The 50,092-nt window shown below is 60.0% G+C and carries 39 protein-coding genes and 5 pseudogenes; 17 read left to right on the forward strand and 27 right to left on the reverse strand.

Annotated elements, in window-relative coordinates:
- The coding region (locus HCZ97_RS16115; protein WP_167689963.1) for a mannose-1-phosphate guanylyltransferase/mannose-6-phosphate isomerase at positions 1–1,157 on the forward strand (1,157 nt) is incomplete at its 5' end.
- 27 nt (positions 1,158–1,184) lie between these two features.
- The gene (locus HCZ97_RS16120) at positions 1,185–2,351 is read left to right on the forward strand and encodes a nucleotide sugar dehydrogenase (RefSeq protein WP_167689965.1); all 1,167 of its coding nucleotides are present in this window, start codon (positions 1,185–1,187) and stop codon (positions 2,349–2,351) included.
- A 26-nt stretch (positions 2,352–2,377) separates the two neighbouring features.
- Here HCZ97_RS16120 and HCZ97_RS16125 read toward each other — a convergent pair whose 3' ends face one another.
- The 11 genes from HCZ97_RS16125 to HCZ97_RS16175 all read right to left on the reverse strand — a co-directional run bounded on the left by HCZ97_RS16125 (position 2,378) and on the right by HCZ97_RS16175 (position 14,486).
- Positions 2,378–3,820 (reverse strand): O-antigen polymerase, encoded by a 1,443-nt coding sequence (locus HCZ97_RS16125; RefSeq protein ID WP_167689967.1) that lies wholly within the window; start codon positions 3,818–3,820, stop codon positions 2,378–2,380.
- A 146-nt stretch (positions 3,821–3,966) separates the two neighbouring features.
- A complete protein-coding gene (locus tag HCZ97_RS16130) occupies positions 3,967–4,806 on the reverse strand; it encodes a sulfotransferase (RefSeq protein ID WP_167689969.1) in 840 nt (279 codons plus the stop codon).
- A 43-nt stretch (positions 4,807–4,849) separates the two neighbouring features.
- Positions 4,850–6,145: a polysaccharide biosynthesis C-terminal domain-containing protein gene (locus HCZ97_RS16135; protein ID WP_167689971.1), complete on the reverse strand. Its 1,296-nt coding sequence runs from the start codon at positions 6,143–6,145 to the stop codon at positions 4,850–4,852.
- Entirely contained in the window at positions 6,142–7,191 is a 1,050-nt protein-coding gene (locus HCZ97_RS20880; protein WP_368484385.1) for a glycosyltransferase family 4 protein, read from the reverse strand. The genes HCZ97_RS16135 and HCZ97_RS20880 overlap by 4 nt, the downstream gene beginning before the upstream one ends.
- 67 nt (positions 7,192–7,258) lie before the next feature.
- Positions 7,259–8,341: a polysaccharide pyruvyl transferase family protein gene (locus HCZ97_RS16145; protein WP_167689974.1), complete on the reverse strand. Its 1,083-nt coding sequence runs from the start codon at positions 8,339–8,341 to the stop codon at positions 7,259–7,261.
- Positions 8,338–9,087, reverse strand: a complete 750-nt coding sequence (locus tag HCZ97_RS16150) for a hypothetical protein (RefSeq protein WP_167689976.1) — start codon at positions 9,085–9,087, stop codon at positions 8,338–8,340. The genes HCZ97_RS16145 and HCZ97_RS16150 overlap by 4 nt, the downstream gene beginning before the upstream one ends.
- Before the next feature lie 23 nt (positions 9,088–9,110).
- On the reverse strand, positions 9,111–10,208 hold the full coding sequence (locus HCZ97_RS16155; RefSeq protein WP_167689978.1) for a polysaccharide pyruvyl transferase family protein: 1,098 nt from the start codon (positions 10,206–10,208) through the stop codon (positions 9,111–9,113).
- Positions 10,201–11,157 (reverse strand): GDP-L-fucose synthase, encoded by a 957-nt coding sequence (locus HCZ97_RS16160; RefSeq protein ID WP_167689979.1) that lies wholly within the window; start codon positions 11,155–11,157, stop codon positions 10,201–10,203. Before HCZ97_RS16160 ends, HCZ97_RS16155 begins: the two co-directional genes overlap by 8 nt.
- Positions 11,158–11,161: 4 nt before the next feature.
- Complete coding sequence (gene gmd, locus HCZ97_RS16165) at positions 11,162–12,280, reverse strand: GDP-mannose 4,6-dehydratase (RefSeq protein ID WP_167689981.1); 1,119 nt, start codon at positions 12,278–12,280, stop codon at positions 11,162–11,164.
- Entirely contained in the window at positions 12,277–13,551 is a 1,275-nt protein-coding gene (locus tag HCZ97_RS16170; RefSeq protein ID WP_167689983.1) for a WcaI family glycosyltransferase, read from the reverse strand. The genes gmd and HCZ97_RS16170 overlap by 4 nt, the downstream gene beginning before the upstream one ends.
- Before the next feature lie 332 nt (positions 13,552–13,883).
- Positions 13,884–14,486, reverse strand: a complete 603-nt coding sequence (locus tag HCZ97_RS16175; protein ID WP_167690020.1) for a sugar transferase — start codon at positions 14,484–14,486, stop codon at positions 13,884–13,886.
- 770 nt (positions 14,487–15,256) lie between these two features.
- On the opposite strand from HCZ97_RS16175, the gene HCZ97_RS16180 reads away from it, so the two are divergent.
- From HCZ97_RS16180 to HCZ97_RS16190, 3 genes are all read left to right on the forward strand, one after another.
- On the forward strand, positions 15,257–17,416 hold the full coding sequence (locus tag HCZ97_RS16180) for a polysaccharide biosynthesis tyrosine autokinase (RefSeq protein ID WP_167689985.1): 2,160 nt from the start codon (positions 15,257–15,259) through the stop codon (positions 17,414–17,416).
- Positions 17,417–17,689: 273 nt separating this feature from the next.
- Positions 17,690–18,484 (forward strand): 3'(2'),5'-bisphosphate nucleotidase CysQ, encoded by a 795-nt coding sequence (cysQ, locus tag HCZ97_RS16185; protein ID WP_167689987.1) that lies wholly within the window; start codon positions 17,690–17,692, stop codon positions 18,482–18,484.
- A 96-nt stretch (positions 18,485–18,580) separates the two neighbouring features.
- Positions 18,581–20,362, forward strand: a complete 1,782-nt coding sequence (locus tag HCZ97_RS16190) for an SLC13 family permease (RefSeq protein ID WP_167689989.1) — start codon at positions 18,581–18,583, stop codon at positions 20,360–20,362.
- Between the two features lie 69 nt (positions 20,363–20,431).
- Here the strand turns inward: HCZ97_RS16190 and HCZ97_RS16195 are convergent, their stop codons facing one another.
- The gene (locus HCZ97_RS16195) at positions 20,432–21,181 is read right to left on the reverse strand and encodes a metallophosphoesterase family protein (RefSeq protein ID WP_175581751.1); all 750 of its coding nucleotides are present in this window, start codon (positions 21,179–21,181) and stop codon (positions 20,432–20,434) included.
- Between the two features lie 267 nt (positions 21,182–21,448).
- On the opposite strand from HCZ97_RS16195, the gene HCZ97_RS16200 reads away from it, so the two are divergent.
- The 4 genes and pseudogenes from HCZ97_RS16200 to HCZ97_RS16215 all read left to right on the forward strand — a co-directional run.
- A complete protein-coding gene (locus HCZ97_RS16200) occupies positions 21,449–23,545 on the forward strand; it encodes a YjbH domain-containing protein (RefSeq protein WP_167689991.1) in 2,097 nt (698 codons plus the stop codon).
- On the forward strand, positions 23,542–24,189 hold the full coding sequence (locus HCZ97_RS16205; protein WP_167689993.1) for a YjbF family lipoprotein: 648 nt from the start codon (positions 23,542–23,544) through the stop codon (positions 24,187–24,189). The genes HCZ97_RS16200 and HCZ97_RS16205 overlap by 4 nt, the downstream gene beginning before the upstream one ends.
- 94 nt (positions 24,190–24,283) lie before the next feature.
- Positions 24,284–25,648 (forward strand): polysaccharide biosynthesis/export family protein, encoded by a 1,365-nt coding sequence (locus HCZ97_RS16210; protein WP_175581750.1) that lies wholly within the window; start codon positions 24,284–24,286, stop codon positions 25,646–25,648.
- Between the two features lie 337 nt (positions 25,649–25,985).
- Positions 25,986–26,389 (forward strand): annotated as a pseudogene (locus HCZ97_RS16215) (hypothetical protein); the annotation flags it as partial.
- Positions 26,390–26,631: 242 nt separating this feature from the next.
- Here HCZ97_RS16215 and HCZ97_RS20885 read toward each other — a convergent pair.
- The gene (locus HCZ97_RS20885; protein WP_368484387.1) at positions 26,632–26,904 is read right to left on the reverse strand and encodes an ATP-binding protein; all 273 of its coding nucleotides are present in this window, start codon (positions 26,902–26,904) and stop codon (positions 26,632–26,634) included.
- Positions 26,817–27,461: an ATP-binding protein gene (locus HCZ97_RS20765; RefSeq protein WP_303048726.1), complete on the reverse strand. Its 645-nt coding sequence runs from the start codon at positions 27,459–27,461 to the stop codon at positions 26,817–26,819. The genes HCZ97_RS20885 and HCZ97_RS20765 overlap by 88 nt, the downstream gene beginning before the upstream one ends.
- 383 nt (positions 27,462–27,844) lie before the next feature.
- On the opposite strand from HCZ97_RS20765, the gene HCZ97_RS16225 reads away from it, so the two are divergent.
- Together HCZ97_RS16225 and HCZ97_RS16230 are read left to right on the forward strand one after the other, a co-directional pair.
- Entirely contained in the window at positions 27,845–30,502 is a 2,658-nt protein-coding gene (locus HCZ97_RS16225; protein ID WP_167689995.1) for a calcium-binding protein, read from the forward strand.
- Positions 30,503–30,726: 224 nt separating this feature from the next.
- Positions 30,727–31,437 (forward strand): IS6 family transposase, encoded by a 711-nt coding sequence (locus tag HCZ97_RS16230; protein ID WP_167689996.1) that lies wholly within the window; start codon positions 30,727–30,729, stop codon positions 31,435–31,437.
- Between the two features lie 88 nt (positions 31,438–31,525).
- On the opposite strand, the gene HCZ97_RS16235 is transcribed toward HCZ97_RS16230, so the two are convergent.
- The gene (locus HCZ97_RS16235) at positions 31,526–32,095 is read right to left on the reverse strand and encodes a hypothetical protein (protein ID WP_167689998.1); all 570 of its coding nucleotides are present in this window, start codon (positions 32,093–32,095) and stop codon (positions 31,526–31,528) included.
- A 317-nt stretch (positions 32,096–32,412) separates the two neighbouring features.
- On the reverse strand, positions 32,413–32,670 hold the full coding sequence (locus HCZ97_RS16240) for a helix-turn-helix transcriptional regulator (RefSeq protein WP_167690000.1): 258 nt from the start codon (positions 32,668–32,670) through the stop codon (positions 32,413–32,415).
- 103 nt (positions 32,671–32,773) lie between these two features.
- Here HCZ97_RS16240 and HCZ97_RS16245 point away from each other — a divergent pair, with 103 nt between their 5' ends.
- Complete coding sequence (locus HCZ97_RS16245; protein ID WP_167690001.1) at positions 32,774–33,328, forward strand: hypothetical protein; 555 nt, start codon at positions 32,774–32,776, stop codon at positions 33,326–33,328.
- A gap of 111 nt (positions 33,329–33,439) precedes the next feature.
- Here the strand turns inward: HCZ97_RS16245 and HCZ97_RS20890 are convergent, their stop codons facing one another.
- The 6 genes and pseudogenes from HCZ97_RS20890 to HCZ97_RS16275 all read right to left on the reverse strand — a co-directional run bounded on the left by HCZ97_RS20890 (position 33,440) and on the right by HCZ97_RS16275 (position 40,799).
- Positions 33,440–33,778 carry a VOC family protein gene (locus HCZ97_RS20890; protein WP_368484386.1) on the reverse strand — a complete coding sequence of 113 codons (339 nt, stop codon included), beginning with the start codon at positions 33,776–33,778 and terminating at the stop codon, positions 33,440–33,442.
- 863 nt (positions 33,779–34,641) lie between these two features.
- A pseudogene (locus HCZ97_RS16250) lies at positions 34,642–34,932 on the reverse strand (IS5/IS1182 family transposase); the annotation flags it as partial.
- A 723-nt stretch (positions 34,933–35,655) separates the two neighbouring features.
- Positions 35,656–36,372, reverse strand: a complete 717-nt coding sequence (locus HCZ97_RS20655; RefSeq protein ID WP_254871572.1) for a hypothetical protein — start codon at positions 36,370–36,372, stop codon at positions 35,656–35,658.
- A 601-nt stretch (positions 36,373–36,973) separates the two neighbouring features.
- Positions 36,974–37,909: an esterase-like activity of phytase family protein gene (locus HCZ97_RS16265; protein WP_167690003.1), complete on the reverse strand. Its 936-nt coding sequence runs from the start codon at positions 37,907–37,909 to the stop codon at positions 36,974–36,976.
- A 105-nt stretch (positions 37,910–38,014) separates the two neighbouring features.
- Positions 38,015–39,067: a ParB N-terminal domain-containing protein gene (locus HCZ97_RS16270; RefSeq protein WP_167690005.1), complete on the reverse strand. Its 1,053-nt coding sequence runs from the start codon at positions 39,065–39,067 to the stop codon at positions 38,015–38,017.
- A gap of 346 nt (positions 39,068–39,413) precedes the next feature.
- A complete protein-coding gene (locus tag HCZ97_RS16275; protein ID WP_167690007.1) occupies positions 39,414–40,799 on the reverse strand; it encodes an AAA family ATPase in 1,386 nt (461 codons plus the stop codon).
- A 505-nt stretch (positions 40,800–41,304) separates the two neighbouring features.
- On the opposite strand from HCZ97_RS16275, the gene HCZ97_RS16280 reads away from it, so the two are divergent.
- On the forward strand, positions 41,305–42,336 hold the full coding sequence (locus HCZ97_RS16280) for a replication initiator protein A (protein WP_167690009.1): 1,032 nt from the start codon (positions 41,305–41,307) through the stop codon (positions 42,334–42,336).
- A gap of 73 nt (positions 42,337–42,409) precedes the next feature.
- On the opposite strand, the gene HCZ97_RS16285 is transcribed toward HCZ97_RS16280, so the two are convergent.
- From HCZ97_RS16285 to HCZ97_RS16295, 3 genes and pseudogenes are all read right to left on the reverse strand, one after another.
- The gene (locus HCZ97_RS16285; protein WP_167690011.1) at positions 42,410–43,801 is read right to left on the reverse strand and encodes a phosphomannomutase; all 1,392 of its coding nucleotides are present in this window, start codon (positions 43,799–43,801) and stop codon (positions 42,410–42,412) included.
- 63 nt (positions 43,802–43,864) lie between these two features.
- The gene (gene galE / locus HCZ97_RS16290) at positions 43,865–44,848 is read right to left on the reverse strand and encodes a UDP-glucose 4-epimerase GalE (RefSeq protein WP_167690013.1); all 984 of its coding nucleotides are present in this window, start codon (positions 44,846–44,848) and stop codon (positions 43,865–43,867) included.
- A 271-nt stretch (positions 44,849–45,119) separates the two neighbouring features.
- Positions 45,120–45,423, reverse strand: a pseudogene (locus HCZ97_RS16295) (transposase); the annotation flags it as partial.
- Between HCZ97_RS16295 and HCZ97_RS16300 the strand changes: the two are divergent.
- A pseudogene (locus tag HCZ97_RS16300) lies at positions 45,419–45,610 on the forward strand (IS3 family transposase); the annotation flags it as partial. The pseudogenes HCZ97_RS16295 and HCZ97_RS16300 sit on opposite strands and share 5 nt — an antisense overlap.
- On the opposite strand, the gene HCZ97_RS16305 reads toward HCZ97_RS16300, so the two are convergent.
- Positions 45,607–46,704 (reverse strand): tyrosine-type recombinase/integrase, encoded by a 1,098-nt coding sequence (locus tag HCZ97_RS16305; RefSeq protein WP_167690014.1) that lies wholly within the window; start codon positions 46,702–46,704, stop codon positions 45,607–45,609. The pseudogene HCZ97_RS16300 and the gene HCZ97_RS16305 sit on opposite strands and share 4 nt — an antisense overlap.
- A gap of 419 nt (positions 46,705–47,123) precedes the next feature.
- Here HCZ97_RS16305 and HCZ97_RS20895 point away from each other — a divergent pair, with 419 nt between their 5' ends.
- A complete protein-coding gene (locus HCZ97_RS20895) occupies positions 47,124–47,627 on the forward strand; it encodes a fumarate hydratase C-terminal domain-containing protein (RefSeq protein ID WP_167690016.1) in 504 nt (167 codons plus the stop codon).
- 276 nt (positions 47,628–47,903) lie between these two features.
- On the opposite strand, the gene HCZ97_RS16315 is transcribed toward HCZ97_RS20895, so the two are convergent.
- Positions 47,904–48,221: a hypothetical protein gene (locus HCZ97_RS16315; RefSeq protein WP_167690018.1), complete on the reverse strand. Its 318-nt coding sequence runs from the start codon at positions 48,219–48,221 to the stop codon at positions 47,904–47,906.
- Positions 48,222–48,395: 174 nt separating this feature from the next.
- Between HCZ97_RS16315 and HCZ97_RS16320 the strand changes: the two are divergent.
- Positions 48,396–49,337, forward strand: a pseudogene (locus tag HCZ97_RS16320) (IS5 family transposase).
- Positions 49,338–49,732: 395 nt separating this feature from the next.
- The coding region (locus tag HCZ97_RS16325) for a sugar phosphate nucleotidyltransferase (RefSeq protein WP_254871573.1) at positions 49,733–50,092 on the forward strand (360 nt) is incomplete at its 3' end.

Below are 50,092 nucleotides of genomic sequence, written 5' to 3' on the forward strand. Positions count from 1 at the left end.
CCGCCCCCGCCGTGCTGGCGGCCGCCCTGCGGGTCGCGCAAGGCGATCCCGAAGGCGTCATGCTGGTCGCGCCCTCGGACCACGTGGTCCCTGATGCCGCGGCCTTCCACGCGGCCGTCGAGGCAGGCCTCGCGGCCGTTGAGGCAGGGAACCTGGTGACCTTCGGCATCACGCCGACCCATCCCGAAACCGCCTATGGCTACCTCGAGCTGGCCTCGGCCCCCTCGGGCACCGATGCGGTGGGGCTGTCGCGCTTCGTCGAGAAGCCCGACGCCGCCATGGCCGCCGAGATGCTCGCCGCCGGCAACTTCATGTGGAACGCCGGGATCTTCCTGTTCAAGGCCCGGACCATCGTCGAGGCCTTCGAGTCCCATGCGCCGCAGCTGATGACCCCGGTCAAGGCCGCGCTGGCAGAGTCCAAGGTCGACCTCGGCTTCCTGCGCCTGGCGCCCGGGCCCTGGGGCCAGGCCGAGGATATCTCGATCGACTACGCGGTCATGGAAAAGGCCGCCAACCTGTCGGTCGTGCCCTTCGCGGGCGGCTGGTCGGACCTCGGCGGCTGGGATGCTGTCTGGCGCGAGGGCGGTCCGGATGCGAACGGCGTGACCCTGTCGGGTGACGCAACCGCCATCGACTGCACCAACACCTTGCTGCGGTCGGAAAGCGAGCGGCTGGAAGTCGTGGGCATTGGCCTCGACAACATCATGGCCATCGCGATGAACGACGCGGTGCTGGTGGCGGACATGTCCAAGGCCCAAGACGTCAAAAAAGCGGTTACGGCGCTGAAAGCCAAGGGAGCGCCCCAGGCCACGCATTTCCCCAAGGATCACCGGCCCTGGGGCTGGTTCGAAAGCCTGGTCGTGGGCTCGCGCTTCCAGGTGAAGCGGATCCTGGTGCATCCCGGCGCCTCGCTGAGCCTGCAAAGCCACTTCCACCGCTCCGAGCACTGGATCGTCGTCGAGGGCACCGCCAAGGTGACCGTGGACGACAACGTCCAGCTGGTGACGGAAAACCAGTCCGTCTACATCCCGCTTGGCGCCGTCCATCGGATGGAGAACCCGGGCAAGGTGCCGATGGTGCTGATCGAGGTGCAGACCGGCGCTTATGTTGGCGAAGATGACATTGTCCGATATGAAGACGTCTACGCCCGCAGCTGAGCCGGGCCTGGAGGTCGGAGCGGGCAGATGAAGATCGCGGTTGCCGGGATTGGCTACGTCGGACTGTCGAACGCCATCCTGCTGGCGCAGCGTCACCAAGTCGTGGCGCTGGATCTTTCCGAGGAGCGCGTGCGCATGGTGAACGAGCGGGTCAGTCCGCTCGTCGATCCCGAGATCGAGGAATACTTGGCCGAGAAGACGCTCGACCTGACGGCCACCACCAATCCCGAAGAGGCCTATGCGGGCGCGAAATACGTCATCGTCTCGACGCCGACGAATTACGATGCCGAAACCAACTACTTCGATACTAGCTCGGTCGACCGGGTGGTGCAGGACGTGATCCGCGTCAACCCGGCCGCGACCATCGTCATCAAGTCGACTATCCCGGTGAACTACACCAACCAGCTGCGCGCCCGCACCGGGTTCGAGACCATCATCTTCAGCCCGGAGTTCCTGCGCGAGGGCCGGGCGCTTTACGACAACCTGCATCCCAGCCGGATCGTGGTGGGCGGCCGGTCGCAGGCGGCGGTGCGGTTTTCCAAGCTGCTGCAGGAGGGGGCGCTGGACCGGAACGTGCCGGTCCTGCTCTGCAACACCTCCGAGGCCGAGGCGATCAAGCTTTTCGCCAATACCTACCTTGCCATGCGGGTGGCCTATTTCAACGAGCTCGACAGCTATGCCCTGTCACGCGGGCTCGACACGCGCCAGATCATCGAGGGGATCTGCCTTGATCCGCGGATCGGCAACCATTACAACAACCCCTCCTTCGGCTATGGCGGCTATTGCCTGCCCAAGGACACCAAGCAGCTGCTGGCCAATTACACCGAGGTGCCGCAGAACCTGATCCGCGCCGTCGTGGATGCCAACCGCACCCGCAAGGACTATATCGCCGACATGATCATCGCACGGGCCCCGAAGGTCGTGGGGATCTACCGGCTGACCATGAAGGCGGGGTCGGACAATTTCCGGCAAAGCTCAATCCAGGGGATCATGAAGCGGATCAAGGCCAAGGGGATTGAGATCATCGTCTACGAGCCGAACCTAGAAGAAGAGCATTTTTTCAGTTCGCGTGTAATCCGAGACTTGGACGCATTCAAGGCAGAGGCTGACATAATCATCACTAACCGTTGGAGCCCAGATCTAGAAGATGTGGTCGCCCGCACTTTCACGCGGGATATCTTTGGTCTGGACTGACAGCGTGCGCTCATTATTTGATAAAACTATTCTCCGGGAATGCAGTTGGGTTCTGTCCTACTCAACAAATTTCTGCGGCTGCTGAAGAATACAGCCGCATAATACATCATATATACTGGGATGATATCCGACAGGATTCTCACTATGACCTGAGATGCAGCCCCGTTTGCTGACGAGGCCAAGTGAAGAACTAATGGGAAATAGATCGCTACTACAAAAACTGATTTTTGCATAACGGGCTGGAAACTAGTAGCCACCAAGCGCAATATATATCCAAAAAGGAAAGCGGAGCCAAATAACCCGACCCATCCGAAATTTATGTAACCTTCTGTGAGAAGGCTCGGAGGACGACCACTCTTCAATACCGTCTCCTGGAACACCTTCTCTTTAATCTCTTTACCCATACTTACGTCTGGTTTGCCGGGCCAGAAGCTGCGAGGAATTGGGGCAGTGATCCACGTGAGGTAGCTATAGCCCAACTTGTACTCCATCCTCGTCGGCACGCCGTCCAAAATGTGGGCAGTTCCATTCAAAGACATTCCATTTCCAGATTCCGCAAGCGCCGCGATCGGATTGACAAATACTTGAGTCTCGCCTCTTTGAGCTATCGCACGGAGACCCGTCATCGCAGAGAAAAAAACCAGCCCCGATATAATTATCGTGGCCGCGAAAACAATCGATACCTTACGATAGACTGTATAGACTAAAATAAATCCAAGCAGTGTGTAGAGGATAGTAGCCCTTGAACTGGATAGAAAGGGCAAGGCAATACTAAGCAAAAATAGCAATATAACAGCTGAGCGGGCCGACCAACTGAGCTTGTAGGGGCGCTGCATGTAATTTGCGAGCATCACATAAAGCATCGTCATTGCTAGGCCTGCGGCTAGGCGAAGATACCCAGCATTTCCATAGACCACTTCCCCGCCGGATTGGATCTCAATTGCGCGCTTACGCGACAGCGCCTGGAAGGAGAAACCGCCGGTGCTTTGGATAAAAGCCAAGGTTGCAAGCATAGAGATCACAAAGACCAATAGAGCAACTATATGAAGACCTCGGTTGGTAAAACGAGAATCATCAGGAAGCAACTTTTCGACCGCCACTCGTTTTTTGCAAGAGACGTATCCTGCCCCCACCAACAACAACGCCAACGACAGCCAGAGCCCACCAGACAGGAAGAAGCCAACCGGGTCCCCATGCATGATCACATCCCGTCGATGTCCTTCCCCGAAACTAATGATATAGCTGGTTCCCAGCGTGCCAATGACCACGTAGAGGACAAAGAACGTGTAGGGCTCGAACCCGACGATCTTGCGGTTAGTCGCTATTGGAAAGAACAGGATGCAGACTACCGCTAGATGTCCGACAGCGACCAGAAGATAGCGCTCGTCTACCCCTAGGATACCTGTCACCCCCAAAACAAAGAAGAAGACTATGTTCACTGAAAGCAGGAGCCGCAAGGTTTTCTTCACGAAAAATCTCCAAACACATTTCCGTGTCAGCATATCCAAGATGCCCACGGGAGCATACGCCCTTGTCCCTACGTATCAGTCGGAGGCAATCATTCAGCTTCCTGACATGGGGGGCAGGTGTCACGCATCACGACATGAGCGAGCTTCTACTGTCTGGTGGTGGGGGGAGCCAAGTACACCATGGCCAAGGCATCGTTTTCTAACGCCTTCGTGATAAGCAATTCGGTCTTCACATCAAGCTTTTCCTCGAGTTTGCGTGTCTTGGGCAAAATTATGCCTTTGACCCGGTCTCGAATCTTTGAGGAAAGCAACGGCTTGACCCCGTAGAGGTAAAGCCGCGAGCGCGATATGCGCTCCATCATCCCGCCGCGTGGAATGTAACGCTTGCCTTCCGACTTATTGCGATGTGATCCGTCAGGCCCCTGAGCCGGAGCGGCCACGCCCAGGAAGGCGCAGATTTTCGAAAGAACCGCGGGCCTGTCCGCTAGGTAATCCTCGAATCGGACGACAAGGATCTGAGAGTTAGGAAAGGTCTCGCGCCAAGGAGAAAGCTGCCAGTCGTAGCGGCTGTAAGAAAGGTATTCGGGGCTTTCTACAAGGGCTTCACGCATCGGACGGTTCTCGAATCCCATGCCCCATTGGTGATGGTACTGGCTAACCAGCCTCTTCACCGGATGGCGGGTCATATAGATGATCTTAAGGTTCTCTCCCAATACCCTCTTTGCTCTAGGGGCTACACCTTCGTAGGTTGGGCGCTTGGAATAGGCCGTCGATGCCTCACCGCAGAGGGCCCCAGCGGTGGCGCCCTCGAACTTTGCTAGGTACCGGGCAAGCCCATCGGGAGTCTCTACGGCCGGGTCAATTAGATCCTCAGGCTCCTTGTCAGGAGGCATGTAAATCCCGGGCAAATGCACCAAGTCCTCGTAAAGGGTCGTAGTGCCAGCCTTCATTGCACCGATGATCAGGAAGCTGGGTTTCTGGATCATGGTTCTGTGCTCTCTGTGATGCTAGTGGGAAGCCAGGAGATAATCATGCCGCCGCTCCTGTCGAGTGGTGACGGTTCCTACGGATGATTCTGATGCAAGCGCAAATCTGCATGATCGCCAGCAGGGTAGCCGAGGTGAGCGTGGCCCAAGACGCCCCGGCGGAGCCCAGATGGGGGATCAGCAGGTAGTTCCCGCCGATGTTCAGGACTAGCGCAATGATAGTCATTACGCCGAAAGATTTCTGGTAGCCATTCATCAGCATGAAGGAAGTGGACGGAATCCCCATACAGGCGGAAATCTGCGCTATGGCTAAGATTCGAAGAGTGGGCGCTGCGGTAACGTAGTCATTGCCGAAGATCCAAAACATGATCTGTTCACTGAAACCTATCAGGCCGATGGTAATCCCCCCAGGGAGCAAGAAAGCAAAGAGGAGGCTCCCGTAGAAGAGCTGTTCAGCCTTCTTCATGCGTCCCGAGGAGATATAGCTACTAATCTGCGGGCTGAGCACGGTACTTAGTACCACCAAGGGGAAAGTTTGGACAAAAGTAACACGCAGCGCCACGCCGTAGAGGCTCACCTCTTCCAGGGTGGAAAGTGGAGCGATCATGATTACGTCAGTACGGTTCATAATCAGCTTGGCCGACATACCCACAAGAGCAGGTAGGGCGATACCCATCCAGAGGCGCATGCGATAGTGGGGCGCAGCCTGCGCCAGTTCAGCGGGATGGGAACCTTTCATGCAGAACAGGCCATAGCCGACTGCGATGAGACTGGAGATTGCATAAGCGTAGACTGCCGTGCTCGCACTCTGGATGTTAAGCACGACCACCAGCAGGCAGATCAGCAAAGGGGGCAGCAATTCGTCCACCGCGATGCCTACACTGGGTCGCCTGTAGCCGGCTAACATGTTACGCACGAGGCTGCGTAGAGACATCATCGGGATCAGGATCGCACCCAAAACGAGACCAGTGAACAACTTGTGTTCTGGCCCCAGCCCGTAGGCGAGTGCGACCAGAAGCACGCTACAGATTAATGCGGCAGTGATCGCGACGGGATAAGCGGCGCGAAGCAACCCCTTCAGCCCGTTCCAGTCCTGTCCGGCTACATAGGAGGGAATGAACCGTGTCACCAGGGTGGGCCAGCCAAGCCCGCCGAGTCGCCCAGCCAAGAGTCCGAGCCCAAGCGCATAGGTGAAGAGGCCGTATCCTTCCGGACCGAAGCGCCGGGCCAGAAGGACAGCCATACCAAGCTGGGCAAAACGGGCCGGTATAGCAACAGCCATGGACCCCGCGAAAGCCCGGAGGAATTGTCCGCGCAGTTTCGCCCTGAGTACGCTCATTCAGTTTCTCCGAAACAGAAGTCAACCAGCTGTCCGAAGGCACCATTTGCATTCGCCACGAGACCATGGAACCGTTCGCCAGCCTGCGCACGCAAGGGAGTCAGGCCGGCCTCTGAGGCTTTCACCCGCGAGATGAAGGCTAAGGCCTCGGCCGGATAATCGGCATCGGGTGGCAGGCACCAGTCTGTCAGTCCAGCTAGGTCGTCAGCAATACAATGACCACCATAGGCTAGGACAGGGGTCCCCACGGCCAAAGCCTCGAGGTTAACGATGCCTTGGGTCTCGTTCCGGTACAATGAAGGAAACAGGAAGATGTCAAGCTCGCGAAACCACGCCGTCTTCTCTTCCCCAAAGATGGGGCCGACCAGTTCAAGAGCTGGACCGAGCCGCTCCGCCGCCGACTCGGCGAAATCCCGGTCTGCTTGGCTGGAAAATGACCCTGCTAAGGACAGACGCGCAGGAATGCCCGCTTCTAGCAAGGTCTCAAGCGTTTCTACCGCACGACCGAGTCCTTTCGCCATGTTCATACGAGACATATGCCCTAGGCGCCAGACCTCGGGGTGGGAGGCGCGTAGGGCGCTTCGTGTCTCCGGCCTATCGGTGTCGAGACTGATAACATTTGACATCGACGTAGTATGATTAATCGCCGGGTAGCGCTGTGCCAAGTTTGCCGCCATTGAAGGGCAGATGCACAGGTGAACTGCCCGTGGACCCGCTGTTTTGGCTAGCATGCGCATGAGAGGGAGCGCCCTGTCCACATGAGCTCTGGTGTGATGATGCAAGACTATACGCCTCGCACCACCTAAGCGGGCAGCAGCGGCATAAGCTACGGTGTTGACCATCCCACGGTTTGCATCAACCGAAATATAGCAATTCCTGCCACGCCCACCAAAGACTAAGCCCGAAATTGTCCCAAGGGCTCTACCGGCCTTGATCAGCATATCCTTTGGTTTGCTGCCAGTATCGCCCCGTACGATATCATAGGCAATCACACTAACGCCCTCTGGCGCTTCACGAATCAACCTGTCATGGATGTGAAGTGTCATAACGGTTTGACCGGTGATTGGGCCGGGGAATGGCCCTACATAGTTTAGGGAGCGCACTGAAAATGCCTCATTCTTTTCTTGGCAAATTGATAAAGTTGTATTGAGATCTAGCCAGAAGTTCTTCTGGAATGCCGGCCATAAGCACTCCTCCCTCTGCTATAGGCCGGAGCCCGACAAGAAGTTGTTCAGTCGTACTCTCAATACCTAGGAGCGAACCCGCACCGTAGAGCGAGGCTAAATCCCGCACTTTAGCGCTCCCCGCTAGCGGCAGGACCGGGGCTCCAGCTGCGAGGCCCAGGATCAAAGGGTGCATGCGCGAGCTGACCACAATACCCGCAGCACTATATAGGGACATCGCCTCCGAGACGGTTTTTGGAATTATAACTTGCGCGGCCAAATCCGACTGCGCCTCTATCTCGTTCTGCACAGCATTGGCAAATTCTAAGTCGTAGCCAGGTCGGACATCATGGCATACTAAATCCAGCTTAGCACTTCCAGCCGCCTGTGCCAGACGTATGGCCAAGCGGGCGTAATCACCGGCGGTGTAATGGGTTACTAAAGGGCTTTGATGAACTGCCAAGCACATGTGCCTATGATCGCGCGATGAGCAAGCATCCGCGGCTACAACACCTGAGAACACTACATCGGCCGTCACTTCGATACGGTCACTTGACACGCCGCAGGCAATGAGCGCCTCGCGGGACTGGATGTCGCGTACACGGATCACATTGGCTAACTTCGCTAGCCGCCGCATGAAGAACCTTGAGGCCGGGAATTTCTCAACAGCCCTAGTGCCAACACCCAGAAGCATTACTTTCTGACCGAAGAGGCGAGCCAAGAGTGCAATTGAGAATAGATATCCTGGACCTTTGCCGTTCTTCGAGCCGTTCAACATCTGGCCACCGCCAATGACGAGCGGACCTTGACGCAGCCAAGAAATAATGGTGCGCCAATCCTCGCGGCTGGCTATATCGGTCTCAGACATTGTATAGCCGGTCTGGTCCAGTACCGCACGCGAGACGAAACAGTCGAGCCCGATGCGGGCGCCTGGGAAGGCCCGGCTAACTTGTGCCCGCATGGTTTCAGCAATAGCCTCATCACCAATGTTTACACCCCCGAAGGCACCACAGATCGTCACGCGATTTGTCATTGAACGGCGGTGTCCTGCTTAAGGCACTTATGATTGAGTATGCTTTCGTAGTAATCCTGCGCGGCACTCAGAAGTCTGCGGACTTTTACGGTCTCGAACTCGTCACGATAGCGAGATTTAAGCGCTTCTTTCTCAGCTGAGGGTACGGTCTGCCGGGCGATACTAGCCTCCATGTCGCCGCGCTTAGCCAGCCGGCTAAGTCGTTTTTTCTCAACGGCTGCCCGCGTCAGTGCGTCTTCTTCAGGTGAATTCTCATAGGGTATAAAGTTGGTGCCAAACTGAGCATTCATGCGGCGGATCGCCGGGGCGAAATCCGCAATGACTTCTTCGAAAAGAGCCGGGGTCCAAGCCTGAGGAATGCGCAAAATTGGACGGTGAAAAGCGATGTAAAGTTCGACGGCCCGTGCCGCTGACATCCGACCGCCGTGGTAGACACAGAGCGACAACGCGGCGGCTTTGGGCGCCCGGATGACCACCAATGCGGGAATAGCGTATCGGTTAGCCAACAAAATTTGGGCAGGGGCGTGGAAATGATTGCCAATGTTCAACGGCCCTAGCTGTGCTCGCCGGAATGCCATGGTGCCAAAAGTGTTTCCCGACCGGGGATATCCCTCGATCACGACAGAGTCGCCGGGCCTAACGACCCGGCGCTCAAAATCAGGGGATTCACCTTGGCGACCAATCAACGGAAAGACGACGGGGGAGGCCCGGAGAGAATCGCGGAACATGCGGGGCAGACTGGACATATCGCTTCTCCTTTTTGTTCAGGTTAGACGTGGTCCTTTAGCCATTCTATTTCTTTCTCTTGCTCTTCGTGGAGCATACCAAGATCAAGCGTGACAAGCTTATTTCTAATTTCGCCTGCCCCCACGCGCCCGAACAAAGCCGAACGAGGCGACGGGGTGAACAGCATGGCCGGACTCCCAAAGGCCAGGGTCGCCACGCAGGCATGAACCCGGTCCGACAGGGTGAAATCAGCGTTGGCGTAGATGTTGATGTAGGTCCAAGGCTCGTCCGATGCCGTCGCGTTCGACTGGCGATAGATCTTGTGGGTGATGTGCGGGAAGAAGCGGTGCTCAGGCCGCACGATCAGCCGGCCATCGAAGGTCTCCGGCAGCTTCCGCTTGTCGAAGTAATCAGCCAGGTAGCCCTTAATCTTGCCCTTGTGGGCATACTTGTCGAGGAACTTCGGCACCGAGACGAAGTAGGTCTTGCCCTCGATCTCGACTTGGCGGGAGTTGTACTTGTCCCCCGGATCCGAGGAAAAAAGCTCCGGCTCGGGGTAGCGGTCGAAGTTGGAGGTGATGTACCTGAAGCCTTCCCGGACCTTGAACGGGTTCACGCAGCGGTTCAGGAAGTAGCCGCTGTCGATGCCGTCGTACTTCGGCACGCCGGGCAGCCAGTCCTTGATGATCCCGTAGGTGCGGTCATCGCGGGTCGAGATCAGATAGGGGGGGTATTCCTCGAGGAAGCTCTTTACCGCGGCGATCTCCTTGTCGGTGAACTTGAAGAAGGCCGACGAGAGGAAGATCACCTTCACGCCGTTGTCGCGCAGGGCGCGGAACGCCTTTTCCCAGCTTTCCCGGATCCAGCCACCCAGAACCGGACCCTGGACGACCAGGTAGTCGATATCCAGGTACTGGGCGAAGTCGACATAGGTCTCCGGGTTGCCCTTGAACTTGTTGTGCAGGGTCCGGTAGTTCGGCTGGTCTTGGAAGAAACCGACGGCATCTTCGCCGAAGACCCGCTTGAGAACGTATTCGCCACCGAGGTTGAAGAAGGCATTGCCTACGTTCTGTGCCCATTGCCCGCCGACAAGGGCGACACGCGGTGCCGGCTTCTGAGCCAGGGGGAAGATCTCAGACATCCATGGATTCCTTTTTTTTAAGCTCTTGCTGCCAGTCGGCATAGGTCTGGGTGATCCCGTCTTTCAGCGAACGGGCGTCGTTCCAGCCCAGCCCGTGCAGGGTCGAGCTGTCCATCAGCTTGCGCGGCGTGCCGTCAGGCTTGGTGCTGTCGAAGACCAGCTCGGCCTCGTAGCCCACCACCTCGGCGATGGTCTCGGCCAGTTCACGGATCGTGACCTCGGACCCGGAGCCGCAGTTGACGTGCTCGTAGCCGGAATATTCCTTCAGCAGGAAGACTAGCGCATCGGCCAGGTCGTCGCAGTGCAGGAATTCGCGCAGCGGCGTGCCCGATCCCCAGAGCTCGACCGAGGCGGCACCGCTTTCCTTGGCCTCATGGAACTTGCGCAGCAGGGCCGGCAGCACGTGGCTGGAGGTCAGGTCGTAATTGTCCCCCGGTCCATACAGATTGGTCGGCATGGCCGCGATCCAGTCGCGCCCGTATTGCTTGCGATAGGCTTGGCACAGCTTGATGCCGGCGATCTTGGCGATCGCGTACCATTCGTTGGTCGGCTCCAGCGGGCCGGTCAGCAGGCTGTCTTCCGGGATCGGCTGCGGCGCCATTTTGGGATAGATGCAGGACGAGCCGAGGAACAGGAAGCGGTCCACGTCATTGGCGTGCGCGGCCTCGACGATATTGGTCTCGATCTGCAGGTTGGCCAGCAGGAAATCCACCGGGTGGGTGCTGTTGGCCATAATGCCGCCGACCTTGGCGGCGGCCATGACGATGGCATCGGGTTTCACCTCGGCCATCCAGTCGCGGACCTGAGCCTGCTGCGTCAGGTCGACCACCTCGCGCCCGGCGGTGATGACCTCGCACTCCTCGGAGGCGAGACGCCGCACCACGGCGCCCCCCACCATGCCGCGATGCCCGGCAACCCAGATGCGTTTCCCGGTAATGTCCCAGCTCATGCGCTCATCCCTCCACGCTGACCGGCAGCTCCAGGCCGTGCTCTTTCAGCAGGGCGTGGCGCTTGGCGGTCTTGAGATCCGAGGCAACCATCTCGGCGCACATTTCCTGCGCGGTGATCTCGGGGACCCAGCCCAGGACTTCCTTGGCCTTGGTGGGATCGCCCAGCAGGGTGTCCACTTCGGCGGGGCGGAAGTAGCGCGGGTCGATCCGCATCACCACGTCCCCGACCTTCAGCGCCGGAGAGATGTTGTTGTCCACGGACTTGACGGTCGCCGTTTCCTCGACGCCCTCGCCGGTGAACTCCAGCTCGATGCCCAGCTCGCGGGCCGACCAGGTGATGAACTCACGCACCGAGTACTGCACGCCGGTCGCGATGACGAAGTCCTCGGGTTCGTCCTGCTGCAGCATCATCCACTGCATGCGGACATAGTCCTTGGCATGGCCCCAGTCGCGCAGGGAATCGATGTTGCCCATGTAGAGGCAGGGCTCGAGACCCATGGCGATATTGGCCAGCCCCCGGGTGATCTTGCGGGTCACGAAGGTCTCGCCGCGGCGCGGGGACTCGTGGTTGAACAGGATGCCGTTGCAGGCATACATGCCATAGCTCTCGCGGTAGTTCACCGCGATCCAGTAGGCGTACATCTTGGCCACGGCGTAAGGGCTGCGCGGGTAGAAGGGCGTCGTCTCGCGCTGTGGGATTTCCTGCACCAGGCCGAACAGTTCCGAGGTCGAGGCCTGGTAGAACCGGGTCTTCTTCTCGAGGCCGAGGAAGCGGATCGCCTCCAGCAGGCGCAGGGTGCCGATACCGTCGACGTCGGCGGTGTATTCGGGCGCCTCGAAGGACACGGCTACGTGGCTCTGCGCGCCGAGGTTGTAGACCTCGTCCGGCTGGATCTCAGAGATCAGGCGGTTCAGGTTCGAGGTATCCGACAGGTCCCCGTAATGCAGCTTCAGCCGGGCATGATCGACATGCGGATCCTGGTAGATGTGGTCCACCCGCTGGGTGTTGAACAGCGAGGCACGGCGCTTGATCCCGTGAACTTCGTAGCCTTTTTCCAGCAGGAATTCAGCAAGGTAGGATCCATCCTGGCCGGTGATCCCCGTAATCAGGGCTTTTTTCATTGGATATCCCTCGAACTTTCAAACTTGTTTTCACCTTCGGACGATACGCCCGACAAGGTTTCGAATTCTGATTTCGTGCGGCTGAGAATGGCATCCATGTCCCAGCGTTCAATCGCCCTAAGCCTGGCCAGGCGGCCAAGCTCCCGACGTTCTTGCGGATCCTCCAGAAGCTCTTCCAGGGCGGCGGCCATCGCGGCGGCATCCCCCGGCGGGGTGATACGCCCGACGCCGTCGACCTCGTGGCCTAGGGCGGTATCGGGCGGGGTCGTCGCCACCACCGGCCGGCCGGACGCCAGCATATTGGTCAGCTTGGAGGGCAGCACCAGGTCGGCCGCCCCGGCGATCTGGGGCAGCAGGTGGACATCGGCCATCCCAAGAAGGTCGCTCAGCTTGTCCAGCGGCTGCAGCGGGAAGAAACGGATCGAGGGGATTCCCTCGCTCATCGCCTCCAGCCCCTTGCGCATCGGGCCATCGCCGCACACCGCGATGGTCAGGTCATCGCGGTGGCTCAGCAGGCGCGCCATCTCGGGCAACACCTCCAGCCCCTGCTTGTTGGCAAGGTTGCCCGAATACAGCGCCACGTAGGGCGTGGTGATGCCCAGCTCCGCCTTCATCGGCGAGACGCCCTCGACTAGGCGGACCTTCTCGAGGTTGGCCCAGTTGCGCAGCTCGTAGATCCGGTCTTCGGGGACCTTCTTCTCGCGCAGCTTGTCCAGCATCGGCCCCGAGATCGAGCTGACCCGGTCAAAGCCGCCCAAGACCCATTTCTCGAAGCGCTTGGCCATCCGGCCGATGCGGCTGTCCTCCTTCAGCAGGCCGGTGGCGAAGGCCGCCTCGACCTCGTAATCCTGGATGTGAAGCCAGGCGGTGCCGCCGACGCTGCGTGCGGCCATCCAAGCCACCGGGGCGGCGGCCATCGAGGGCACGATCATCATCACCACGTCGGGACGCCGGCGCAGAGCCTTCCACATGGCAATCGGAAAGGCCGACAGGGCAAAGGTCGCGTAATGCAGGATGCGCTTTGCGCCGGTCGGGTTGGAGGGGACGTAGATCGGGCAATGGGCGATCCTGACGCCGTTCTCGCTGACCCGGCTCTTCCACCAGGGACGCCGCCAGCCATCAAAGACCCGCCAGGCGGGGTAATAGGGCAGGGCCGTGACCACATCGGTTTCGACGCCTTCCTTTGCCATCCATTCCGCAAGGCCGGTGGTATAGACCCCGGTCGAGATCAGCTCTGGCGCATAGTTGATGCAGATCACCAGCAGACGCATCGGACCCTCCGGTCAACGGCGCAGGCCGGGCGGGACCCTGCAGGTGACAGCCGCGTTTCGGAAGCGGTAAAAATCCTTTCCGCTTCCTGGAGGCAGCAATCCGACATTTTGATAAACAAGAAAAAAACCAATCTTTTAAGAAATGCGGACGATCGTCGAAAACAGCTTCCGGCGCCCTGACGCAGTTGTTCTCGCGAGAAAAATACCAGTTCTGCTGCGGGCCACAGCCTTTGCCATATTCTTTCCGGTGCGAATGTGCATTCCCTGCCCCGCTTCGCTCAGAAAAAGGGCGGCGGGACGGGCCGGGCGGCGCGCCCCAGACGGGGCTACGGTCACCGCCCCGTCTGGCCGAAAACGGCCTGTGCCGTCTTCAGGAGCAGGGTGCAATCCGTCACCAGGGAGGCCATGGACAGGTAGCGCACATCCATCTGCACGCGCTCTGCATAGCTGACGTCGTTGCGCCCCGAGACCTGCCACAGGCCGGTCAGGCCCGGACGCACGGAAAGATAGGCGGTGCGGTCGACCCCGTAGCGGACGATCTCGTCCCGCACGACGGGGCGCGGACCGACAAAGCTCATCTCGCCCTTCAGCACGTTCCAGATCTGCGGCAGTTCATCGAGGCTGGTCGCGCGCAGGACATGGCCGAGGCGCGTGATTCTGGGGTCGTTGGCCAGCTTCTGATCCCGGCGCCACTCCGCCAGCGCCTCCGGGTTCTCGGCCAGGTATTCCTTCAGCTTCGCCTCGGCGTCCACGACCATGGTGCGGATCTTCCAGCAGCGGAAGGCCTTGCCGTTGCGGCCGACGCGACGGTGCCCGAAAAAGCCCACCCCTCCGTCGAAACGCGTGGCGACCCAAAGCGCGAAAATGACCGGGATCAGGATCGGAAGAAGGAGAACGGCAAGGACGAGGTCGAAAAGACGCTTGCCGAAGGTCATGTAGAAAGTCTGGCTGTCCCGGCGGAGCACCGTACGGCGTCCACGGTCGGTAACGGGAACGGATCTGGCAACATTTCTAAAATCAAAGGTCTTCACGATGAGCCTCCTTACGGCGCCAACTGAAACGTAACTACTTAAATATGAGGTCCTATAACACGAAAACTTTCGAGGCTGCACCTTACCTTTCAAGAGGGTATTTAGTTTTGCCGCGAGTGTCGAGATGCAGGTGCAGCAAGACCTGGGCATATCCCCGCTCAGACCAAGAAAAACCGCCCGGGGCCTATTTTTCACGCAGCGCCGCCCCTGTCCGCGCTTCCGGGCACGCTCGGGGCCCCGCCCTGCCGAAAGCCCATCGCTCAAAGGGCCGCGAGCCGGAGAGACAGGAAAATTATTGCGGTAACATTCCCGCACCCGACCGGCGAGACGCCTGACACGCAGCCATGCCGCAACGCAGCATAAGTGGGCGCCACATTGCTGAGGAACAGGGTCCCTTCCCCGCCCTCAAGGAGCCCACGACGCACAAGCCCTAGACAGCCCCCCCCCGGGGGCCTGCTTTTTGGCAGAAAACCGCTGCCGCGCCAGCTTTATTGCTTGGCACCCCCCCGCCATAGACCTAACCATTCAGGGAATTAGTCTGTAATCGCCGAGTTCGCATGTGATAGCGTACGGAAACTGAAGCGGGATCCCCAGCCGCCACCCTAACGTGCAAAGTCCATCATGCAGACGCCCTGGAACGTTCCGGGCACTTCACCTTCCATATAAGTTTTTTCATGAATCGTTCCATCTCAAATCTTTCCCCCAACAGCACAACCAAGTCACATGAAGAGACAGCCGGCGACGAAGTGGTTGACTTGGCTTCGCTTTTCAACACCCTCTGGCGTGGCAAGTGGCTGATCACCACCGTGTGCATAGCAAGCGTGCTTGTTGGCGTTTACTATGCCTATGCAGTCGCTCGACCAGAATTTACGGCAAGCTCGGTTGTCATTCTTGACACGAACCAAGAACAGGTCGTCGACCTTGGCAGCATATTTCCGGGCATGAGCAGTGACGATACTGCCATCAACTCCGAAGTTGAAGTGATGCGCAGCCGGGTCCTAATCGGTCGGGTGGTCGATCAACTCGACCTAACGAGCAACCCCGAATTCAACAGCGCTTTATTACCGCCGTCCTTGGTATCTAGGCTGAAGCTCCGCGTGATTGACATGCTCAGCGGACCGGACCTAGCTAGTGAGCTCACCGAAGAAGAGACTGCGGAACGTGCTCGAGACCGCGCGATCAATACCGTACTGAACAAGATCGTCATCCGAAACCTGCCCAGCACCCTCGTCTTCGAGGTCCGCGCGACGACCTTCAGCCCGACTATGTCCGCGGCCCTGCCCGAGGCCATAGTGCAGACCTACATCAACGACCAGCTCCAGGTAAAACTGGACCAGATGGACGAGGCCACCAACTGGCTTTCCGAGCGCGTCGCAGAACTGCAAACCCAGCTTGAAGAGGCAGAGGTGCGTGTCAACGCGTTCAACGCCAGTACCGATCTTGTCAATCCGGAAATGCTGTTGGCCAGCGAACGCCAACTCAAGGAAGTGCGCACCCGGATCGAGGACGCCAAGACCACTGTCGCCGCCCTGACCGAGCGCCAGGAGCAGGAAGCCTCGGCCACCACCTACGCCGAGAAGGCCGAGCTTTTCAACGACGCCCAGCTAAGGGGCTTCCTGCCCAGGATCGACGAGCCCGCCATCGCCCAGGCCTTCGATACGCGCTATGCCCAGCTGGTCACCCGCGACCAGTCCGAGCTTCTGCGCGCCCAGAACCAGCTTGCCGTGCTGCAGAATTCCGAGAAGAGTCTGTCCCAGCAGATAGAAACGCAGAACGCCGACCTGATCCAGCTGCAACAGCTGACCCGCGAAGCCGAAGCCACCCGGCTGCTCTACGAACACTTCCTGACCCGCCTGAAAGAAACCTCGGCGCAGCAGGGCATCCAGAGCGCCGACAGCCGCCTGCTGTCACATGCAGTCCAGCCCCTAATGCCCTCGGCGCCGCGCAAGTCCGTCATTGTCGCCATGGCAGCGATCCTCGGTTTCATGCTGAGCAGCGCCATTGTCCTGATCCGCGAGATCCGCCAGAACACTTTCCGCATGGCGCAGGATCTCGAGCGCAAGACCGGCTACACCGTCATGGGCCAGATCCCGCTTCTGCCGGCCCGTGCCCGCCGGGACGTGCTTCAGTACCTCGTCGACAAGCCGGCTTCCTCGGGGGCCGAGGCCGTCCGCAACCTGCGGACCTCGGTGCTGCTCTCAAATGTCGCCAACCCGCCGCAGATCATCGGGACCAGCTCCTCGGTACCCGGCGAGGGCAAGACGACCATGTCGCTCTCCCTGGCCCAGAACTTCACCGGCATGGGAAAGAAGGTCCTGATCATCGAGGGCGACATCCGTCGCCGGGTCTTCGGCCAGTACCTCAACAGCACCCAGCAAGAGGGGCTGATCACCGTGCTGAATGGCAAAAAGACGCTGGAAGAGGTCATCCTGACGGACGATCGCGTGGGCCACGGCACCGATATCCTAATCGGCGAGAATTCTTCGGTCAACGCGGCCGACCTGTTCTCCTCCGCCGCCTTCAGCAAGCTGATCGCGGAAGTGCGGGAAAAATACGACACAATCATCATCGACACCCCGCCGGTGCTGGTCGTGCCGGATGCCCGCATCGTCGCGCAGCATGTCGATGCCATGCTCTTCGTCGTCGCTTGGGACCGCACCCCCAAGAGCCAGGTCACGGCCGCGCTGCACATGTTCGAGGCCTCCGGCCAGAAGATCAGCGGGCTAGTGCTGAACCAGATCAACCCTAAGGGCATGCGCAACTACGGCTACGGCGGCAAATACGGCGGCTATGGCGCCTACGGCTCCTATGGCGGCAAGTACTACGAGAACTGATCGCCCGCTACTCTCCCCCAGCCACGCGGGGCTGCCTTCCGGACCGCGCCGGGCCTCTGAACGGGGCCCTTGGCCATGCTGCTGAAAGTTGCGCCGCTCTTGACGCCTTGCGCGGCCTTGGCGGCAGGCCGAGGCTTGCAGAGCGTACCCCCGCGATGGATAAGAACCAGAGGCGCCGGCACAGGCGCGGGGCGGTTTCGCCCGGCAGGGTTTGCCTTGCACCAATTTTACGATGGCCCAAATTTACGGGCCGGTTTTCGATTGGAGATCATTTTGGATTACGAGAAGCTGACAACCGTGATGCGGACACTTGCCCTGGAAGCCGGCGCGAAGATCATGGAGATCTACGATGCCGACGATTTTGAGGTGAAGACCAAGTCCGACGAAAGCCCGGTCACCGCCGCTGACGAGGCCGCCGATGCGCTGATCTCGGGGGGGCTGCGCACGGCCTTCCCGGATGTGCTGCTGGTGACCGAGGAACAGGCGGCCACGCACGAGGAAAGTGCCGCCACCTTCCTGATCGTCGACCCGCTCGACGGCACCAAGGAATTCATCAACCGTCGCGGCGATTTCACCGTCAACATCGCGCTGGTGGAAAACGGCACGCCGACCCGTGGCGTGGTCTATGCCCCGGCGCGCGACCGCATGTTCTATACGCTGGAGGATGGCTCCTCGGTCGAGGAACTCGGCCCCTTCGGCGAGACCGCCGGAGAGCTCAAGCCGATCCGCGTCGCCGCCAGCGACAACAGCGCGCTGATGGTCGTGGCCTCCAAAAGCCACCGCGACCAGGCGACCGACGACTACATCGGCAAGTATGCCGTGAAGGACATGAAGAGCGCGGGCTCCTCGCTGAAGTTCTGCCTGGTGGCCACCGGCGAGGCGGATCTCTACCCGCGCGTCGGGCGCACGATGGAATGGGACACCGCGGCCGGCCATGCCGTTCTGCAGGGCGCCGGCGGCAAGGTGGTGCGTTTCGACGACCTCTCCCCGCTGGTCTACGGCAAGGAAGGCTATGCGAACCCGTTCTTCATCGCCTATGCTCCGGCCGTCGACCTGAAAGAGGCCTGAGCGCAAGCCCCATGGCGCATATGACTGCTGATCCCGGACTTCGCGGTCCGGGAGACCTGCCGGACTCGTCCCGCCACCACCAGCCGGAGGGTCCGGATGTCCTTTCTTGACCTCGGACCGACCGGGCAGGCCGCGCTGTGCCTGCTGGTCGTGCTGGCCATGTTCGTCATGTTCGTGCGCGAGACCTACCCGACCGAGGTGGTGGCGCTGGCGGGCGTGTCGCTGATGCTGATGCTGGGGCTGCTGCCCTACGACCTGGCGCTCTCGGTGCTGTCCAACCCGGCGCCCTGGACCATCGCGGCGATGTTCATCGTCATGGGCGCGCTGGTGCGGACCGGCGCGCTGGAAGCCTTCACGCAGATGGTCTCGACCCAGACGGTGAAGCGGCCGCGCTTCGCCTTGGGCATGATGTTCGCCTTCGTGCTGGTCTCCTCGGCCATCGTGTCGAACACGCCGGTCGTCGTGGTGATGATCCCGATCTTCGTGCAGATGGCCCGGGTGCTCGGGCTGTCGCCCTCCAAGCTGCTGATCCCGCTCAGCTACGCGGCGATCATGGGCGGCACGCTGACCCTGATCGGCACCTCGACCAACCTGCTGGTAGACGGCGTCGCCCGGCGCCAGGGGCTGGAGCCCTTCTCGATCTTCGAGGTCACGCCGGTCGGCATCATCGTCGTGGCCTGGGGCATGTTCTACCTCTGGGCCGTGGGCCGCTGGCTGCTGCCGGAACGCGATTCCATGGCCTCGATGCTGACCTCGCGCTCGAAGATGAAGTTCTTCACCGAGGCCGTGGTGCCCCCCGACAGCAACCTGATTGGGCGCGAGGTGACCGGCGTGCAGCTGTTCAAGCGCGACGGGGTGCGGCTGGTCGACGTGGTGCGCGGCGACGACAGCCTGCGGCACAACCTCAAGGGCGTGGAGCTGCAGGTCGGCGACCGGGTGGTGCTGCGCACCGAGATGACCGAGCTGCTGAGCCTGCAGAGCAACAAGAGCCTCAAGCGCGTCGACCAGGTCAGCGCGGTAGAGACCACCACCGTCGAGGTGCTGATCACGCCCGGCTGCAAGATGGTCGGGCACCGGCTGGGCTCGATGCGGCTGCGGCGGCGCTACGGGGTCTACCCGCTGGCGGCGCACCGGCGGAACCAGAACATCGGCCAGCAGCTCGACCAGCTGGTGGTGCGGGTGGGCGACACGCTGCTGCTGGAAGGCGCGCCGGCCGATATCAAGCGGCTGGCCAACGACATGGACATGGTCGACGTCAGCCACCCCAGCGAACGCGGCTACCGGCGCAGCCATGCGCCCATTGCCATCGGCGGGCTGCTGGCCATCGTGGCGCTGGCGGGCTTCGGCGTGGCGCCGATCCTGATGCTGTCGGTGCTGGCGGTGGCCCTGGTGCTGGTGACGCGCTGCATCGACGCGGACGAGGCCTTCGGCTTCGTCGACGGGCGGCTGCTGGCGCTGATCTTCTCGATGCTGGCGATCGGCGCGGCGCTGGAACACACCGGGGCCGTGTCGCTGATCGTGCAGGGGCTGACGCCGCTGATGGCGAACCTGCCCGGCTTCCTGGTGATCTGGGCGATCTACCTGCTGACCTCGGTGCTGACCGAGCTGGTGTCCAACAATGCCGTGGCGGTGGTGGTGACCCCGATCGCGGTCGGGCTGGCCCAGGCCATGGGGATCGACCCGCGCCCGCTGGTCATCGCGGTGATGATCGCCGCCTCGGCCAGCTTCGCCACGCCGATCGGCTACCAGACCAACACGCTGGTCTACGGGCCGGGGGGCTACAAGTTCACCGACTTCCTGCGCATCGGCATCCCGCTGAACCTGTCCATGGGGCTGATCGTCAGCGCCGCGATCTCGCTGCGCTGGCCGCTTGGCTGAGAACGATTTGTCTGATCCCCGCGGGCCACGGCCACGCAAGGCCGTCCCCCCGGGATCACGCGCGAAGGCTCACGCCCGCAGGAAGGCGACCTCGTCCTGCGTGACATGGGCAGCGGTCAGCACACCGGTCGCATAGGCCCCGGTATCGGTATTGATCCGGCCCGCCTCGGAGGCGGCCTCGTCGACGACCGTGTGCCCATGCACCACCCAGGTGCCATCCTCGCGCGGGGTGGTCATGAAGGCCGGGTGCCCCCAGACCAGGGTCTGTTCATCCTGGTCCTCGAGCGGCAGCGCAGGATCCGCCCCCGCATGGAGCACGGCCACGTTGCCGGTCTGCCAGAGGGTCGGCAGTTCGCGCAGCCAGGTCTCGAGCTTGTCGCCCATGGCCAGGCGCAGCATGTCGCGGACCTCGTTCCACGTCTCCTCGGAGGCGGACTCCGAGGCCGCGCCGACGCGGAAGCTGGCCATGGTCTGCAGCCCGCCGTAGCGCATCCAGCGCGGCCCCGAGCGGGCCGGCGCATCGAGGAAGTTCAGCAGCATGTCCTCGTGGTTGCCCTTCAGGCAGATCACCTTCTGCGGCTCCGCGGACTGCATCTCGTGCAGGCGGCGCAGCACCTGTGCGCTTTCCTCGCCGCGGTCGATGTAATCGCCCACGAAGACCTGCCGGATGCCCGGCGCCCTGTCCTGCATCAGCGGCAGCAATCGCGCGAGCAGATCGTCGCGGCCATGGATGTCTCCTATGGCGAAAAACGGCTCGTCCGGGGTCAACGGAGCGGAAAATGTGGGTTTTGAGGTACGGAAGCGTTTGAAGAATCTCATGGCCACGGGATAGGCCATTTATTCAAGCCTGTCATGTCTGCCAGAAAAGAAGCCTAGACGGCGGATTCTTGAATATCAGCGAAAGCCGAGGCCTCCACGGGGGTGGCCCTGACCGGCAAACTACGGCTATGTCATGCCAACAAGACTTCACGAGGGACCGGAACTGAAATGAGACGCAGAGGAGGGCGGGGGAACCTGGGCCGTTGTGCATGTGCGGCCGCTCTCGGGATGATGATGACCCCTGCCCATGGGCAGGAGGGAAGCGGCATGCAGGCCCTGCCGGCCCTGGGCTTCTACGGCACGCCGGGCCTGATCGACATGCCGACCGCCTACCCGATGCCGGATGGCGAGGTCTCGCTGAGCACCGACTATTTCGCCGACATGGCGCGACTGGCTTTGACCTTCCAGATTACCCCGCGGCTGAGCGGCAGTTTCCGATATGCCCTGATCGACGATTTCCGGGCTTCGGGCGGCAGCTATTTCGACCGCAGCTTCGACCTCGACTACGTGCTGGCCATGGAAGGCCCCACGACTCCGGGCCTCAAGATCGGGCTGAGGGATTTCGGCGGTACCGGGATCTATGCCAGCGAATATCTTGTCGCCTCCAAGACCTTCGACACCTTCCAGGCCTCGCTCGGGCTGGGCTGGGGCCGCCTGGGCAGCTACAACGGCTTCAGCAATCCGCTCGGGTTCCTCGGGGACCGGTTCGACGACCGGGGCGGCATCTCGGGTTTCGACGAGACGGGCCAGGTGGATTTCGGACAGTGGTTCAGCGGTCCCGCCGCGGTCTTCGGGGGGCTGCAGTACCGCCCGAACGACCAGGTCGTGCTGTCCATGGAATATTCCTCGGATGCCTATGTCACGGAAAGCGAACGGACCGGGTTCGAGCACAACTCCCCGATCAACGTCGCCGCGACCTATCGCTTCCGCAACGGCGTCGATCTTTCGGCGGCCTATCTCTACGGCTCCTATGCCGGGGTGCTGCTCAGCTACCATTTCAACCCGAAGGCCCCGCCGGGTCCGGCCGGTGGCCGCGAAGGGCCCGGGCCGCAGGTGGTGCCGCGTAGCGCCGCGGCGCTCGGCTGGGACAGCGCGCAGCTGGCGGACGCCCCGGTGGAGGACAGCCTGTCCGCCGACCTCGGCCTCTCGACCAGCGGCGGCGGCCAGGCCGCGCAGGGGCTGGAAGGCGCCGTGTCCCGCAGCCTGGCCGGCCAAGGGATCGAGATGCTGGCGTTCGAACGCGAGAGCGGATCGTCAGTCCGGATCTGGCTGCGCAACAACCGCTGGCAGAGCGAGGCCCAGGCCCTCGGACGCGCCGGGCGCGCGCTGACCGCCGTGCTGCCGCCCGAGGTCGATACCATGGTGCTGATTCCCACGCGCGACGGTATCGCCCTCTCTGCGGTGACGCTGCGCCGGTCGGACCTGGAAGAGCTAGAAGAGGACCTCGACGGCAGCTGGAAGACCTTTGCGCGCGCCCAAGTGGTCGATGCCGCGCAATACCCGATGCCGCGCGACTATTTCCCGCGCTACGGCTTCGGGGTCGGCCTTTACGGCGGGCCCACCCTGTCCAACCCCGACAGCCTGCTGGCCGAGGCCGGGCTGCGCTTTGATGCCTCCTACACACTGCTGCCCGGCTTCAGCCTGTCGACCCAGATCCGCCAGCCCGTCCTGCGCACCGGCAGCGGCGAGAGCCCCACGGGGACCTCCTCCAAGATCGCCCCGGTCCGCTCGGATGCCGGGCTTTTCGAAGACAGCATGGATCCCGAGATCACCGAGCTGAAGGCGGATTACTTCTTCCGCCCGGGCGTGGACCTCTACGGGCGCCTCTCCATGGGCTACCTTGAAAAGATGTACGGCGGCCTTTCCGGCGAGGTCCTGTGGAAACCCGTCGCCAGTCCGCTCGCCCTGGGGCTGGAACTGAACTACGCCCAGAAACGCGACCCCGACAGCCTCCTGGGGATAGGGGATTACGATACGATGACGGGCTATGCCTCGGCCTATTACGATTTCGGCGGCGGCTACATGGGCCGCGTCGATGCCGGGCGCTACCTTGCGCAGGACTGGGGGACAACCGTGGCGCTGGACCGCGAATTCGGCAACGGCTTTCTGCTCGGCGCCTATTTCACCCTGACCGATGTCCCCTTCGATGATTTCGGCGAAGGCTCCTTCGACAAGGGCATCCGCTTCTCCATCCCGCTGACCTGGCTGACAGGCGAACCCTCACGCCGGACGGCCAGCACCACCTGGCGTCCGATCAACGGCGACGGCGGTGCAAGGATGCAGATCTCCAACCGACTCTACAACGAAGTTCGCAGCGGGCATCTGCAGGAGCTCCGGGATGGCTGGGGGAGGTTCTGGAGATGAGCCGTCCCTTCGCCCTTCCCGCCGTGCCCCTCCTCGCCGGTCTTGCCCTTGCCATGGTGCTGTCCGGCTGTGCCTCGGATGGAGAACCCCAGCGGGTCACGCGGGAGGTCGCCGCACGGATCTTCCCGGGCGTGCGCGCCAGCCTGGTGCCCACGCCGCGCTACGTCGCGCTCGAGCAGGTCGGCCGGCCGGCCATGACCGTGATGGACGAGCAGAGCGGCACCAGCTCCATCCTGCGCCGGCTGAGCCTGTCGCAGGACGGCCTGGAAACCTGGCTCGCCCCGGATGGGGCGAGCTTCGCCTTCCGCTCCGGTGTGCTGGTCGCGACGCGCGGCGCCGGCGACACGCTGATGGCGGCGGATGTCTCGGAACTGCTGTCGATGTTGTCACGCCAAGCGGGGGGCACTGCCAAGCGCTTTCACTCGGCCCTTAAAGGCAACAATGCTCTGGACACGACCAGCTATGTCTGCACCGTCAGTTTCCAAGCGACAGAAGGCGGACGCCAGGCAATCGAGGATTGTACCGGTGTGGACGTGGCATTCACTAACACCTACCGCATGGCCCCCACCGGCGCGGTCCTGGCCTCGCGCCAAGTCCCGGTGCCCGGCGGATCCCATTTCAGCTTCGGGGGGGCCGGCCAATGACCCTGCCCGAAGCCATGACCACTCATAGAACACCCGGGGCCGCCTCTAGCGCCCATGGGTCAAAGTCTTTTCAGCTCCGAGAGGAAAAACCGTAATGCGAGCCCTCTTTTCCATTCTGTTTGCTGTGTTCACCTTGACGGGCTGCGGGGTCATTTATCACAGCCCGTCCGTCAACAGCGTGAGCCGCGGCGACAGCAAGGTCCGCGTGATCCCGATGACCGCACAGAACATCATGGTGGCCAATCGCGCGTCCTATCACCCCAAGACGCTTCCGGCGATCTTCTCCCAGACCGCCGGAACCGGCAGGGGCATGCGGGGCGTGGGCGCAGGGCCCGAGCCGGCGCTGGACCAGCTGACCCGCCCCGTCGGCCTGGAAACCCGCATTCCCCCTGCCGTGCAACCGGGGCCCTACCGGATCGGCGTGGGCGACGTGGTGCTGCTGGCTACCCCCCAGACGGGCAATACCGTCGAGCAGCTGTCCGGCCTGCTGGCGGCACAGAATTCGCGCCAAGGCTACACGGTGCAGGATGACGGCGCGATCGCGATCCCGAACGTCGGGCGGGTGAATGTCTCCGGCATGACGCTGGAAGAAGCCGAAGCCACCCTGTTCCAGCGCCTGGTCGAGAACCAGATCGACCCCACCTTCAGCCTGGAAATCGCCGAGTTCCATTCCAAGCGGGTGTCCGTCGGCGGCGCCGTCGCCAATCCCACCGTGGTTCCGGTGACCCTGACCCCGCGGTACCTCGACGAGGTGCTGACCGCGGCGGGCGGCGTCACGACGACGGACCTGGATTATGCCAGCATACGGATCTACCGGGATGGCACCCTTTACCAGATCCCGCTGACCGAGCTCTATTCCAATGCCAGCCTGCAGCGGATCCAGCTGGTCGATGGCGACAGCGTCTTTGTCGACACGACCTATGACCTCGACTTGGCACAGGCCTACTTCACCGAGCAGATCCGCTTGGCCGAGTATCGCCAGGACGCGCGCGTCTCCGCGCTCAATGAGCTGACTGCGGAGGTCAACCTGCGCCGCGCCAACCTGGACGAGGCCCGCGAGAACTACATGACCCGCCTCGACCTGGACTCGGTCGATCGCGATTACGTCTACCTCTCGGGCGAGGTGAAGACCCAGTCGCGCTACGCCCTGCCCTTCGACAAGGTCGCGAGCCTCGCCGATGCGCTCTATGACAACGGCGCGGGCGTCCCGACCCGCACCGGGGATGTCAGCCAGATCTACGTGCTGCGCGGCTCGGACGACCCGCGCGAGTTCTCGGCCATCACCGCCTGGCGCCTTGATGCACGCAACGCCACGAACCTGATCATGGCGACCCGGTTCGAACTGCGGCCCAACGACATCATCTTCGTGGCCGAGCAGCCGGTGACCAAGTGGAACCGCGTCGTGGACCAGATCGTCCCGTCGCTGCTGACGACAAGCGCGGCATCGGTGATCGAGTGATCCAGAGCCGCTTTGCCCTGCTGAAGCGCAACGGGGCCGGTCATACGCCGGCCCTTGGGTCTCGCTAGAAACTGTGTCTATTCGCGCGGATTGAGATTCTAGGATATGTCTCTGAGTCTGTTGTCCACCTACAATCATTCTGTGGCCTCGCATAGTCCCACTGTCATGTGGAAACTGGCGCCAAGTCGTTTATGGCAGCGGGTTCACGTGGTGTCATTTTTTTCGAGTTGCGGCAATTCGACGATCAACAATGCCGCCTAGACTGGCCCAGTTCGCCTCTGTTGGACAAATCCCGTGAGGTGTCCATCTCGTGAACTCAGCATTTTGGCTGGGATGAATTAGTAACCCCACACCCACAACCCAAAAGACCAGGAACTGGCCAGCCGAAAAGGAAGCGCTGCAGCGCGGTGGCTCGCTGAAGGACTGGGTCGACCTCGGGACATTGCTCCACAATACCCTGCCGGGCAAAAGATGGCACCGGGAACAAGGTCGATTGCGAGGACGAGTGGCATGCCAGTAAGCAATGTGGTTCAAAACGGTGGCTCTGCCGCAAGAACCACTTCGGGATCCGCGAGGACACGCTCGAGATCCGAACCCTTGAGAGTTCACTGGCGAATCCCACTGGTACGAAAGAGCCAGGTGATGGGATAGCGCATCATGGCAGGGGACTTCGACCGGCAAGTTACTGAGCTCCAGATCCGGATCGCAGCGATCGACTGCTACACAGCGCTCGGCATACCCCGTCACGGACGGCTGTGGGATAAATCCGTCCGGGGAAAAGTGAAACTTAGACGCCACTCGATTTATGCAACATGTGTAACCGCCCCTTACGCAATAGGTATGTTCAGAGCTGATCCAGGCGCGCCATCGGGTGCTGACATGTGTCCGGCCTTTGATGGGGCCACCTATATGCCGCGGGCTCGTATAATGTTCGAAGGTCGGGTCCTGTCCAAGAAATGGGGAGTTTCTCACCTTCGGGACATTCACCCAAGACCTGCACGATCCCGCGTGTCCAGCGGCACTCGGATCTGGCCCGGGGGCGACATGAAGAATTGGCCCATCTTCATTTTGATGCAATTGTTGTTTGGGGTCTCGCGGAAGCGGTAACTGTCGCCCCGGATCGTGACCAAGTGACTGTGGTGAAGCAGCCCATCAAGGATCGCCGACGCTACGGCTGCATCGCTGAATACAATTCCCCCTTCACCACTGCGCGGTTTGAGGTGATCAGAATCGCACCGCGCTCGTAGCGCCGGCAGACTAACTGAAAGAACAGTTGCGCCACATCTGGCTCCAGCGGCAGGTGGCCCAGTTCGTCGACGATCAGCAGCTGCGGCCTGGCATAATGCGTAAGCCTTTCCTCAAGGTGGTTCTCGGTCTGCGCCTTTGCAAGATTGGCGACCAGCTCCACCGCGCGAGTGAAGAGCACCGTGTATCCGGCGACGATTGCCGCCCTGCCGAGCCCCACCGCCAAATACGTCTTGCCGACGCCGGGAGGGCCAAGCAGTAACGGAGAATCTCCAATGGCAATGAACCGCCCTGTCGCAAAGACCCCGATCTGTGCATGATCGATTGAGGATTGGGCATCGTCGACGATACGCCCACGCCGGCCGGCGCTGCGCCGATGGCAAGTTACTTCCACACCACCATGCGTGATGCGCACCGTCTGGCTCGTAACCAGCACACGAACCCGCTCGAACAAGCGCCATGGAACCGAATAGGCATTGGTATCCATCTCAACCGCAAAATCCGGTGCAACACGACAGCTTAGTTCCCGCGTCGCCATGAACGATCCACCATGCGGCAGGAGCTCCAAGTGACCGGCTTCCTCGCGCGCAAAGCACAGGTCCGACGCCTACCCGAAAGAGCTATGGATCCGTTAGTCGGCGACCTCTCAAGACCATTGTGCAGATGCACCTCCAGTGCCGCGAAACTCTCGAAGGTGCGCCCCGCCCCTGCATTGTTCTTCACATAGCGGACGACGCAATCGTACTTGCTCTTCGTGCGCGACCTGAAGGGCGCACCAGCCTCGACCTGACCATTCCAAGTGCCGGGCGAAGACGTGAAGCTGTGGGTTCGCCACAACCTCAGGGACTCAAATTAATTCTAATGCAACCAAAAGAGAAACCAACTTTTACAAGCCATCAACACTAACATTGCACACTAAAGAAAGAAAATCGGTAAAAATGTAGCGAACCCATGATGAAAAACATTTCATTTGAATCTTTTTCCGAACTACATACTAGCCTTCAAAACAACATAGGCATAAGCCAAATAGCCAATTTTAAAATAGGCGACCAAATCACGCTGCGAGATTCAAATTCGAAACTGATGTATGTCTCCGCTCATCAAACCGATGCAGACGTCATTATCGATAATCACAAATTCGAATACATGCCAGAAAATGGAACTGTATACACATCCGGACTTGGCACTCAACCAGGGCCCGATTTTGACAACAGTGCCGTGATCTCCAAGCTGATGCAGATGGTGCAGTCAGGCAGGGCTGAGAAAGTAATATTTGACCATGATGAGCAAATTTATTTCTCCGAAACCATATTCTGGCAATCAAACGCAGAATACTTATTCGAAGGCGGCCTTAGGTATACCGGGAGCAACACGAACGCAACCATGCTAGGTCAAATAACCAAGCCAGATGTATCGCGTATGCAAGGAGTGGAACAATCCGCTAATTTATTAGGAGAGCTATCAGAAGGCGAATGCCTTGTAAGTATAAAAGGATCTTGGAATTACAAAGAAAGATCCTATACAAACCCCGCTAACTATTCCCCCAAAGCAGGAGACTTAGTCTTCGTCTGCACAACCGACAACCTTTCATATGACGAAAAAAGAGCCGTTCCCACGTACTCAGTTTTGAGAAAGATAGTCTCAGTCACAGACGAAGGCATAGAGCTGGATAAAGGCGTTCCAGGAGACGGCGAGTATTTCATCTCATATGGCACATTAGGCCATAGTAAAGTTCCGTACGGTGGCGAGGGGAATACTTATATTGCTGAAAACGTAACCTTAAAAGGTGAAATTTATTCCGACCTCGCAATACCAGTAAACTTCTCGGCAAGCATTAACACCAAAACTGACCTTTATGTGGAGGGAAGATCGCTGGTTTATGGAAACGGCCAAAGAGATAGTAAGGTAGTTGTCTCCGGAAAATTTACTGACAATAATGAGATAAAGATATTCTCCGAGAACTTCGATATAACTATGCGAGGAGAATATGTTGGGGGAGATGCCAAGCACGGTTCAATGATCGCAACCGGCGAAAGAGGATTGTCGGGCACATTTCGAGAAATAGATATTAACGCAGAAAGCTGGAACGGAAGCGGCGATGTACTATTTATCGCCAACGAAAACATCGAGATAATCAGCGCAAATATCATCGCATCTCCACAAAATGCCTTTGTAAGAGTGGGGTCCGCAAGCCCTAGCGTGGCGGCAACTGGTTTAAAAATTGGAACTATGAAAGTTACCTCTCCAACAACAATTTCTGGAAACTACTTCGTCGTTCACGAAACTGTGGAATCGTTCTCCGTCGAGAATTTAGAAATCGAGGGCTCCACCAGCTCAAGAAACGGAGTTTTGATTAGGGGGGGCGGGAGCATTGAAAAAATAGAGCTGTCAGACACTGGACTGAACATTAAACATAATAGCTCAACTTATATCGGCCAACTAATATACTCCAAAATCGAAGCCGCCGAAGAAAAATTTTACAATTTCACGCCGCTCCCCATAGAATTCTTCGCCATAAGTAATAACATTAGCAAATCGATAGTCGGATCTGGTTCCGACAACTACGTTATTGGGAGCCGCGAGAGCGAGCTCATAGAATCCAATGATGGAGATGATACTATTGTCTCTGCCTCGGGTGATGACTTAATCATTTCCGGGTCAGGCGACGACCTAATTTACGGAGGTAGCGGCAATGACCTTATTTTTGGTGGAAGAGGTGATGATATCATTCGTGCAGGTCATGGTCGTGACGTGGTTTTAGGAGACGAAGGAAATGATACTATTTTGGGAGCAAGCGGATTAGACCATTTTTTTGGAGGTCAAGGAGATGATTTTATAAGGGGGTCGTCGTTGTCATCCTCTATTTTTGGAGGGAGTGGGGATGACACTATTAGAGGAAATGGAGGGTTAGACGAACTAGATGGCGGTGGAGGAAATGACTTCATTCATGGCGGATTTCAACCTGATTCAATTTTTGGTGGATCGGGAAACGATAAACTATTTGGTGGTGTTGGATACGATATTCTTTACGGTGGGTCCGGAGATGATGTGCAGTTCGGTGGAGCCAATGCGGATAACTTGCACGGAGAAGACGGTATCGATCGTCTTTTTGGTGAAGACGGGCTTGACCGGATTTTTGGCGGTGCAGAACAGGATTTTATTTTTGGCGGCAATCATGCTGATGCTGTTTTTGGCCAAGCAGGCAATGACTTTCTATACGGCGGCGCGGGTAAAGATCGGGGCTTTGGAGGAATATCTAACGACGCTATTTTTGGCGGCACAGGAAATGACACATTAAGTGGCGGATCTGGATTTGATACCATCTACGGAGGGCCAGGAAATGATGTTTTATTCGGAGGCTACAATGCTGATATTTTTGTTTTCTCAAAAGGGGGAGGCAGAGATAAAATCGCTGACTTTGCTGTCGGAAACAAATATGAGCGCATTGACCTTTCCGGGCTAGACTACGGGACGAATTTTGACGGCATGATGTCGAAAAATGCTGTTCAGTTGCCTGAGGGGGTATTGTTAATTTTCGACAGCAAGAATAGCTTGCTGTTAAGTAATCTTGCGCTCTCTGACTTAACGTCGGAAGACTTTATTTTTTAGGCTATGTAGATGCAAGGTGCATTTGTAGCGCCTTATTGCTTTACCCCGGCCTGAGGCGTGACAGCCCCTTAGCAGGCCAACGTTAAGTTAGGGTGAGGACTCGGTGTAATTTCATAGCCGATAAATATCGATTGCGGCGAGGGCGCTGGCTTCGCATCAGACCTTGGGATGGACTGTTGCGTTAATCTCAGGCTTCCGCCAGCTTTAGGGTTTTGAGGTTGAGCATGCCGCGTCGAACCCCGTTCAAGCACCACCGCTTCCCGAGAAACATCATCCTTTGCGCGGTCCGCTGGTACCTGCGCTATCCGCTGTCTTACCAGGATGTCGTTGATCTGCTAGCCGAGCGCTGCGTGAAGGTTGATCGATCGACGGTCTATCGCTGGGTCCAGAAGTTCGGCCCGGAGCTGACGAAGCGCACCGAGCGTCATCTGCGCCGCGCCAGCGTCGATTGGCACGTGGACGAGAGCTACATCCGCGTCGGCGGCAAGTGGCGCTACCTCTGGCGAGCGATAGATGCGAACGGTCAAATGGTCGACTTTCGTCTGACGGCCCGGCGGGATGCCAAGGCTGCCAACGCCTTTCTAGAAAAGGCAATTGAACGTGTGAGGCTCCACCGGCCAGTGACGATCTGCACAGACAAAGCCCACGCCTACCGGCTTGTGATCCGCGAGATCAATCACCGGTATGATCCGCACTTCGACAGCATTCGGCACATCGACCGAAAGTGGCGAAACAACCTGATCGAAAGCGATCACGCCGCGATGAAGCGTCTCCTGGAATATCGGCAGAGCTTCCGGTCCTTGCGAACTGCCAAAGCGACTCTGAGCGGCATCGAGACAATCCGCACCATCAAGCGCGTCCATGTCTATGACAAACAACCGGGCGTCCACGGCGAAATCGCGTTCATCGCCGGCCTGTTCGAGGCAGCGGCCTGACAAACGGCCACGTGGCCGGCCCGATTCAGCCCGCCCCAACTAATGCAACAGTCCCCGGCAAAGCCGTCGGTCCGCTCAACCAGCTTGCCTAGCTGTTGCATTCAGCTAGGCGCTTCAACTCATCAGAAATCGTGAGTTCTAGCCTCTGGCGGCGTCCCTCTGCCATCGACCGCACCTGATCTGCAAAATCGAGCACATGGCCGGCCAGGTGACGGATCGCCGTCAGATCTTCATCAGCAAAAGGTAGAGGCTGACCCCGCTGCTTGGCTTCGTTCATCCGCTTGGCGATCTGGGTCACGTTGTTCCCAACCTTGTTGAGCGCGCCTTTCATGCTATTCAAAGCCTCGACCAGCTCGGCGTCTGGCAGCGCCATTCCGTTCGTGTTGCGGATCACGTTCCGAAGGGCCTCGCTACGGTTACGTATGCCCGCTGTCTTCATCTTCTCATCGAAAATAGCCAAATCGGCCGGGGAGACACGGCAGACCACGGTTTCGGTTCTGCTGTTCCTCTCCTCCCGGATCTGCCGCATCGTCTCGGCACAGCGATAGATCGTTCGAACCGTAACGCCATATTCGCGCGCCAGGACCGCCGGGCGGACCCCTTCTCTGACCTTCTTTGCAATGCTTTGCCGGGTTGTGTAATCGAGTTTTTTGGCCATTTGTCACAAATGTCATACGTCACTATTTCCTGCCATCTTCACACAACCCAAATCAAGTCTTTTCAGACGAGGGCTCAGAAACGCAGAGTGAAGATCACCCACGCACATAAGCGCCCCCTCAGAGACGCTGAGAGGCCCCTAGTAGGGCCTGCTCAGGTCGGTGGTAGGGGGGGGCTGAATGGGGCCAAGCGCGCAGATCGCGCTGTATGCGCTTCTGAGCGGCTGAAGACGGAGCAAGGATCGCTTAGCATCAGCTAGGGGCTGTCTGCCCCCGCGCCTGGCGGCGCTCCCCCGAGGATACTTTTGGGAAGATGAAGTCAGATCCGATGATCTGGTTCAGTCGCATCCGCTACCTGTTCTAGGATCACAGACGGCACAACACCAATCGCGCGGGCAAGCACCACCAGCTCAACGACGTCGATCCGGCGCTCGCCACTCTCGATCCTAGCAACCAGAGACTGATGGCACTTAAGGCGCTCGGCCATTCCAGCCTGCGTCAGGCCCGCCGCTTTCCGAGCGTCGATCAGCGCCTCGCATAACGCCACATGTCCTGTGCTTCTGATCGTCTTCGCCATGTCGCTGCGCCACCTCTTTCGGCGCAAGCGATAATCTGCTTTTCAGATTATCTAAAAACTGGATAATTCAGTGTATTTTAGACCAGCTCCGAGGAGACGCCCCATGAGCCAGCCCCTTCAGCATTCGATGATCCTGACCAGACTCACAGAAATAGGACAGGCCCTGATGCAGCTGAACAGCTGTGGCTATGTCGAGATCGGTGCCGCCCGGCATCTGGTCGCTGCAGGTCTTGCAGCTCCGGAGCGCATTCGTGTCGAAATCCGGCACCTCCCTTCTTGGGAGTTCGAGGGCATCGGCCTGACGTTAGAGGGCGACGCTGCCGTTGAAAATCTGGACCAGCAGATGGCACCTATATCGGGATTATCGGACAGTCGCCCTTTCACGACCGGCCCTGAGCTTTCTGATAGCAAGCGGGTTGTGACCTGCGATTATCTGAGCTGCCTTGGCCAAGATGCTCTATCACAACTGGATCGCCAGTTCGCATGGGGTTGGTGCCCTGAGATGCCCAGAGAGCCAACGCAGGTTTTCGAGGTTTCTCTGCCCATGCTCAAGGCATCGCGCCGGAAGATAGCCAGTAGACTTGCCACCAAGATCGGGCCTGTTGATCCTGATTTCGATCAGAAGGGTTTCATGGACGAGTTGTGGGATGACGGCTGATCTGGGTCGGGCCGGAGACCTCCGAGTATCGGAGGCCCGATCCGAGGCTTAGTGTTAATAGTGTTACCTACGGCGTAGTGTTACGGGGGGACTGTTGCGTGTCACCCATCATTACGGCCAAGCAGCGTTCTGCAGAACGATTCGATAGCCGTCCGGGTCTTCGAAGGTGCGGCCGTTGACATCCCAATAGGGGTTGAAGGAAGGCACGGGCTCAAACCCTGCGGCTCGCATCCTCGTCACGCCTTCGCGCCAAGTCTCAGTGTCCGGCAGGTAAAAGACGGTGAGATTGTCCTTGGTCGGTGCGCGTCCAGCCTCGTGTAACTCTAGCCGGGGCTGCCTACTAAAGGCCTTCGGCGAGTAGATCGCCGCGAGAGACCTAGACCGCAAAACCGCCGAAATCCAAATCCGCGTGGCCTGAGCCTGAAGGGGAAAGGGGAAGTCCCGCCTCAAGTCTGCACACTGCCACCCGCCTTTTGGAACACATCCTCCGCCAGGTCGAGCCTGACCCTGATAATATCAGCCATAACCGCTCTCCTGTATGGATCGTTGCAGACCCACCTTGGCACGTTGATCCCGTCGGGCAGCGGTTACATCAACAAAGTGGGTCCTGAGCCTACTGTTCAGTTTTCCCGAGGTGTATGAGACCAACAATTTTCAGCTGTTTGAGAACTGAGGGGAACACCGAGTGCTGTTAATTCCGCTTCAGCAACTACGAGAGTTTGCTGGACCGAATTAGCAGTCTTGGGCAGACAATTCATCCGGGCGAAGCTGTCTATATCGCGTAGCAGGCTTTGAATCCAATCATACTGTGACATTTTTCTATACCCTTGTTGAGTGCCCCTGAAAATTGCTGCTTAAAGGTGAATTATGAGTAAACTAAGCGTACGTCTCAAGACAGCATGTAACTACGATTATTTATGATATATTAAGATTTTTTAGGCAGTAATTGTCATCTCATCGCTCCAGCGCCCTACTGCATTTTGCCACTTCCGCTTCCCTATCTTGTCCGCGACGCTTTTGCTGAATATCTTGCGTTCCTAAACCGGACCGTGCGACTTTCTCCCCATGAAAAAACGCAGGCCCCCAACCCTTTCGGATCTCATCATGTTCGTCGCGGGCTACGCGATGACGGCGCTTGGCTTATGGACCTCGCTGAGGGTGATCTTCTAACGCCCGTCCCTCAATTCCGGTTTTGGAAGATCTCCGCAATGGCGTTCTTGATTACGTGATGTCGACCTAGATTTTATGTCGTTCAGGTAGCTCTGTTTCGCAAATCGGGTGATGGCCGAGGTTCCCCTTTCCCCCGGACGGTCTCATCCCGCGACTTCCGTGACGGGTATGCCGAGCGCGGTGTAACCATTGAGAATAGAGAGGCGGAATTAGAGTTCCGCGACCTGGCGGTCGAAGTCCCGCACCATGAGGCGCTGCATCAGCAGCTTCACACAAAGCACCTTCGCCTCGACGCAGATCCGGCGGGGGTATCAGCTCCATCGTCGCCATAGGGCGCGGCCGAGGTGGTATTTGGAGGTCCGTAGAATTTCGGAACGCGTGGCTCCACTAGGGGTGACGGTCAGCCACGGCTTCGCGGTTTTGCGAGGCGGGATGGCCAAAACATCATCCGGCTCCTTCATCACATTCCTCCACAGACCCTCTGTCCGCGGAAGGTCGCGATTGGTCATCCAGACTTCCCTCTCAGTTTAGCGAGAGGTCCAGTTGCCAGTGTCGTCTGACAGGACATCCATGCCATCGACAGAGCCTCCTGAAAAGGGATCGCACCATCAAACCGTGTGATCAAACACACAATGGTCCGCTACTGGGGCAGGTTGAGCAATCTAGCTGAGGTTTGAGGGGTCATTCGGAGGAGAAACAATTCGAAGATGGTCTTTCTGCTTCGTCTTCCGGATGCTATTTAGAATAAACTCTTTTTCGATTTCTTCGGAAAGGGACCTGATAAAATCCTGTCCCTCTCCAAGAAAATGTCCGGATTTCAGCAGTCCTGTTAGCACCGAAATTGCCTGAGCCGGGCTTATTCCACATTCAATAATCAGTGCACGCAGTGTCTGATGCGTCACATGCCGGTGTGCACGATCAAGGTTCTCGAGCCTTTTAAGCCTACCAATGATGTGCTGCAGGGTGCCTTCAATCGAGCTATTTTCAATTAGCATGTAGGACCTCGGTTGATGGGGCCTAGTAAAATTGGATCAATCGCATTGGAGCCCTTTTCCCGGTTGGGTAGCGTGTCCCTAGGTGCGTCAGCCTTTTCGCAGAAGCGAGCACTGAAAGTGCCCACATTTTAAGGCACTAGTATATTGATCCATCTGAGTATTTTACGGCCAAGCCTTTAATGTGAATGCCCCGACGGGAGTGCGCATTGCAAGAGCTTGATGAGGGGGCGGCTGTTGTAACAGACGATCCAATAACCAATGTACACACATCGCGTGCTGGCTGCTCTCGAAGAGATGTCGATGGATGCGGGGTCTCATGCCCACAGCGCGCTTGCGGATTTGCCAGCCTTGCAAGTGAAAGATCCGCTGCAATGTATTCTTGTTGAAACCAAGTAGCCACGCCACACTGCGATAGCCAAACGAGGGCGTCTCCTCGATCATCTTCTTGATCGGCCCAAAAAAACGCGGATCGACTTTCGGCGCGGCTTTTACCGGCTCGTAATAGCCCCCCGCCGAGGAATGCCGAACCACGCGCATAGCTTGGCGATAGACACAGCAATGCCTTCGACCAAGATGACCTGCTGGATGCAACGGTTCAATTCCCGTCCTACGCATCCAGCGGGGCCTAAATTTTTTCGTGCACACAACTCTAGCATGGCCCCGCCGTAGGCTTTCTGAAAGTCTTTGAACTGTTTCTCGTATTGCTCGCGCAATTTCAAGCGGATTGACACCCTTGGCATTATCGACCCAGCCCTCGATCTCTGAGGGAATGAGATCAAGCGACCGGCTCGCCTCCGAGACCGGCGCCTTGCCCTGAATGATCTCGATCATCAGCCCCGTCTTATGTTTCGCCGTCCACCGTTTGATGCTCTCGTCCATCGTCATACTCATCGCTATGTAGCATGAGCAGAATTTCAGCGGGTCGATACACTGGTTCTGCGCCACAGGGAATCGATACTTCAAATTTGTTTACCGACCATTGCCAACTGTTCCGCTCCCATTTCGAATTCTGTGAGGACCGCCTCGCGGGCAGCTCCGGCGATTAGGCAGCGCGGGCCTTCCGTGCGTTAAGCTTCATCATAGGTGAGGGCGGTATCGCGGCGATCCACGGCCCTCACCACAAAGAAACCTCTTCATTCCATTCCATGCCGTCTGGTAGCCATGACGCGATCCTCTTCGCCTGTTCCTGGCTCGCACTGAGAATGCTGCGCAGGTCATGATCACCACAGAACAGGACTTCAAGCTTCGCAGCCAGGTCGCGGAAGCCGTGGGATCAGTCCCTCCGGGGAAAAGGGAACCTCGGCCATCACCCGATTTGCGAAACAGAGCACTACCCGCGCGTGTTACTAGGCGTTGTTGATGTCGTGGATCCCGTGACCTGCCAATAAACTTTTATCCAGCGCGACCGGAGGCCAACCTTGGAGATCGGATCAGCACCAATCGGATTCCGGTCATGGCTGGATGAAAGAGCAGTGGCAGGTCACCCGCAGACAGTGGGATCACCCGAGGTCGAACCGGGCACGATTTCAAGGATGCGGCTTTCCATCAGGGCCGAAAAATTGTTGTCGGAGATCATGGTTAGAACAATGCACCCCTGCCTTTCCCAGACGGACAGCCCTTCGAAATTACTCCGCCGCAGGCCGCGCTTGACCCAGACGACTTGCCCCGTCTCCAAGGGATCCGACAAGTCGAAGCGGCGAACACGGTTGCCGACCCCCACCCTCAGGGACCGTTCGAGCAGGTAGAAGAAACCGTCCGGACCGAAGTCCGCCCCGACAGGGCGATATCCGGCCTCGAGGGAAATCCGGCGATCCTCGACCCAGTAGTCCGCCCCGGGGTCAAGCCGCCAGAGCGGGAAGTCACGGTCAAGGAAACGCGAATGTTCGGGCATGGTATAAAGCCTGCCGGTCACGTCCAAGGCGAGGGATTCATATTTCTGGTTCGGAGGCAGATCCTTGCTGTCCGGAGGCGCAGGCAAGTTCTCGGCCGAGGCCTGCGGATCAGAGAAATACATGATGTCGCGGTTCTTTTCCGACGAGATCGCAAAGCCGTCGCGGTACCCCATGGTCAGGCCTTCGGCATCCGGCCCTGACACGGGTGGAAACCGCCCGTTGCTGTTGCGCAGCCGCCCCGCATAGTCGATTGTCCAGCCGATCAACACACCATTGTCCAGGCGGAAAAGGCGTCCTGAAAAGAACGTGCCGCGATCCCCGAGTGCCGCGAAGCCCAGACCGTCCGGCGTCATTTCGATCGCTGAAAAGCCGTTCTCTTCCGGCTTCAGGGCTGACAGTTTCAGGTTGGACAACCTGCCGGAAGGCGAGACGATACCCAGATCGTACCCGAAGATGTAGAGGGCCCCCGCGACCAGGACCAGGGCGGCCAGCGCAGTCAGGCGCAGGAAGGATCGTTTACGCATTCAGCGGAATCTCGGCTTGTGCAGGGCATGGTGCAGAAGGGTATCTTCCTGGCGTGACGTCAGGACTGACGGGAATCTTTCGACCAGGCTGGCGGAGACCCGAGATCATCCCTGCCGCTTCTGCAGCCAGGCGCGCAGGTCGCCCAGGAGATCCGCGTCCACTCCGGGACCTTCCAAGCTGATCCGCCTGGCCTTTGCATCGAAGCGCGCGTCGATGGCGCCCTTTGCAGCCGGCGCCTCTGCCCCACGCGCGCCCTGCCCTTCGGTTCGGCTCTTCTCCGGGGCAAGCGCCCTGGTCAGGCAGGCCTGTTCTTCCTGCGCCGTGGCGACAGAGCGCGCCGACAGCGCGCCGAGCAGGGTATCGACCCCTGCCGGATCCTCCAAGCGCTTCGCCAGCTCCAGCCCCAGCCGCTCGCCGATGGCGGTGGGAAAGCGCAACTGCCCGTCCAGCACCTCGACGATCTGGGTGAAACTCTTGATCTTGGAACGTTTCGCGCGCGAAACATTTGCAAAAAGCCCGTTGAGCGCGGCCTTGAGATCCGGGTAGACCCCCTGCTCCACCGCCTTTACGGCAATTCGCGCGCGCTCGTAGTAGCTGAGGCCAACGCGGATCTCATTTTCCTCGACCATGGCGACATAGGCCTCCGAGGCACTCTTCGGGGCGCGGACCAGCGCCAGGACCCGGCCGAACTTCGCATCCTCTTGCGCCAGTCGCCCCAGTGCCGCCAGCCGCCGCCAGCCAGAGATCAACCCGTAGCGCGGGCTCTGCCCCTCGCCCCGGTCCACCACTTCGATGGGGGCTTGCTGCCCCCGCGCCCGCAGGCTCTCGATCAACGCTGAGAGCTCTTCCTCATCGGCGAAGATCCGGTCCCGCACGAGGTGCCCCGTATCGACCTCCGCCAGCGCGAGCACCTGCACCAGCCGCCCCTCGACGCGGGCCTGCCGCATGCTTTCGGCCAACTCGCTCAGCGCGGACTCGGCCGAGGCTTCGCCTGCCACCTGAGCAATCGGCGGCTTGGCCCTTGCGGGACGCCGGGCCACACCCAGGGGATAGCCTTTGGTTTCCAAGTCCTCGGGCAGAAGATCGGCCTTCACCGCCTCTTCCTCCGATGAGAGGAAGCTCGGGTTGGCAGGGGTCAGACGTTTGCGCTTGGCCATGTCCTGGGCCTCCTTTGTCAGTTACGCGCCCGGAGGGCGGATCGGGATGCAGGCTGGTGCAACTGTGTTAAAAGCCCCTTCGGGCTGCGCCCGGTGACCCTCGCGGGAAGGGGGCCTGCCCCCTCGAGCCTGCGGCTCTCACCCCCGAAGTATTTCCGGCCAGATGAAAGGGATCCCCGCGCCCTGCCGGTTTGCGGCTCCGCAGTGTGGCTGGCGATAACGGCACCTCGGGGGAGGTTGTTTCGCACGCGAAACATTCCGGGGATCCAGGCTTCATCTGGCCGGAAATACTTCGGGGGAGTCCCCGGAGGGGACGGGGGCTGGCCCCCTGTCCCGGGCGCCGATTTCATTCCGCCGGCTCCGCAGCTTTCGCGGCTAGTTCGTCACGCCGCCAGGTCGCCAGCAGCAGGCGCTTAAAGGCGGCATAGGTCTGGTCGAAGGTGGCGCGGCCGCGGGCATAGGTCTCGCGGTTGAAGTCGCGGTAATCGGCCTCGTAGATCCCCGAGACCTGTTCGCCCGCCTGCCCGATCAGCGCCGTGAAATCCTGCCGCTCGGGCGCGAGGACCGGGCCGAGGTAGGCCTGCATCAGCGATGCCAACTCGCCCTGCTGGGCGCCTTCATAGCGGGTGATGACCGCCCGGACCGCATCCCATTCGAAAGACAGCTCGGGCTGGCCCAGGGCGCGGGCCGCGACGTTCTCCCCGTCCTCGATCGAGGCGAAGGTCGAATGCAGCATGTCGAAGAAACGCCCGGTGCTGTCGAACTCGAGGAAGCTCGCACCGAGCGGCACCAGCAGGATGTCCGCCGCCGACAGCCCGTTGATCGTCAGGTAGCCGAGGGCCGGGGGCGTATCGAGGAAGATCACGTCGTAATCGTCCAGCACCCCGTCGGCCTCCAGCACCTCTGTCAGCGCATCCCAGAGCTTCCAGCCGCGCGCCTGCATGCGCCAGACCGGGATCTGGAACTCGGACCAGTAGAGGTTCAGCTGCGCCCCGATCAGGTCAATGTTGGGCCAGTGGGTCGGCTTGATGAGATCCCCGGCCTTCACCGAAAGCGCCTCGGACAGCGTGTCGTCCAGCGGCTGGGGCGGGTCGCCGCGGTCCATCCGGCGCTGGTTGTCCTGGCGCAGGTATTCGCCGTAGTGGCGCGCCAGCAGCGGGAAGACGGTCTGCCATTCATCCTCGATTTGCCCGCCGAAGATCGAGGTCATCGAGCCCTGGGAATCCAGGTCGATCACCAGCACCTTGTAGCCGTCGAGGGCGGCGGACATCGCCAGGTGCGCCGCGGTCGAGGTCTTGCCGACGCCGCCCTTGAAGTTCGCCACCGCCACCATCTTGGCCGGCAGCCCCTCGGGGCGGTAGGGCAGGTACTCCTTCGACTTCGACCCTTCGGCCGCGAAATGCGCGCGCAGGCGCAGCACCTCGTCGAGGGTGAACCATTTGGCGCCGCTCTCGGTTTCCGAGCGGCCCTGGGGCAGGTCGGGATTGGCCTTCAGCACGCGGCGGAAATGCGGCGTGGCAACCGGGATGAGGTAGCGGGTGATTTCCCATGTGGAGAAGAGGCGCAGACGTTTTCCCCCGCCTTCCTGCAGGCCCCGGGACGCGAGGTCCGAGCGTCCCCTTGCGCAGGCCTCGGCGATCTCGGCGAAACGCGCACTGGTCGCGGGTGTCCCGAGATCGCGCAGCGCACGGTCAGGGTCTATGTTGAAATAGGGAGGTTGCTCGTCTTTCATCTCTGCCTCCGAGAGGGCTGGAAGGGAATTTTCCAAGAATCTCTGCGTTTCATATGCCCTGTTTTCGACAAGGTATCACAAAAACGCGCATATGGAACAGGAGCACGCATCTGATTCCGATTTTCTTTGGAAATCCAGGGGTTTTGCCTTGGAAAATCGCCGGGCTCTTAGGCTCCCGAAAAAAGATGGGTAGTTAGATCAGTGTTATATATTGTGTTACGGGTCAGGAGCCTTCGCCGCAATCCCCTGTTTCTGCTAGGATTTCGGACCTGGCGGAAAGCTCCTATGATTCTGAACCCACGATAAGGTGACTCTGAACCCCCGAGAAAGCGACTCCGAACCCCCGATGGAAAGGCTGGACCGGAGGGGGCTGCATCCCTAGGGTGGGCGTCAATGAAACCACGAAAAAGGCCGGGGGCTTCGCGACAGGTAGGCGGGCGATCCGGACCGGGTTCAGACGGTCCCGAAAGGGGCAAGGCAGACGGGCAGCAAGGCGGGCAGGCCAATGAGTGCGATCAGCGTTCCCGGGGGGGCGGGGCAGGGTGGTTACCTTCTTCCGGGCCAGCACGGGCAGGTGGATTTCTTCATCTGCGACATTCTCGATGCCGTCCCGAAGGGCGATATGGCGATGATGGAACACCCGGTGTTCTCGCTCTCGACCCGGCCCGACCGACGCATCCTTTCCTACGAGCATCGCGGCACGCGGATCGAGGTCACGCCCTCCGTGAAGGGCCTGGCCACGATCCACGACAAGGACATCCTGATCTTCTGCATCAGCCAGTTGATGGCGGCGGTGAATGCGGGCCGGGCGGTCAGCCGGACCCTGACGCTGCGTGCTCATGACCTGTTGGTGGCCACCAACAGGGAGACCTCGGGCGATGCCTACCGGCGTCTCAAGGAGAGCTTCGAGCGCCTCGCGGGCACCCGGATCACCACCAATATCGTCACCGGCGACGAGGAGGCCACCACCGGCTTCGGCCTGATCGAGGCCTGGCGGATCGTCAAGAAGACCCGCGGCGGGCGCATGGTCTCTGTCACCGTCACCCTGTCGGACTGGCTTTTCCGGGCGGTGCTGTCCAAATCGGTGCTGACGCTCAGCCGCGATTACTTCCGCCTGAGGAAACCGCTGGAACGGCGGATCTACGAACTGGCGCGCAAGCATTGCGGCCGCCAGCCCGAATGGCGCGTCTCGGTCGAGGTGCTGCTGAAGAAGTCGGGGAGCGCCAGCCCCCGTCGGGTCTTTCGCCGGATGCTGCGGGACATGATCGAAAGCGACCACTTGCCCGATTACGAGATGGCGGAGGAGGAGGGGGACATCATCCGCTTCACCCGCCGCGCCCAGGTGGTGGAGCCGGGCCCCGAGGCCCCGCCGCTCTCCGCCGCGGCCCTCGACGAGGCCCGCCGCCGGATGCCCGGCGCGGATGTCTATGCGCTCGAGGCCGAATGGCGCGACTTCTGGGCCGCCTCCGGTCGGCCCCGCCTGCGCTCGGCCGATGCGGCCTTCCTAGGGTTCGTACGCAAGAAGGCCGGCAGCTAGGGCTGCCGGCCGAAGGTGTTTCGCGCGCGAAACATCTTGGGCAACGGAAAATCCGGCGCAGATCGAAGGGATCTCAGCCCAAGTCGGTGCCGAGCTTTGCCAGGTAAGTCCTGACCAGCTCTTCGGCCTGTTCTGCGCTGGCGGCTTCCGCATAGCAGCGGAATTCCGGCGCATTGCCCGAGGGGCGCAGGTGGACGACCTCGCCGCCGGCAAAGCGGGAGCGCAGACCGTCGGTGGAGTCCACCGAGTCCTCTGCGCCCATGTCGGCGAAGAAGGCAGCGCGGGCACCGGCGTCTTCCGTCAGGCGCGCGATGAAGGCCTTCGATACGTCGGTCTCGATGCCGGCGATCCGGTCGGCGGCGGTGAAGCGCGGCGGCAGGCTGGCGACCAGGTCTGCCAGCGGCAGTTCCGCGGCGCGGGCGGCGGCCAGCGGCGCCAGGATCGGCAGCATGCAGTCGCGGGTCATCAGCGGCTCCAGCTTGCCAGCCGGGCCCTGGGCCTCGAAACCCAGCAAGAAGCCTCCATTGGCCTCGTAGCCCACGACGCGGGCGGCGGGATCTTCTGACAGCGCAGCCTCCATGGCGGCGATCACGAAGGGCGAGCCGATCTTCGTGCTCACCACCTTGTCGAAGCCCATCTCCATCACCAGCGTGTTGGAGGAGACCGGTGTGCAGATCACCTCTGCCTTCAGCCAGCGGGCGGTCAGCGCGCCCAGCACATCGCCCGGCACCACGCGGCCCGTGGCGTCCGAGACCATCGGCCGGTCGGCATCGCCATCGGTGGAGATCACCGCGTCAAGCCCGTTCTCCGCACACCAGCCGGCCAGCATGCCGCGGGTCTCGGGGTCCAGCGCCTCGGTATCCACGGGGATGAAGATGTCGGAGCGCGCCAGGGCGACGGTTTCCGCGCCAAGCGCCTCGATCACCTCAATCATCACGTCGCGGGCGACCGAGCTGTGCTGGTAGACGCCGATCTTCAGCCCCGAAAGCGCGGTGGCGCCAAAGGCCGCGACATAGCGCGCCACGTAGGCATCGATCGCGCCGGGGGTCTCTTCCAGCGCGCCTTCCGCGCCGCCCGCGGGAGCGCGGCCTAGGTTGATGTTGATTCCGGTCTCGTCCTCCTTCGAGATCTCCCCCGAGGGCACGTAGAACTTCAACCCGTTGCGGTCCGCCGGGATATGGCTGCCCGTGATCATCACCGCCGCATGGCCCGTGGTCATGGCCGCCAGGGCCAGGGCAGGGGTGGGCAGGGCGCCGGCGTTCTTCACCGCCAGCCCTTCCGCGCGGATCGCCTGCATCACCGCCTGGACGATCTCGGGCGAAGAGGGGCGCAGGTCCCAGCCAACATGCACTGCGCCGCCGGTGGGGCAGGCGGCTAGGAAGGCCCGGGTGTAATCCGCGACAAGGGCGGGGGTCAGGTCGACGACAAGGCCGCGCAGGCCGCTGGTACCGAATTTGGGAGCCATGGGAGGTCCTCTTGGAAATGGGAAGGACCTGCGGAGCGTCGGAGCTTCCGCAGGGCAGGGTGATCACTTGTTGTAATGACCGGTGCGGTGCCAGCGATAGGCATCCTCGATCATCTGTTGCATGGTCGAACGCGCGGGGGTCCAGCCCAGTTCGCTTTCCGCGCGCGTCGAACCAGAGACCAGCTTGGTGCAGTCGCCGGCGCGGCGCGGGCCTTCCTCGTAGGGGACGTCCTTGTTGGTGACGGCGCGGGAGCGGTCGATCACCTCGCGCACCGAGAAGCCGTCGCCGGTCCCGAGATTGAAGACCCGACTGCCCTTGCCGTCCAGCAGCCACTTCAAGCCCAGCACATGCGCCTCGACCAGGTCGCAGACGTGGACGTAATCGCGGATGCAGGTGCCGTCGGGGGTATCGTAATCTGTGCCGAAGATGGTCAGGGCTGGACGCTTGCCGTCGATGGCTTCCAACATGATCGGGATCAGGTGGGTTTCGGGGCGATGGTGTTCGCCCACCTCACCTTCGGGATCGCCGCCGGCCACGTTGAAGTAGCGGAAGATCACGTGGTCGAGCCCGTTGGCCTCGCCGAAGTTCGCTAAGATGTCCTCGACCGCGCGTTTGGAGGCGCCGTAGGCGTTGATCGGCAGCTGCTCGGTCATCTCGTCCAGGACGACGTTGTCATGTTCGCCGTAGGTGGCGCAGGTCGAGGAGAAGACGAAGCTCTTCACCCCCGCATCGACCGCGGCCTCGATCAGGTTGAGTGAGCCCATGACGTTGTTCTTCCAGTAGAGTCCGGGGATCTTCATGCTTTCGCCAACCTGGGATAGGGCAGCGAAGTGCATCACCGCGACGGGCTGGTAGGTCGCGAAGACCTCGTCCAGCCGCGCTCGGTCCAGCAGGTCGCCCTTCTCGAAGGGGCCGAATTTGACCGCGTCCTCCCAGCCGGTGATCAGGCTGTCGTAGGTGACGGGGGTGAACCCTGCGGCCTTAAGGGCCTTGCAGGCATGTGAGCCGATGTAGCCGGCGCCGCCGGTGACAAGTACTGTTGTCATATACATTCTTTCCTATTGGAGTGCGGGGTAACGCAGTTGATATCTGCTCCGCGAGCTGAAAATCGTCGACCACCTGTCAGCCTTTTCTGACCTTCCTTATGAAAAGGTATTGGCTATGACACGTGATTTGAAGTCGTCAGTTTTATTGGCTTAGGGAACCTTCCTTGCGGGTTCGAATGACTGCCCCCGTATCACCGCCGTTTTATAAGTGAATGTGCCGTGCGTAGGTTGATTTCGCTAGGCCAATGCTAGGGACAGGACTCGTTCTCAGTCATACCCATAAGATGACGGTTGCTGCGAGTGCGATTACTGACAAAAAGGTCTCGCCGGCAGCGGTCGTACTGGGTCGCGTCCCTTCGCCAATCCTTGAGCTTGCCGAACATGATCTCGATCCGATTGCGACGCTTGTCTCGCAAGGCTTCTCTAAACCAGTCGGCATTGTACCCACGATCTCCGAGCAGCCACTTCACGTTGGGCAACCCGCTTACCAGCGCACGCGCCCCGATTTAATCGTTGACTTGCCCTGCTGAGACGATGAAATTGATCGGGTGGCCTTTGCTGTCGCAGAGACGATATCATTACGGCAGCCACGATCAGCTGCGAACGCACCTCGCCGACTTCATGAACGCATACAACTTCGCTCGTAGGCTCAAGACCCTCAGCGGTCTCACGCCATACGAATACATCTGCGAAATCTGGATTTTAGAGCCCGACAGATTCAAGATCAATTCGATCCACAAAATGCCGGAGCTGAACACCTAGAGTCCCGCCGCTTTGGTTAGGTTTATGCAAAAGCGGTCCCTGTGGCGCTGGTAGCGGCGGGTCATCTCTGCGCTGGCATGGCCAAGATGCTTCTGGATATGGCCTTCAGCGACCTCTGCGGAGCTTGCCAACCCGGCACGGAGGCTGTGACCGGAAAAGAGTGCCAGTAACTCGGCCTCCGTCATGTCGGGCCGCAATCCCGCAGCCAGCACCGTCCGTTTCACCAGCCGGGCAACATGGCGGTCGTTTAGCCTGGTTTCGACTGCCCTTTTGCCATCGCGTGATGTGCGGACAAAGACGGCGCCAAAGTCGATCTTTGCAAAGTGCAGCCATTGCTCGAGCGCATGTACAGGGCAGGTCTGGGTGGACGCTCCCCGGCCGACTTCCACCTCTCGCCAGCCAGTCTTGGCGTTCAGCGTCAGCAGTGCTCCTTTCTCCATGATCTCAACCCAGCCACCGCTGTCCAAGGTGTCGTCCTTGTGGAGATCAAGGCCGACAATCTCCGACCGGCGCAGACCCCCGGCATACCCCAACAGCAGGATCGCCCGATCCCGCAGGCCGCGCAGATCGCAGGGCAGGGCGCCCACCATGGCGCGGATGTCTTCGGCCATGAGCGCGGCCTTCTGTACGGGTGGGCGCCCATGCTTGCGTTTGATGCCCTTCAGCACCGTGTCGATGTGACGGTCCCTGCGGTCTAGGCTGAACCCGCGCTGCGTGTAGGTCCAGGCAAGGCCCGAGAGGCGGCGATCAATGGTACTCGCAGAGAGGGCAGGGGAAAGGCCCGATCCGGACGCCAGATCCGCCAAGTAAAGTCCGATCATTTCGGGAGAGGGGGGCAGCGGATCAACGCTCTTCGTCCGACACCAGCGCGCAAAATGTGCCCAGTCCGCCGCATAGGCGGCCAGCGTGTTGCCCGAGGCGGCGGCACCGGCATAATCGCGCGCGGTGTCAACCAGCCGGTCGAGTGCGCCGGAGCCAGCCACAAAAGAAGTGAGCGTTAGAGCCTCGCTGCACAGGGGATGAGGTTCGTCGCTTTCGTCGCTCGGAGACCGGTTGCCCCCCCTTGAACTCGGCTTCTCGGTGTTTTCTGCCATGTCGCAGGCATATCCTTCTATGTCCGATAATACAAACTTATTGGACATTAATGTCAGCTGCAGAGCGCGGCGGTTTTCCGGGATAATTCTTCCAAAAGCGCCGCATTTTAGCAGAAGCATTCTCTGTTACTTGTGTGTCATAATATCACCCTCGATCCGTAGGATGTTCTGAAAACACTCATCAGGGTCACAGACTGGCACTGAGGAGGATTTGAATTCAAAGCGCTAATGGCAGGTCAAGCGCATGGTGTGACGCTGCAGAGCCGATCCACATCCCACTACCGATGACGTCCGGCGGAGCACGACACTGAAGGTGGGCTTTCCGGCGCACAAACGGATGGTCACCGCCGTCGAGGCAGGCGCCCCTCTGCCCCGCGATCTGGCGGGCGGCAGCCTGTTCAACATGGGAAGCTGCTGCTATGAGCAGGGGAACGGTTCTTTCCGCACTACGTCCATCCCTCGACCTCGACCGGTTCGACGCCTTCATGGCGACTCTCGTTCGCGAACGCGGCCTGAATGCCGTGGGCGGCAAGGGCGGCGTCGGTGACAAGGTCATGGTGACGATGAGGGAGATCGGTTGCGTCTATCTTGCAATGCCCGGCGGAGCCGCGCCGCTGCTGTCTAAGGGCGCGGTGGAGTGCCTAGTACTCGGGAATTTCAGTGCTGGCAGGGGCGGTGGTCCAGTGAGTGATCTCGAGCAGGCGACGCGTCTACAATTTTTTTCGACCGACAATCCGGACTTGGAATTTACGGCCCCGCCTAGCTCGGAGAGCTTGGCACGACCCAGGTACCCGAAAAGTATTGGGACCGCGTGTGCGTCAAGCTTTGGGAGTTCGAACAGAGGGTGCGTGACCTGTTTGAGCCGCACCCGGACCTGCTCGAACGCTTGGCTGACGAACTGGTCAACCGATGTGAGTATGTGATCGGGCGGAACGTGCGTTTCAATCGAGAACTCGTAGAAACAGAGCGGCTTGCGCTTCCGGCCAGGACCCCATCATCGCCGTTCACTTGAAGCTGCCGCAGCCAAATTTAATCAGCGGCCAGCCCTTCAAGCAAGCAGAGTTTTTCAACAGAATAGACTGAAAACTCACCTTTACCCAACGGCTTCTTTTGGTATGTGTCAAAAACCGTCATTTTTGTTCTCGCTGCCAACTCAGGACAAAGGGTTGTGCGCTTGTCTCCAACGATGGCAGGTCATGTTACCCTCTGTACCTGAACAGAATGACGCCTGACCCACCGCAGGCCAAGGCTGCCAGTTTTCGTGGGCGCTGCAGCCTCTCTACCTGAAAAAAACCCTCTTCAGTCAATCTAATCGTTTGGTTCGGCCCATCTTCGATCCAACCACGGAGGGTTGCGATCTGGAGCCCGTCGACCAAGTCCTCGCGGCACCAGTCACGCTTCATCGCGATAGCCATCGCGTGCTCAGGCATGATCACTTCTCCAGAGCGCGTCCCGAAGTGCTTGAACACATCAAGTACCATGTGGGCTTTATCTTCATCGCTGGATACCCGGGCCATTATCCCCCTCTCTCCTACTCTGGAGTTTTTCACATATTGCGATGCAACATCGCCTTTATCAACAACTACCAGGCGATCCTTTTGTCCCTGTTCTTGGCTATCTTCATCCTCGGCTCAGGCCCCATTGATTCCAACGGCGTGAGATGATTCAGCGCGCCTAAACGGAGCGGTGACATGTCTGACCTCTTCTGGTTGAGCGATGCGCAAATGCTGCGTCTTGCGCCTTACTTCCTAAAGACGCACGGCAAGCCTCGGGTGGGTGATCGCCGTGTCTTGAACGGAATTATCTTCATCAATCGCAATGGGGCGAGAGCTGATCCACGAGGTGGCGCAACGTCCTCAAGGCTGTTGTGAGGCGCGAACGGGCGTAGCCCCGGCCAAGTGGCGGGATACGCACCGAAAAGAGTATGGTCTCCACAATACACTCTACCATCGCCGGAAGTGGTAGAGCGATAAGGATACTTTCGCTTAGATGATGGCTGGGCTGGCGGACGAACGCGGCGAAAAGAAAATGGTGATGATCGACGTGAGCAGGCGAACGCCATGCGTGCGAGTGAGCTTATTCAAGTATCTCAAGGCACATCCACTGCCCCTCTCGCACATGTAAAGAATGTGCGAGAGGGGCAGTGCGTTCAGTTTGGGTGCGACAGTTGGGAGGTTCAGACAACGATCCCCAGGATCGTTTTCCCGACGGACGGGCGTGGCCGCCTGATTGGCGGCACCATGGGCGGCATGAACGCCAAGCTGCATGCCATCTGCGACAGCAAAGGCCGGCCGCTCAATTTCTTCGTGTCTGTCGGACAGGTGAGCGAGATTACATGGGGGGCGCGGCTCCTATTCAGCAGTCAGCCAGATGTCGCTTGGGAGCTCTGGGACCGGGGCTATGACGCCGATTGGTTCCGGGAAGCACTGCAAGACAAGGGTATACGCCCCTGCATCAATGGCCGAAAACAGCGCAAGGCGACTGTCAGCAGATACGACAAGCGGCGCAACCGGATTGAGATCATGTTCGGAAGGCTCAAGGAGTGGAGTCGTGTGGCAACCAGATACGACAAATGCCCCACGATATTCCTTTTTGCCATCGCTCTCGCCGCAGTCATCATCTACTGGCTGTGAAGCGCAATGAGGTAAGAGCCTAAGGTGTGTAACTCGACATGTTCATCCGAGAGCTGATGACCCGTGAAGGGGACGCCGGGCGTAGGATGGAATGCTCCGTTGTTATGAAGCTTGAACCGAAACTCTGGGGCAGTTGCATCCAGTTGGCCCGGCATGCCGGGCGGAGAGCCGTAGCGCGTGTCCCCTGAGCACAGGCGCTGTACCTGAGCCGGCGTACCGGCCTCCTATCCGGGCGGTCCGGCTGGGCTGCGAAACAGGGCCTGGGATGCCTGTTTTCGCTGCGATGCGGCGGGGGTTGGCCGGGGTTCCAGGTATAACCGGAGAGGGGGGTTGAGCCCGGGGCATTCCCTGCTAACAGTTGCATCAGACGCATTTTATTCATGGGTTTTGACGGCATGTCTTTATCGACCATCACCCCGGTCCTCCTTTGCGGCGGTTCCGGTACGCGGCTTTGGCCGCTTTCCCGGAAAAGCTATCCGAAACAATTCGTTCCGCTGACCGGGGAAGAGACGCTCTTCCAGGCTTCGGCGAAACGCCTGTCCGGGACCAGCGGCGCGCTGAGCTTCGAAGCGCCCATGGTGCTGACCAATTCCGACTTCCGCTTCATCGTCACCGAGCAGCTTGCCGGCATCGGCATCGATCCCGGTGCGATCCTGATCGAGCCGGAGGGCCGCAATACCGCCCCCGCCGTGCTGGCGGCCGCCCTGCGGGTCGCGCAAGGCGATCCCGAAGGCGTCATGCTGGTCGCGCCCTCG

This window comes from Pseudooceanicola sp. HF7 (assembly GCF_011806405.1).
Taxonomy (GTDB): domain Bacteria; phylum Pseudomonadota; class Alphaproteobacteria; order Rhodobacterales; family Rhodobacteraceae; genus Pseudooceanicola.

What these genes read in the sequence shown, in the direction of transcription:
- HCZ97_RS16120 (WP_167689965.1), top strand. Translation starts at nt 1,185, where the DNA reads ATGAAGATCGCGGTTGCCGGGATTGGCTACGTCGGACTGTCGAACGCC.
- HCZ97_RS16130 (WP_167689969.1), bottom strand. Translation starts at nt 4,806, where the DNA reads ATGATCCAGAAACCCAGCTTCCTGATCATCGGTGCAATGAAGGCTGGC.
- HCZ97_RS16135 (WP_167689971.1), bottom strand. Translation starts at nt 6,145, where the DNA reads ATGAGCGTACTCAGGGCGAAACTGCGCGGACAATTCCTCCGGGCTTTC.
- HCZ97_RS20880 (WP_368484385.1), bottom strand. Translation starts at nt 7,191, where the DNA reads ATGACACTTCACATCCATGACAGGTTGATTCGTGAAGCGCCAGAGGGC.
- HCZ97_RS16145 (WP_167689974.1), bottom strand. Translation starts at nt 8,341, where the DNA reads ATGACAAATCGCGTGACGATCTGTGGTGCCTTCGGGGGTGTAAACATT.
- HCZ97_RS16150 (WP_167689976.1), bottom strand. Translation starts at nt 9,087, where the DNA reads ATGTCCAGTCTGCCCCGCATGTTCCGCGATTCTCTCCGGGCCTCCCCC.
- HCZ97_RS16155 (WP_167689978.1), bottom strand. Translation starts at nt 10,208, where the DNA reads ATGTCTGAGATCTTCCCCCTGGCTCAGAAGCCGGCACCGCGTGTCGCC.
- HCZ97_RS16160 (WP_167689979.1), bottom strand. Translation starts at nt 11,157, where the DNA reads ATGAGCTGGGACATTACCGGGAAACGCATCTGGGTTGCCGGGCATCGC.
- gmd (WP_167689981.1), bottom strand. Translation starts at nt 12,280, where the DNA reads ATGAAAAAAGCCCTGATTACGGGGATCACCGGCCAGGATGGATCCTAC.
- HCZ97_RS16170 (WP_167689983.1), bottom strand. Translation starts at nt 13,551, where the DNA reads ATGCGTCTGCTGGTGATCTGCATCAACTATGCGCCAGAGCTGATCTCG.
- HCZ97_RS16175 (WP_167690020.1), bottom strand. Translation starts at nt 14,486, where the DNA reads ATGACCTTCGGCAAGCGTCTTTTCGACCTCGTCCTTGCCGTTCTCCTT.
- HCZ97_RS16180 (WP_167689985.1), top strand. Translation starts at nt 15,257, where the DNA reads ATGAATCGTTCCATCTCAAATCTTTCCCCCAACAGCACAACCAAGTCA.
- HCZ97_RS16190 (WP_167689989.1), top strand. Translation starts at nt 18,581, where the DNA reads ATGTCCTTTCTTGACCTCGGACCGACCGGGCAGGCCGCGCTGTGCCTG.
- HCZ97_RS16195 (WP_175581751.1), bottom strand. Translation starts at nt 21,181, where the DNA reads ATGAGATTCTTCAAACGCTTCCGTACCTCAAAACCCACATTTTCCGCT.
- HCZ97_RS16200 (WP_167689991.1), top strand. Translation starts at nt 21,449, where the DNA reads ATGCAGGCCCTGCCGGCCCTGGGCTTCTACGGCACGCCGGGCCTGATC.
- HCZ97_RS16205 (WP_167689993.1), top strand. Translation starts at nt 23,542, where the DNA reads ATGAGCCGTCCCTTCGCCCTTCCCGCCGTGCCCCTCCTCGCCGGTCTT.
- HCZ97_RS16210 (WP_175581750.1), top strand. Translation starts at nt 24,284, where the DNA reads ATGCGAGCCCTCTTTTCCATTCTGTTTGCTGTGTTCACCTTGACGGGC.
- HCZ97_RS16225 (WP_167689995.1), top strand. Translation starts at nt 27,845, where the DNA reads ATGATGAAAAACATTTCATTTGAATCTTTTTCCGAACTACATACTAGC.
- HCZ97_RS16230 (WP_167689996.1), top strand. Translation starts at nt 30,727, where the DNA reads ATGCCGCGTCGAACCCCGTTCAAGCACCACCGCTTCCCGAGAAACATC.
- HCZ97_RS16235 (WP_167689998.1), bottom strand. Translation starts at nt 32,095, where the DNA reads ATGGCCAAAAAACTCGATTACACAACCCGGCAAAGCATTGCAAAGAAG.
- HCZ97_RS16240 (WP_167690000.1), bottom strand. Translation starts at nt 32,670, where the DNA reads ATGGCGAAGACGATCAGAAGCACAGGACATGTGGCGTTATGCGAGGCG.
- HCZ97_RS16245 (WP_167690001.1), top strand. Translation starts at nt 32,774, where the DNA reads ATGAGCCAGCCCCTTCAGCATTCGATGATCCTGACCAGACTCACAGAA.
- HCZ97_RS20655 (WP_254871572.1), bottom strand. Translation starts at nt 36,372, where the DNA reads ATGGACGAGAGCATCAAACGGTGGACGGCGAAACATAAGACGGGGCTG.
- HCZ97_RS16265 (WP_167690003.1), bottom strand. Translation starts at nt 37,909, where the DNA reads ATGCGTAAACGATCCTTCCTGCGCCTGACTGCGCTGGCCGCCCTGGTC.
- HCZ97_RS16270 (WP_167690005.1), bottom strand. Translation starts at nt 39,067, where the DNA reads ATGGCCAAGCGCAAACGTCTGACCCCTGCCAACCCGAGCTTCCTCTCA.
- HCZ97_RS16275 (WP_167690007.1), bottom strand. Translation starts at nt 40,799, where the DNA reads ATGAAAGACGAGCAACCTCCCTATTTCAACATAGACCCTGACCGTGCG.
- HCZ97_RS16280 (WP_167690009.1), top strand. Translation starts at nt 41,305, where the DNA reads ATGAGTGCGATCAGCGTTCCCGGGGGGGCGGGGCAGGGTGGTTACCTT.
- HCZ97_RS16285 (WP_167690011.1), bottom strand. Translation starts at nt 43,801, where the DNA reads ATGGCTCCCAAATTCGGTACCAGCGGCCTGCGCGGCCTTGTCGTCGAC.
- galE (WP_167690013.1), bottom strand. Translation starts at nt 44,848, where the DNA reads ATGACAACAGTACTTGTCACCGGCGGCGCCGGCTACATCGGCTCACAT.
- HCZ97_RS16305 (WP_167690014.1), bottom strand. Translation starts at nt 46,704, where the DNA reads ATGGCAGAAAACACCGAGAAGCCGAGTTCAAGGGGGGGCAACCGGTCT.
- HCZ97_RS20895 (WP_167690016.1), top strand. Translation starts at nt 47,124, where the DNA reads ATGAGCAGGGGAACGGTTCTTTCCGCACTACGTCCATCCCTCGACCTC.
- HCZ97_RS16315 (WP_167690018.1), bottom strand. Translation starts at nt 48,221, where the DNA reads ATGGCCCGGGTATCCAGCGATGAAGATAAAGCCCACATGGTACTTGAT.